Here is a 57,671-nt window from a genome sequence, read left to right as displayed (position 1 = left end):
GGAACCTTTATCAACCGCTTGCTAGCCCTAACTCCCCTAAACTTCCCTTACTATGTTGGATGCCAATTTGGAGGGTTGGTAACTCGAAATATACTAGATTTAACAAAAAAAGAAGTGAATACAAAAAATGTAGATATTTTGGGGAATATTTCCCTAAATTTATTTTTATCTTTGGCTTTAATCAACCTAAATATAAGCGCTATGCTAAATCTAGCCTTACCAATGCTTGTAATTATGATCGCCCAAGCAATATTTATTGGAATCTACACTTCCCTTGTCACATTTAATCTAACTGGCCGCGATTATGATGCTGCAGTTATGGTAGCAGGCCATTGCGGAGTAGGACTTGGCCAAACCCCAAATGCCATTGCAAATATGGAGGCCATCATAGAAAAAGAAGGCCCAGCAGATGTGGCAATGTTTGTACTTCCAATAGTATTAGCAATCGCCGTAAACTTATTTAACCCAATAGTGATTACATTTTTTATAAATTTCTTAAAATAAAAAAAACAAAAAGTACCTCATTTCCGAAAAATGAAATGAGGTACTTTTTATTTGCTAAGGCATTATTTTAATATAGATGAATTAGACTTAGCCTTCATATTTTAAAAATTTTCTAGACATCTTTAAAAATACTATAATTTCAATTATACCTATTAGTAATATATAAAATACTTCATCTATATACATATAACTAAAATTATTCATTTTTAAAGCTAAATTACTAATTGCAATTATATTGTTCAAAAGGGGAAATATATTTTGAGCACATAGCATAAACCCTAAGATTGAAATCCCCACTGATATTAAAACTACTATAGATAGTGATTTTATTTTTATGCTAAGGGCTGACATAATAAAAATTATAGGAACGGACAAAATTATACTAAATCCTACATAGTAGAAAAAGAGTGTAAAATTCGTTGTTGGAAGATTACAGACAATTTTCCCAAAAAATATGAATAGTCCTAAAAAGTATAACTGAGCTATAGCAACAATTACAAAGGTAATAAAAGCCTTAGTGACAACAAAATTTATATTCTTTCTAGGGCTTGTTCTAATTAATTTTAATCCAACCTTATGCTCTATGGACCATAAGCTAGACACAACTATTCCTATTAAAGGTATTAGAAAAAACATAAAGTAAAATAAAGATACTTGAGTCCAAAGACTTTGCCATTCATTAGTCAAAACATCGATATTACCTTTATAATTTATTACCCCAAATATATTTGCCAGTAGTGGAATAATAAGGATTGTTAGTAATAATCTTCTTAGTTTTAATTTTTTCATTTCTATATTTAACATATTTACTTCCTTTATAAATCCTTATTTAGCAAATAGCTATTAATATTTTTCAAAATTATAAATTCAACTATTATACATATTAAACTAATTATAAGAGTTAAGTAATTAATATCATTAACACTTTGAATAAATTCACCGCCTTGTTTTGTGTAAGATAGATTAAGTATACTTACAAACCAAGCAAATGGATTTATTTGTGATAAAACTTTAGAAGTTAGCATACAAATAATGCCAGACATTGCTCCTATTATTGAGAAAAACAAAGAGAAATAAACCTTATTACTCTTCATTTCTATTATCATAAATAAATTTAATAAAAATAAATTTATAGCGTATTCACTAAAAAAATAAATAACTAATCTTGTGATTGTACTGGTATCAAGAATTAAATTTGGATTTCGATTTGCTAAAAGCAAAATGATTCCCCACTCAATAATTTGTAAAATGCCAATTTTTATAGCTAGAATGGCAATTTTGTTCACCAAAATATTTGAAATATCCTCACCAAGACTGGCCTGCAGCTGCCACATATTATTTTTTTCTTCCATCTCAATTACCTTTTTTGCAATTGTGGAGATAATAATAGGATTTATTAATAGGCAAGTCATAAAATAATTATCTAAAAGCATATATAAGGGATAGGAGCTTTTTCCAAAACTTTTTCCTAAAACTGCAACTAAAATAAATAACATGTGGATTGTAAATTCAATCAATAGCATAAAATTTAAGCCTAAACCCTTATTCTTTTTTATTTCTAAATTCTTCATTTCTATTCCTTAATTTGTTTCACTTATAAATAGTTTTTCTAAGCTTTCTTTTTCTTCTTCCACCCTATATACATTTACATCATTTATAATGTGTTTTATAATTCTAGCAACTACTTCTTTATCTTTGTTACCAAGGACTAATCTATCATTTATAATATTAGAATTATCTAGACCTAATAATTTAGCAGCTAATATGTTATCAGAAGTAACAATGGATATAACTGGTGGATGAAGTTTCCTATAATCATCAAGTGATCCATTGTATACTAGTTTGCCATCTCTTAAGATACCTATGTGAGTAGATATTTTTTCAATCTCATCAAGGATATGTGAAGATATTAAAATACTTGTTTCACTATTTTTTACTATATTAGTAAATAAATTTCTTATCTCTTCTATACCATAAGGATCTAGACCATTAATAGGTTCATCAAGGATTAAAAGCTTTGGATTTCCTATAATAGCTATAGCAATGCCTAATCTTTGTTTCATCCCTAGTGAAAACTCTCTCACTTTTTTATTTGTGTGTTTACTCAAATTAACTAATTCTAATATTCTATTTATATCCTTTGTGCTTATGCCTTTTAATTTACAAATAATTTCTAAGTTTTCATAAGCTGTAAGATGGTCATAAAATGAAGGATTTTCAATTAAGGATCCAATGCTTTTGTTTATTTCTTTTTGATTTTGTTCACTTATTTTTTTGCCATATAAGGATATAGATCCAGTATCCTTCTTTACTAAGCCTAAAATTGTCTTCATTAAGGTGGACTTTCCTGCACCATTTTTACCTATAAGACCATATATGGCCCCTTTTTCAATATCTAAATTAACATCATCTAATACAAGAACTTTATTATAAGATTTTTTTAAGTTCTCAATCTCTAATATATTTTTCATTTTAACTCCTTTTATTTTACTAATATAAGTTTAAAATATTTAGATAAATCTAATATTTCACTCTCCTCACTTTTACATCACAAAATGTAGTATTAGACTTTTATTTGATACAATTAATATGAAAAGAGGTAAATAATGAATTCATATGATGATGTATGTCTATTAATTGTAGATGATGAAATAGAACTTTTAGAAAGTATGTATAAATTTTTAATAAAAAATAACTTCCACAATGTACTAACAGCTAAAAATATAAAAGAGGCAAAATTTAAATTAGAAAATAATAAAATCGATTTGCTTGTTTTAGATATAATGCTACCTGATGGAAGCGGTTTTGATTTGCTAAGTGAAGTTAGGAAAACTTCTAAATTACCTGTAATAGTACTTTCAGCCCTGGATGGTAGAGATGATATGAAATCCGGTTTTGACTTAGAAGCCGATGATTATATTGTAAAACCATTCTTACCAGAAGACTTGCTTTGGAGAATAAGGGCTGTACTTAGAAGAAGTTATAAACAATATAATAAAGATAAAATTAATCTAAACGGAGTGATATTAGATAAAGAAAGAGCATTATTAATTAAAGAAACTACAGAAATACCACTTACAGCTAAACAATTTAAAATATTAGATTATATGTCTGAAAATTTAAACAAAATAGTATCCATTGATCAAATTATAGACCATTGTTGGGAAGATTCTTTTGGATATGAAAACACCCTTATAACTCACATTTATAGACTAAGAGAAAAATTAGAAGATGATCCATCTAATCCTAAAATACTAGTAACCATAAAGGGGCTAGGTTACAAACTTAAAGGTCAGCTATGATAAATTATTTATTAAAAGAATATAAGAAATTTATAAAACTGTGTATAGCTTTCATTTTGATTACTATTGTAACCATCAGCGCTATGTTATTTACTAGTTACAAACTATTTAAACAATATAATAATCCAGATCTAATATATGATTATATAATAGAAAATAAAAAAGATAATACCTATTTAACAAATGATAACCGCAAGTATTTAAAAAGCAAAGATATATGGGCTATACGATTAAATGAGAACGGAGAAGTTGTAGAAAGCTTTAATAAGCCATCAGAAGTAAAGAATAAATTTACTCTCTCCGATGTAGGACAATTTACACGATATTATCTAGATGATTATCCTGTCTTTACTTTTGTAGCTGGTGATGGTCTAATAATATTTGCTTATCCTAAGAAATCTTTAGATAAATTGCCCTTTAACTATTACAATTACGATGCATTTGTAAATAACTTCTATATAATCATATTTTCTGTAGTAATATTTTTACTTGTAATATACTTATTTTATATTTTTGAAATAAAGAAATTATATAAAAATTTAAACCCTCTCCTAGCTTCTATAAATAACTTATTTAAAGATGATTATGTAAAGTTAGATGAAAGTGGAGAATTAAAAGAGATTTCAAAGACTATAAATAAAGCTAATAAAAAATATACAAAAATTAAAAATAGTAGAGCAAATTGGTTAAGAGGTATAAGCCACGATATAAGAACACCTCTGACTAAATTAAGTTGGGGTCTAGAGGAAATAAAAAACAGTCAGAATCAAGATCAAATATTAGTAATGAACAATCAAATCCAAAGTATAAGTAAAATCATAGAAGACCTCAACCTTACCGAACGACTAGATATTATGAATAAGGATTACTTTGTTTATTCAAACCCCTTAGTTATTATAAGAAAGTTAATAGTTGATGAGTTAAATGAGCATCAAAATAAAGATTTAAACTTTGATAATTTGATAGATGACTCTATCAATTTAAAAATGGATGAACACTTATTTTATAGAATGCTTTTTAATATTGTGGAAAATAGTTTAAAATATTCTAAAGGTGAAGTGGCAATACTTACTAAAAATAATGAAGAGAAATTTATAGTTGAAGTAATAAATCAAGATGGTTATATCTCCGATGAAATAATACAAAGATTATTTAAGTCCGATATCTCAAATATCGAAACTCATGGTCTTGGCTTATTCATTTCTAAGCAAATTTGCGAGCTTCACAATGGAACAATGGATATTGAAAATCTTTATCCGGGAGTTTTGGTTAGATTTGTATTCCCCATTTGAAATCTACGCGTAGAGTGCAAGTAGGTAAAGAAATAGTAAAGCGTAACTTTAAACTGACTAATTCTATGTTAGATATAGCGATTAAAAGTATTAGTTCTACAGATAATCTAATTATACAATTAGGTGAAGGATTTAATTACTAGCATAGATCAGAGTCTAGTAAACTAAGAAAACAAAAGATAACACAAAGTATATAAAGAAAAGAAAATTGTCTAGACCATTCACCAATGAATAATTTCTTTGGGATACTCAGAAATTTACTATGGAGTGAAGTTTAAGAACTATGAGCAATTAAAAAATGAAATAAAATTATGTATCAATTTCTACAATGAAGATGGGATTAAGACAAAATTAAACGGAATGTCGCCTGTTGATTGCAGATTACATTCCGCTTAAAATATTATTAAGTTATTTAGTATTTACGGGTTCAGTTAAAATTAAGTTTCATCTTTATCTTTTTATTTTATTATTGCAAAGTATAAGAATACTATAGCAGCAAGCATTATTCTATATACACCAAAAGATACAAAGTTATTTTTACTGATGTATTCCATCATCTGAATTTGTATTCTAATCAATTATTCATTCCCATAAATATTCATTAAACTCATTATAAACAATTCACTACTTTTTTATAAATTTAATAATAGCATCAAAAAATTTACTCGAAAAAACTAAATCATTAAGATCGAATTTAGGAGTTAATTAATCATCACTATTTATTGAGTAAAAATATTTTGTTCATTCTTCTAGTATTCATTATTAGCCTTTGAGCAAATTATGAGAGATATAAAATTTGCTAGAATTAATATAAAGACTCTTTTCATTACTTTCATCTTATTAAACTTATATATTTTAATAATCTATATCATTAATTATTCCTCGGATGATTTTATATTCTAAATAATTTTAAAAATTAATATTCAAATATTATTGACGCAACTCTAAACATTGATATAATATAAGCAATTATGGAAGTATACTCAGGGAGGATTATATGGATAAGAAGTTATTGTTTAGAAGGCAGTTTATCATAACACAAAGAGAAAACAAACTTAAGGATTGGAAAGAAATAAATTTATTTGAAAAATTTAATTTATATTCACATCCCGATTTAAATATAATTGATATTACTTTAGATAATAAGAGAGCAATTTTACTAGGTTATCTAATAGATCCTAATAATATTGGTTATACTGATTACGATATTTTAAGAGATACATTAGATAAATCCAAAAACTTTTCTGAATTTCAAATCAATTCAAAGTTTTTGTCAGGAAGATGGGTATTAATTTTTATTTCTAATACAGAAAAGAAAATGTTTAATGACCCCGCAACTGCAAGACATATTTATTACTCTACCTCTGAAGAAATGATTCTTGGATCAAACTCTAATATCATTAACTATTATAAAGAACATACTTTAAATAATGACAAAGAATACTTAGAATATACTAATTCAAGATTTTTTAAAATTAACGAAGGTGAATGGTATCTTGACGTAACAAGATATAGAGATATCTTTAAATTATTACCAAATCATTATTTTGATTTAATAGAAAATAAAACTTGCAAATTTTGGATTGAAACTAAATACATAGACTATGAAGATAGCATAAATAGAGCTTGTGAAATTATGATAAACTCATTAAAATCTCTGGATAAAAGAAATTATTATAAATTACTTGCCTTAACTGCCGGATATGATTCTAGGGTAGTTTATGCGGTTAGTCATGCTACTAATATAAATAATAAATATTTTCTATCTACAATGAATACACTAAAAGAAGACCATCCAGATTTAGTAATTGCTAGCCAAATATTAAAAGATGATGATAGGGACCTCATAATTATAGATAATCTTGCGGAGTTAACAGAAGATTTTACTTACTATTATCAAAAAAATATTGATTCCTCAAGAATATATCCAAAAACATTAACAGCCCAACACATGTTATATAGCCCAGATTTTCCTAATAATACCTTGATTTTAACAGGAAATTACTCTGAAATTTTTAAAGATTATTATAAAAAAACAAAAGCTTCTAGCGGAAAAGAGATTACAAAATTAATCGGGATTCCTAAAAAATACACTATTTTTGATGATAGCTTTGACAATTGGATTAACGAAAATAAAGGGATTATAAATGAATCAAAAATAAATATGATGGATTTATTTTTCTGGGAGCATAGATTACCTAACTTTGGTGTAAATTATGTAGCCAACCAAGACATAGCCGCCGAAGAATTCTCAATATTTAATAACAGAGAACTTTTTATGGTTTTGATAAAGGCAAAATATGCAAATAAAACTAACCATACCAAAATATTTAAAGATATAATTGAAAGAATGCATCCAAGGTTAATGACATATCCTATAAATCCTACTTCAGGGAAAGCAAGTATAGCAAAGTTTGTAAAGAGAAACGTTTCAAAAAGAACACGGGAACAAATAAAACTTATTTTGAAGCGCTAGTAAAATATATTAGTATAAAATTAAAATCATCTATATTTATAAAGATTCCTCAGACTTATAAAGGTCTGAGGAAATATACTCTACATATAATTTATAGTTTTTATTTTATTACTCCAAAATATAGAAATACAATAATACCCAAAATTATCCTATATATTCCAAATGGAATAAAATCGTGTTTGCTGATGTATTCCATAAATTTTTTAATAACTACATAGGCTACTACAAAGCTTAAAACCATACCAGCTAGAATTAATAGCCATTGAGACCCTGTAAAGCCATGGACATTTTTAACTACTTTTAACAAAGTTGCACCAAGCATGGTTGGAATTGCTAAAAAGAATGAAAATTCTGCAGCAGCTTCACGGCTTAGGCCTAAAATCATAGCTCCCATAATGGTTGCAGCTGACCTAGATGTACCAGGAATCATTGCTAAGGCTTGGAAGAATCCAATAGCAATGACAGTTTTATAAGAAACATTTGCAATATTATCATTTACAAAACCATCTCTATTTTTATTTCTTTTTTCTACAAAAATAATAATTAAACCCCAAATAAGAAGCATAGTTGCAACAACCATTGGGTTAAATAAATGTTCATCTATAAAATCATCAAAAAGTAGTCCCAAAACTCCAGCTGGCAGTACTCCAACAATAACCCTTTTCCAAAGTTCGATTGTTCTTTCATCTGGGTGGGTTAATCTATAATAAAATCTGGATTGACCATTTAATTTTTTGTAGTTTTTTGGAAAATATTTGTCTGTTTTTTCATAATCCCAAGGATTTAGCTTTCTAAAATATAAAACTACAACTGCCATTATAGCACCTAATTGGATGATGACATTAAAGGCATTTGAAAATTCTGGCGGGTCTAGTTTTACAAATTCATTTACCAAAATAAGGTGGCCAGTAGATGATACTGGCAAAAATTCTGTAATACCTTCAACAATGGATAAGATTAATACTTTTAAAAACTCAATCATTAAATTCCTCCAAGAACGAATGTTTTTGTCCGTGGAGTTGGTAGCCTACGACCATATCGCAATTTACATTTTCTCCAGACCTTAATATAGACATTTCAACTTCAGGATTTTTTTCCTTCATTTGCGCTATCATTTGTTTTATCATTTTTCTTGTGTAAGCTTCTTGGGATTTTGTTACTGTGCAGGCACAGTTTAGGGCAAAAAGCTCTACATAATCACGCCATTTAATAATATCTTCTTCCTTTACATAATAAAATGGGCGAATTAGTTCCATATTTTCAAAGTTTTGCGCCTTGAGTTTTGGTTTCATTGTGTTAAATTTGCCAGCATAAAGAACATTTAGCATAATTGTTTCAATAACATCGTTCATATGATGGCCTAGGGCAATTTTATTACAACCTAGCTCTTTGGCCTTGGAGTATAAACTTCCCCTACGCATTCTAGCGCACATATAGCAAGGATATTCGCCTTTTGAGACTTCTTCGGCTATTTTGAAAACCTCGGTTTCAAAGATTTGCCCGTCAATTCCCAGATAATTTAGGTTTTTTTCTAGTTGTTCACGGTTTCTTGGGTCATAGCCAGGGTCCATTGATATGTAAACCACATCAAAGTCTACCTTACTGTGTTTATGTAGTTCTTCTATAACTTTTGCAAGTAAAAGCGAATCCTTCCCCCCAGAGATTGCAACAGCAACCTTGTCTCCATCATTTATCAGTTCAAATTCTTTGATTGCTTTGATAAAGGGGGACCAAATTTGCTTTCTATATTTTTTTATAATTGATCTTTCAATATCTATTAGTTCCATAATTTACTTTCTATAATTCTACAATACCAGATGGGATGTACCTATCTGCTACTTCTAAGTGTATATCTTTTCTTGTATCTAAGCCAAGACTTGTCAGATAGTTATCTACTGTAAGCCTTGATAATTCTGGTGTGTTGTTGGTTTCTGATAAGTGGCCTAAAAAAACTTTTTCTTCCTTACCCTCCAGGGCATCGGCCAAAACTTCTGCTGATTGATCATTTGATAAATGACCCATATTGCTCATTACTCTAAGTTTTAGAGGATAAGGATATGGTCCGCGTTTTAAGGCCTCTAGGTCATGGTTGGCCTCCATATAATAAATATCAGAGCCCTTTATCTCATAGGACATGTTTTCATCGACTATGCCTGTATCTGTCAATAGAGATATTTTTTTATTGCCCAAATATAGGATAAAACCCACTGGCTCATTTGCATCGTGGTGGACTTTTATGGGCATAATATCCATAGATCCAAAAGATAAAAATTTACCACTATCAAAAACTCTTATATTTTCTTCTTTTAGCTTTCCAACACAATTTTCTATGCCCTTCCATGTGCCCGAATTTGCAAAAATCGGGACATTATAGCGGCGGGATAAAGTTCCTGCTCCCTTTGTGTGGTCGGAATGCTCATGAGTTAGGAAAATACCGTCCAAGTCATTTGCAGTTTTGCCTATTTCATTAAGCAGTGTTTCTATTCTACGTGCTGAAAATCCTGCATCCACCAAGATTTTACTGCCCTTATATTCGATAAATAAGCAGTTTCCTGACGATCCTGATGAAAGGATTGCAAATTTATCCATTAAAACCTCTAATCAAATAATTTTTCTAAAAATTTTGCTACTCCTGCCTCATCATTTGAGCTTGTAACATAGTCTGCAGCTTCTTTAGTCTCTTCTTTTGCATTTGCCATAGCTATACCAAGTCCTGCTAGCTTTATAGATTCTATATCATTTGCCCCGTCGCCAAAGTAGGCTACATTTTCAAGATCTATATCTAAAAATTCGCAAAGTTTTTTAAGACTGTTGGCTTTTCCTGAAGATTTTTTAAGGATTTCTAGAGAATAAGTTTCATTTCTCATAGTCATATAGTCTTTTTCTAAAGCTTCTTTGTTTTTTTCATAAAACTTATCAAGCTCATCCTCATCTCCCATAAAGTTGATACGAGCTACTTTTTCTTCTATATCATCAAAGTCTTTAAACTTCTGACGAGGAAGACGCATTACTTCTTGATCTGTTTTAAAACCATTATTTACTACTTCTTCATTGTTGTAAAGAACATCTTTAGTAAAAATCCCTACTTGCAAATCATAATCTTTCAAATATGAGGTGATTTTTTCATAATCCGATTTATCTAGCGGATTTTCTACAATAGCTTTCCCCGACGCATTGCATCTTATAAAGGCGCCTGTATTACAAATTGAGTAGTCATCAAATCCTTCTAGTCCTAGGGCTTGGCGCACCCACCAAAAACCGTTAAAGCATCTGCCAGTTGCAATTACAACTTTAATGCCCTTATCATGAATTTTCTTTATAGCATCTATATTTTTTTCTACTATTTCCCTATCAGATCCCAAAAGTGTCCCATCTAGGTCAATAGCAACTAATTTTATATCTTTATTCATAATTCCTCATTTGATTTTACATACAAAAAAGACTGATTGTAGTAATCAGTCTTTTAACTTTCTTTTCTATTTTTACTTTACTATTTTTAAGGCCTTTTTCAATTATCTTAATGTCTTTACAGCATCACTTACAGCATCTGCGATTCCTTCTTCAAAGGCTGATGGGATGATGTATTCTTCGTTTAGCTCATCATCTTCTACAAAGGCTGATAGGGCTTTTGCTGCGGCCATTTTCATTTGATCTGTGATTTGTGGTGCACGAGCTTCTAGGGCTCCCTTAAATATTCCTGGAAAAGCTAGGACATTATTAATTTGATTTGGAAAATCAGATCTACCAGTTGCTACAACTCTTGCCCCAGCCTCTTTTGCTAGATTATAGTCAATTTCTGGTATTGGATTTGCCATAGCAAAAACAATAGCATCATCATTCATATTTTTGATGTCTTCTTCACCTAGTATATCCGGTGCAGAAACTCCAACAAAAACATCTGCCCCTTTTATTACATCACTTACAGAACCCTCTACATCATCTGGATTAAAGATTTCTGCTATTTGAGCCTTTACTGGGTTACCAGAATTTAGCATCATTTTGTTAATAGCCCCTCGGGAATCACATACTATAATGTTTTTTACTCCCAAATCACGGATAAGTTTTGCACAAGAAAATCCAGCTGCACCTGCCCCACTCATTACAAGTTTGATATCTTCTGGCTTTTTATCTACTAGTTTTAAGGCATTTATCAAAGCTGCAACTGTTACGATTGCTGTACCATGTTGGTCATCATGAAATACTGGTATATCAAGGATTTCTTTTAATTTTTCCTCGATATAAACACATCTAGGTGAGGAAATATCCTCTAAATTTATGCCACCAAAGCCTGGAGCAATATTTTTTACTGTTTCTATGATTTCATCAGGATCTTGAGTATCTAGAACTATTGGCACAGCATTTACCCCGCCAAATTCTTTAAATAAAACTGCTTTTCCCTCCATGACAGGCATAGCAGCCTTTGGGCCAATGTTTCCAAGACCTAAAACTGCAGAACCATCGGAAATAACTGCAATTGTATTTGCCTTTGAAGTATATTCGTAGGCTTTGCTGTCATCTTTAGCAATTTCCCTGCATGGCTCAGCAACTCCTGGTGTATAGGCAAAGGTTAATTCTTCAGCATTTGTTACCTTTGCTTTTACATCGGTGCCAACTTTTCCCTGCCATTCTCTGTGTTTTTCTAGAGCTTTTTCATAAACGTCCATAATTTTCTCCTTAAATTTAAAGCATCCTTTTTTACGATTATAACACAAAAAAGCAGGCAATATTAGAAATTGCCCGCTTGATATTTTATTTATTGTCTTCTATCTCCAGCCATTTTTCTAAAACCATTACATATTTTTCATGTTGATCTACAAAAGGCATGTGTCTAGAATTTGCAAATAGTTCCCATTTTGAGTTTTTAATATTATCATGCATGGTTTTTGCAATGATAGGTGATGATAAATCTTCGGCTCCACTTGTAATCAAAGTTGGGATCTCTATTTCATTTAATCTATCAGTTACTTCAAAACCAGCTAGAGTTCCTGTTGGTGAGAATTCATTTTCACCCCAACCTACTACATAGGATTTTGATCCAGCTTTCTTTTCTCTAGTTAAACATTCTGGGTCATTTTCATCATATGGGCCTGCTGAGTATTCTCCATGAAAACATCCAGGGCTTTTTGATATTCTTTTGAATCGTAGTCTCCCGTTTTTTCTGCCTCCAGCAAGGGAATCTTATATTCATCATCCATATAGGATATTCTTCTAATTTGCTCGCTTCTCCAAAGTTTTGCAGAAGAAAGAGTGGATGATAAAATAATTGATTTTACCCCCTCTGGCTTGGTTAAGGCGTAAAGAATTAAAAGCATACCGCCCCAAGATTGGCCTAGGATATGAACTTCATCTAATTTTAGATCTTTTCTAAGAGCAACTAATTCCTCCATCCAAACATCTGCATTAAATAAATCTTCATCACCATCTACAAATGAATTACCACATCCAATTTGATCGTACATTACTATTGGCCTGTCATTTTTATAGGCAAAGTCATCAAAAACTTCAAAGTAATTGTGGGTTGATCCTGGTCCTCCGTGGATTAAAATCAGTGGGGTTTTCCTGCCTTCTGGATTTACAATTCTATAATAAGTTTTGTAATCCTTAAAAGGCATATAGCCTTCATTAATCATCTATATCTACCACTATTAAATCTTTTGTATAGTGATTTATTACTTCATTGCCATCTTCTGTAATGATGACTAAATCTTCTATTCTGACACCTATGCCTTCATCCATTAGATAAATGCCTGGTTCTACTGAGAAAATTTGTCCTGGTTTTATTATTGCATCATTTACGCTAGAAACATCGCCATATTCATGGTCTTCAAGACCTATTGAGTGGCCTGTTCTATGAGTAAAATATTTGCCATAACCTTTTTCTTCTATATAATCACGACATGCTTTATCCACATCACTCATTTTGTTTCCAGGTTTTGCAGCTGCAATTCCACGTAGATTTGCTTCTTTTACAATTTCATAAACTTCACGTGCCTTATCTGAAGCTTCTCCTATAAAAACTGTTCTTGTCATATCTGATGCATAGCCTTTATAAAAGCCACCAATATCTAAAACTACGCTATCACCTAGTTTTCCTTTAGAATTATCTGTTTCATGGTGAGGGTCAGCTCCACTTTTGCCGTAGGCTGTGATTGGCTCAAATGAAACTTCTTCTATGCCATGGCTTTTATAAATTTCTTTTACCTTATCTGATAGTTCTTTTTCTGTAAGTCCCTTTGTAACCCAAGGAATTACTTCATCCATAACTTCATCATTGATTCTAGAAGATTCTCTCATAAGGTCGATTTCTTCTTTATCTTTTATCATTCTGACTTCATCGATTAATAGTGATGAGTTTACATATTTTTTTTCTGGGAATCTTTCTTGAAGTCTTAGCAAAAATCCAGATGGCCAAGTTTTATCAATACCTATCTTGTCATAGTCTTTTATTTCTTTTGACAAATATTCGATAGGATCTTCAATATCGTTATACCAGATTAAATCTACTCCAAGATCGCCCTCTTGTGGGAAAAGCTCGTTTATAACAAGTTTTCTATCTCCATCTGTATTTAAATATAGGGCAAGCATTCTTTCACCTGGATTGATTTTTTTGCCGATTAAATAATAAATTGCAATTGGATCTGTAACGATAATTTGCTTAAGGTCTTCTGATTCCATCTTGTCTAAAACTCTTTTAAATCTATCAGTCATTGTATAACTCCTTAGTTATTTTCATCATCTGATTCAAAGGTGATTGTTTCTTCAGTTTCAATACTTTTCTTATTTATATTTTCTTTTTTTTCTGTATTATGAAGTTTTTCATACTCTGCTCTATCAGCCGCATCTGGTTCTACAAGTCTTTGTAATTTACCACTAAAAAACCATAAGATGGCTGCAGATATAATTGCAATTGCAGCAATAGTAAACATTACTTTATCAAATGGGAATTGTTGAGTAAAGTCATAAATTGCCCCATAAGATTTTCCTGAGAAAAATACTGCTAGAACCCAAACACTCATCATAGTTGTTATAAGTTGAGGTGGAGCATATTTTGCTATAAATGAGTTACCAAGTGGTGAAAATACCATTTCTCCAAGTGTTAGTAAGATACCAAATACAATTATCCATATCAATGATGCTTGACCTGTTCCACGAGCGATTTCTGCTGAACCGAAAACAATGTAGGATAAACCTAGTAAAAATATACCAAGTGCTGTTTTTTGGAACATATTAAAGTCTCCTTTTGGAGAATTTGCTTTTTTTGTCCAATACGCACCTAAAATTGGTCCAAGGATAATACATAAAATAGCATTTAGAGAGTCAAACCATGCAGTTGGTACTTCAAATGATCCTATTGTCCAATCTGCTGCCGCAGTTTCTCCAGCCCAGTGAAATAGTACTGGTAGAGATGCTAAGTACCAGAATATCCAGAAAATAATTGAGAAAAATGAAACTAGAATTATAGCAAAGATTCTATTTTTCTCAAGCTTTGTAAGAGGCACTTTTTCCTCATTTTTAACTTCATTTGGATCCGCATTTTCATTGATTTTAAATGGTTTTTTACCAGCATTTCCAAAGTTTTTGTAGTTTGCAATATACCAAATAGCATCTATAAATACTATAATAGCACAAACTAAAAAGCAAAATCTGTAACCATATTTAGCTGCCAATATCCCAATAATAGTTGTTCCTATAAATGAACCTATATTTACAAATGAATACTGGGTTGAATAGGCTGCATCAAGCTGAGTTTTGTCTTTAAAAAGTCTACCAATAATTGCATTATTTTGAGATTTAAAAAGACCTGTACCAATTGAAACTAAAATCACCATAGCATTTATAGCTCCAGCTGACTCAGCTTTCCAGGCTAATAAATATCCCACTCCCATTAAGACTAAGCCAATTGGTATTAGATACCTAGCTCCAATCAAATAATCTGAAATATACCCACCAAATAAAGGCAGTAAGTATGTAAAAGCAACCAAATTTGCACTCATTCTAGCAGCTTCACCAGTGCTAAGCCCCAGTCCCCCATCCATAATAGTTGCGGCCACAAAAACTGTCATCAGCCATTTTGCTGCATAAAAGGCAAAACGTTCAAATGAAAAGGCAATACAAGCTGCATAAAAACCAGCCGGTCTTTTGTTAGTAACATTTTTTTGCATAAATTCCTCCTATAAAATATTTTATTACTATTATCAACAAAGAAAACGTTTCTCATTGTATAGTAATAGTATAAAGCAATAAATAAATATGTCATAATACTTATCGCTTATATGTACTACTTTATTATAGCATATTACAAATAAATATAAAATATCAATGTTTTATATATGACATAATTTATATTTATAGTGTTTTACTATAGAAAAAAACACCCTTGGTTAGGGTGTTTTTTTACTTAGTCGTTTTTAAAAGATTGGGATTTTGGTCCTCGATGCTTCGCTTCTGCGGTTTTCCGTGCTGTGGCACGGGTGCTCCATTAGCCGCACGGGCTTTTCTCGTCGCTTCGCTCCTGCGACCATTCCATGGAGGGTCCTCTCCTGGCCGGACGGGCCTGCTTTAGTACATAGGCATTTGTGGTGGCATTTCTGGTTCTTCTTTTGGTATATCTGCTACTGCTGCTTCTGTTGTTAGGATCATTCCTGATACGCTTACTGCGTTTTGTAATGCGCTTCTTGTTACTTTTGTTGGTTCTACTATGCCTGCTTCAAACATATTTACATATTGGTCGTTATAAGCATCGTATCCTTGGTCTTTGTCGGATTCTTTTACTGTTTGAACAATTACTGATCCGTCCATTCCAGCGTTTTCTACTATTTGTCTTAGTGGTGCTTCTAGGGCTTTTTCTATGATTGTTGCACCTGTTTTTTCGTCACCTTCAAGTGTTTCTTTTAGGTCTGCAACTTTTTTAATGGCTCCGATTAGTACTACACCACCACCTGCTACAATCCCTTCTTCTACTGCAGCTCTTGTTGCTGATAGGGCGTCTTCGATTCTATATTTTTTCTCTTGCATTTCTGTTTCTGTTGCTGCACCTACGTTGATTACTGCAACTCCACCTGCAAGTTTTGCTACTCTTTCTTGAAGTTTTTCTGTTTCGTATGTGCTTTCTTCTGCTTCGATTTGTTGGCGGATTAGGCTTACTCTTTCTTCTAGTGCATTTTTGTCGCCTTTTCCTTCTACAATTGTTGTATTGTCTTTATCAACTTTTACTTTTTTAGCAGATCCTAGCATAGAAATTTCTGTTTCTTTTAGGTCCATGTTTAAATCTTCAGAAATTACTGTCGCACCTGTTAGAATTGCAATATCTTCAATCATTGCTTTTCTTCTATCACCGTATCCTGGTGCTTTTACTGCTACAACATTAAATGTTCCTCTAAGTTTGTTTAAGATAAGTGTTGTAAGCGCTTCGCCATCTACATCATCTGCAATGATTAGTAGTGGACGTGATTCTTGAACGATTTGCTCTAATAATGGTAGTAGGTCTTGGATATTTGAGATTTTTTTATCTGTTAATAGGATATATGGATCATCAAGCTCTGCAACCATTTTTTCATTGTCTGTTGCCATATATGGTGATAGGTATCCTTTGTCAAATTGCATACCTTCCACAACATCTAGGTAAGTATCAGTTGTTCTTGATTCTTCAACTGTAATTACCCCATCATTGCCTACTTTTTCCATAGCATCTGCAATAAATTTACCAATTTCTGGGTCAGCAGATGAAATTGTACCTACATTTTCGATAGCTTGTTTATCTACAATGTCACGACTATTTTCTTTGATGTAATCAACTGTAACATCTGTTGCTTTTTTAAGACCTTTATTTAAAACAATTGGATTTGCTCCTGCTGCTAGGTTTTTAAGTCCTTCTTTAATAATTGCTTGAGCAAGTACTGTAGCTGTTGTTGTACCATCACCTGCCACGTCATTTGTTTTTGTAGCAACTTCTTTTACAAGTTGAGCTCCCATATTTTCAAATCTATCTTCAAGTTCAATTTCTTGGGCAATAGTTACACCATCATTTGTAATAGTTGGTGCACCATAAGATTTATCTAGAACAACATTACGTCCTTTTGGTCCAAGAGTAACTTTTACAGCATTTGCTAGTTTATCAATACCACGTTCTAAACCGTCACGGGCATCTTTTCCATAATTAATTTCTTTTGCCATAATTAATATTCCTTTCAAAAACTATTTTACAACTGCTAAAATATCAATGTATTTTACAACTATATAATCTGTCTCATCAAGTTTTACTTCTGTTCCTGAGTATTGAGAATAAATTACCTTATCTCCTACAGAAAGAGAATCTTTTTTCTTATCATCATTTAAAATATCATCACTAATAGCTACAACTTCTGCATAAACAGGTTTTTCTTGAGCGCTTTCTGGAAGCACGATACCTGATTGAGTTGTCTTTTCAGCTTCAGCTTTTTTAATAACTACTCTATCTCCGATAGGTTTTAATTGCATATTTTACTCCTTAGGTATAATAATTTAGCACTCGCGTGTGCTAATTGCTAATTACATTTATAATGTACTACCTTTAGATAAAAAATCAAATCAATAAATTCGGGTAAAAATACTAAAAAGATTAAGGAGATTAAAATGTACAAAAAACCAAGTGATGACGAATTAAGAAAAAATCTTACAGAATTAGAATACGAAGTAACCCAAAATGCAGGTACAGAAAGACCTTTCTCATCAGAATATGATGACTTTTATGAAGAAGGAATCTATGTAGATAAAGTATCCGGCGAACCACTTTTTTCAAGCAAGGACAAATTTAATGCAGGATGCGGCTGGCCAAGTTTTTCAAAGCCAGTTGAAGGAACAGAAATAAATGAAAAAGAAGACCTTTCCCATGGCATGGTTAGAACAGAAGTAAGAAGCAAAAACGCCGACAGCCACCTAGGCCACGTTTTCCCAGACGGTCCACAAGAATTAGGCGGACTAAGATATTGCATAAACGGTGCTGCCTTAAGATTTGTTCCTAAAGAAGATTTGGAAAAAGAGGGATATGGGGAGTATTTGAGGATTTTTGAGTAGAAAAGGCAAAAAAAACTAGGAATAGTAAGTCCTAGTTTTTTTAATAATATGGTGATTTTCATTTTTTCTCGAAAATAGCATTATTTGCTTGTTTCAGTTTGATAAACTGGTATTTATAAATTATTATCTAGCCATATTTTTAGTTCATCGAAGCTGTAATCTCCTTTTAACGCTATTCCATCTTTAATAATTGAATTTGTACATTCCTTTTTGTAATCTTCAATCATTCTTCCAAATCCTCCTCCACCGTGTGTGCAAAAGGGAATGATTTTCTTTCCGCTTAAGTCAACTGTTCTTAAAAAAGACAGCACTGGTGGGGCAAAAGTCTTAAGCCAGTTAGGAGAACCAACAAAAACTACCTCTTCATTTTCAATCGCCTCCGCCCCTCGTATAAGAGGAGGGCAATATCCTCTTTCGATTTCTTCTCTCACTTCTTTTACAGCTGTATTAGATGAGAACGAATAAGGCTTTTGTGGTTCCAGTTCTCTTAAATTTCCATCAGTAATCAACGCAATATCTTCTGCTAGTCTTCTTGTTAATCCTGAGTATGAATAATATACAACCAAAGGACTCATTAAAATCACCTCCTTAACTTATAATTTTTTCCTCTAATATATTAGTACATTATAATATTTTAAATGTATTTTCTAAATAAATGTGTAGCTTTTTATTTACTCTTCTTTTATATCCTCTCAGAGATGAAATATCTTTCATATTTTTCACCCACAGAAAATGAAGTGCGATCGGCTTTAGCCCTCGCTTAGTTCTGCGGACTCACTTGAAGCAAAGCTTCTACATTCATCTCGCAGATGGCCGATTATAAATCGGCCACCCATGATCTATCCTCTCAGAAAGCTTAAAAGCTTTCTTCGCTTAGTTCTGCGGACTCACTTGAAGCATAGCTTCTACGTTCATCTCGCAGATGGCCGATTATAAATCGGCCACCCAAGATGATGGGACTATTTATGATAAGGATGTCCATTTATTATCCTAAATCCCCTATAAATTTGCTCAAGTAGGACCACTCTCATCAGCTGGTGGGGGAAGGTCATTTTGGAGAAGGATAGTTTATAGTTTGAGCGATTGCTTACTTCTTTGGATAGTCCATTTGAGCCGCCTATTACAAATACTAAGTTTCTTCCAAAGCCTTCTCTCATTTCATTTTCTATAAAGTTTGCAAATCCTATACTATCCAACTGCTTACCTAGGATTTCAAGACTTACTACGTAGTCGCCATCATCGATTTTTCCTAGTATCCTTTCGCCTTCTTTTTCTTTTACTTGCTCGATTTCCTTATCTGACAAGCTTTCTGGGGCTTGTTCGTCGTTTACTTCTATTATTTCTATTTTGTTATAGGCTTGCATTCTTTTTAGGTACTCATCTATGGCTTCTTTATAAAATTTTTCCTTGATTTTGCCTACTGCTATTATTTTTATATCCATTTTTTCTCCTTAAAAAAACTCAATCTTTTGATTGAGTTTAGTTTTGGTCTTGTACATATGATACGTATGAATCGTAAATTTGACTATAGCCTTCGTTTACTAGGGCATCTTTTACATATTCTTTGATTTCATCTGTTCTAAATACTTTTCTTTTCATATCTTTCATGTTTTTTTCAACATCTTTTAGCAAAATTTCTACATCTGATGTATTAATTTGTTTGCCATTTCTATCTGAAGCATTTTTTATAGATCTTATGACCTTATCTGCATTGTATTCTTCAAGATTTCCCCTTCTTTTTATTACATAAACCTTATCATCATTTGCTTTATTTAGAAAGTCTCTTACTACATCGATTTTTAGATTATCAATTTCTGTTACTATTTCGTTTATTCCGTATCCTTCTTTTTCGAAATACTCTAACACTTTTCTGCTTAGCTCACTCATTTTGACTCCTCCTTGGTTTTTGTAATTACTTTGCTTTCTCTATTTTCTGCTATTTTTTCTGCTCTATCCTTGGCTTCTTTTTTTGTGTCATAAAAGCCTTCTGCTTGGCTGGCTCCCTTGGATTTTACCTGCCATTTTTGCTCATCATAGTTAAAGGAAACTTCTACATCCGCATCTTGGAGCCTTGCTCCTGATTTATTTTTACTTTTTTTGTGGTCTTTTAAGTCTTTTTTACGGATTTTTTTTAATTCTTCATTGCTGGCATCATTTGCCCATTCTTTGGCCTGGGAAATGGCAATTGGGATTGCATTATCCTCATCATATCCTTCTTTTAGCATGGCATTGGTAATGTCAATCGCTTTGTCACGGACTTCTTTGTCCAGTTTTTTCATTGAATTTGGGTAATTTCTTCTATCAAAGGGCATAGCCTCACCTCTTTTTTTGTATTTTTATATTTTTACCCATTTTACATATTATAATGGCGGCTTGGGAGGGTGACTACTTCTGTAATATCACTTGAAAGTCCTATATCACGCTTAAGGGCTGCAAAGGTTACTGAATCTTTGCCGTATTTTTTTCTGCTCGTAGAAGATTTTTTTCTTCCTCTGTGAGCTCTATGGTATCTTTATAGAAACAGTAGCTAGTACAGCCTTCATGGGAATATTTTGCACGCATAGAAAAACATACTTATCATATATAGGCTTTTTATATGCCTTCCTCCAACCTTTTACGGAGCGTAGCTCTGTATTTTCATAATGATGGCATCCCTTGTATATAGTAATCGCTTTCCCCCCTGGAAGGTAGTCACAGTATCTAAATATCTTACATATCTTTCCACTTATTATCCTTACCACTAGCATTTACGCCTTTTAAAATTTCTTTTTTTATGTTATATTACTATACAAATTAAACAGTTATTTCTTTAAGGGACTTAAAAATGAATATTTAAAAACCTTATATCTATATTTTTTCTGAACAATTAAATTATAGCACAAGTTTTTTTCTATCCGATATAAAAGTGTATGATTTTATATAGATAAACCCAGTAAAATCAACAGATACAACAGCACGAAGTAAAATAGGAGTTATTTCTATAGTATCAAGATAAGAAAGAACTCGTTTCACTCGTTCATAAAAAAGACCTTTTAAATTCAAAAATTTGGCATGACTTTATTATTGAAAACATTATAGGGTTGTTGTAGCACCTATACAGAATATATCTACAAAATAGAGGAGGGGAAAATGAAATCGCTTAAATTGTTATTTTTAGGAATATCTATGTTTTTTACTGGCTTTATAGGTTTTGCTATTCTTATTGGTTCTGCAGTGGCAAGTAATTTCACTTTAGATAGTTCAAATTATTTTATGGATACTTGGCGTTTATACGGAGTTACACCAATAGCAATTGGCTTTTTTTTACTAGGTATCTTAGGTTTAATAATTGCAATTATAGGATTGTTCCAAAAATCCAAATAAAAAAAGACGGTATCTTAATTGATGCCGTCTTTTTTATTTAGTTAATTATTTCAATTATGCTTATCGTCTAACAAGCTGCAATCCAAAATATCCATTACGAGGTGCACATTATAGGTTGGATTTAGTAAAGTCTAAAGCCTCTTGTCCAAAGAATTCAACAAGTTTATTAGGATGAACGATTTCAGGTGTATCTACTCCTATAAACCTAAGCTTATAAGTTTGTACATAGATTCCTACCTCGGTAGTATCACCTCTATAACTCTTGTTACAGTAGCTACTTGATAGAAAGTTATTAGAATCAACTTTCGCTTCTTCTAGGGCAATATTAACATCACTAGGAGTCTTCTTATTATGTATCTTTTCAGTAAACTCTAATATCTGATTTACTGATAAGTTAATTTTTTTGAATGTTATCTATAAATTCTAGTGCTTTAACTCTAAAGGCTTCAAATTTTTCTGGATCATCTTCTTTGGCTATAAGTTTATTAGTAAGATCAATCTTATTGTATTTAACTAGGTTTTCTTTAATCTCTTCTTTATTATCAGAAATTTCAATAGGCCCTTTGGCAATCTTTTTATTCATATCATCAATATTATTAAGCTTATCTATCTTTTAAAAAGCTTGATCTTTAGCTATATCAGGCTCTGTTTTAATATCTTTTTTACTGGAGCAAGATGTTATAGTTAAGGAAAAGCTATTATTAGGATAACTTTTTTAATAAGTTTATTCATAAAGATTCTCCTGTAATTAAATATATTAATTCCCTTATATCAAAAAAAATGTGTTAGTTAGCATTTAGGATTGTTTTTAATTATTTTAGATGGTATAATATCAATGACTAAAAGAATAGAGTTCAATCATGTTGGACACACAAAAAGACTGGAGTTGCAGCTCCAGTCTTTTTTATTAGGTTAGTTACTACCTTCATCATCGCTTCCATCTAACCATTTGCAGATGTAGTGACTAAGTACACCTGCCATGATAGAAACTGTAAAAGAATAAAGTAGGTCTATGAGTAGATCCTTCATGCTGGACGCACCCCCTTCCTGTTACCAGTCTAGGGATAGTAACCCCTATATTATACTATAAAATAGATGCTTATATTATCTTTTAGATGGTACATATCCTGCTGCTTGAGCTTCTTCTACAGTATTAAACCAGACTACGTTATAATGGGGTGGGACTAGGGTTAGATTTGGACATTTGCCTTTAGCCTGCCAAATTGACTCTCCGGTTTTAACTTCCATTTTTTTGCGTCTTCACTTTTTGCAAGGATAATTCCGTGACGATTTTCTGGATTACCGGCCACCGCCATTGGAATCCCCTTTAGCTTTGGATTTAGTTTTGCTTCTATAGAGGCATAGCAAGCATTCATATCTGAATGTAAAATTATTCTTTTCATAAAAACTCCTATTGATTTTAGATGACTATTACTGTATAATTAAGACATTAAATGACTTTTGTATTATTATAAGACATTAGAAGTCTTGTGTCAACTTAATTTTTAAAATTAACAGTCACCTAGCGACTATAAGGAGAGATAATGGCATTTGCTAACAAACTACGCGATCTAAGAGAAGCGAAAAACCTAACCCAAGAAGAGCTTGCAAAACTTTGCAACGTGTCCCTAAAAACCATATCCCGTTACGAAGCTGGCCAATCTAAGCCAAGATATAGGAAAACTTACGATGCCTTGGCAGAAGCACTTGATACCAGTCACGATTATTTGGTGACTGATGAAGAAGATTTTATCCTATCTGCTAGAGAAAGATACGGAAATGCTGCAGCCCGCGATGCTGAAGAAATGGTCCAAGGAGTCATAGGGCTTATGGCTGGTGGAGATTTGCCAGAAAAAGACAAAAAAGCAATACTTGATGCAATCAGCGAGGCCTACTATATTGCCAAAAGCGAAAATAAAAAATACGGGCTAAATAAGGAAAAATAATGGTATCCACCTATGACAAAATCTACGAGGATACACAAAAATTAATAAAAAAATACAAAAGCCGAGATCCAAAGGATATTTTAGAAAGCCGCGGGGTTTTTCTAATCCCCTTTGAAACTCCCACCACCCTTTTGGGCATGTATAAGATAATTAAGCGCAACCGTTTTGTATTTTACAATCCTTTCGTAGATGAAAGAATAATAAATATGGTCTTAGCCCATGAGCTAGGCCATGACATATATCACAAAAATGAAGCCAAAAATGGTTTTGCTGAGTACGAGCTTTTTGACATCAACACCGAAATGGAAATTGAGGCAAATATTTTTGCGGCTCATTTGCTTTTAGATGAGAAAAAACTAATGGCTGACATCGAAGAAGGCTACACTTACCAGCAATTAGCTAGCCTTTATGATGTAAATGTAAATCTTATGATCTTTAAGCTAAACGAAATGCACAGGATGGGATTGCCTATAAATAAAAATATTGCCGATTCTAAATTTTTCACCAAAATAGACGGAACTGACGAATTTTACGGGAACTTAGAATGATAGACCATGCAACTGAAATAATAAAAGAATTGCTAATAAAAGAAGAAAATGTAAATATAGCAGTAGATATGACTGCAGGCAATGGCCATGATAGCAAATTTATTTTGGAAAATAATAAGCCTAAAAAACTTTTTGCCTTTGATATCCAAGAATTGGCCAAGGAAAATACCTTAGCCTTGATAGGTAAAAATCCAAACTTTTCCTTTATCTTAGATAGTCATGCAAATATTGATAAATACATCAAGGAAAAGATTGACCTAGTAGTCTTTAACCTGGGATATTTGCCAAAGGGCGATAAAAATATTACTACAAATTGGAGGTCTACAATAATTGCCATAAAAAAATCCCTAGAACTTTTAAGTCCTAGTGGAAAGATTTTTATAACCGTTTATCCTGGCCATCCAGCTGGAGAAATCGAATCTGAAAAAATAACTGAATTTTTTGAAAATTTGGATTATAAAAAATATACAGTTTTAAAACTTGCTTTTGTAAACAAAATCAACAAGCCACCCTATGTGTTGGCTATCGGCCACAAAAATTAATTTGTGGCCTTTTTTAATATTTACTTGCTCCATTTTTAGTCGCCACCACTATGGTGTCATTTTCAAAACGGATGCCAAGGACATCATCAATTTCATTTACCTTTTCGCGGCTTCTTTTTTCGATAAAAATAATTTTCATGGTCCCATCAGGATTTTTGTTGATGCCAATGACTGTGCTTGGTTTAAAATAATTTGCCTGATATTTATCCCAGGATTCATCCTTGGAATATATCCTGTCCTTATCTGATGCATAAAGGCTGATAATTTCTTTTTCGTTTTCTAAGTCTTTTGAAAAATAAAGTTCTGGAGTTTGATATCCTACACTTATTAGCTCCGCTGCTTCTCCTCTTTTGCCTGCTCTATGGACTTTCTATAAAGTTCATAATAATTATTTTCATTATTGAAAGTTGTGTAATAAATAGGGTTTCTATATTTTCTCCATCTATTTTTACCAATTTGTACTTATGATTAGTGCTATCTCCTATAACAAAAACATTATCAGCATTGTCGATATCATAAGCAAATTCGGAAAGATTTGGATTTATAACCTCACTTTAATTGCCGTTTGGATTAAACTTTATTAATTTTTTATCGATTGGATCATAGTAAATTTACATTTTGTTGGTATCCATGGGATTTCCTGTAAGTGTGGATTTGGAGCTTCCGCCCTACATCTAACTAAAAAACAAATAAAAATACCAATAAAATCTTAAATCTTTTCATAAATCCATTATGCTATGCAAAAGAAAAAAAGGACCACAATTGTGATCCTAATTTTTATTTATTAAAGCTCGATGTCAACTGACTCTAATTCATTTTCTGTATTTAGATAATAAAGTTTATTTCCAGATATTTTCATACCCCTAATTTGGGTATCAAGCACTGTTTCACCACTTGACATATTGATAACTTTAAGTGGTTTTGATAATTTATCATCTATTTTTTGAGTTTCATAGTAGAAAATATTATTTCCTATGATTTCTTGAGATCCTTCCTCTGACCATAGGAATGGGAATTTTTGATCATTGGCATAGAAATTGTCATTATCTGCCCTATATATTTTCCAAACTGGCTTCCCATTTTCAAATCTTTTTTGTCCAAATAGGTATTGGAGGTTAAAGTTTTTTTCTAATAATTCTGCTTCTTGATCATCTCCTTTGGATAAATCTAGTTTATATAGGTCAAAATTATAAGCGTTTTGATCCTCATTATCCCCAGGCTTTGTAAATTGTAATTCTCCATCGATTACTACGGCATCACCAGTTATATCTTCTGCTGTTGCCTTGAAGTCATGAACTTCGCCAGTATCAAGATCTACATATCCAATGGCTGATTTTTCTTTATCTAGTGTTGGTGTTCCATTTATCTCAGCCTTGCTTTGTTGATCATGAAAACCATATATCCTATTGCCAATCATACCAAGCGGCCTGAAATCGTCGACTCCTGGGAATTCAAATAATGTTTCAACATTTTTATCATTCATTCTGACAATTGATACTTGATCATAAATATCTTTTTTTGATTTTACAAAAACATTGTTGGTGTATTTTACATATGTATAATATTCAACATCTGTATCAGCTATTGCATTCCCATTTTGATCTACAAGTTCACCGTTTTCATTTACACTTGAAAATGGACCAAATGGATTGTAAAATAAATCATCTTTACTTACTTCTTGGCTAGAATCTTGATCTTCTGATTGGTCTTCTTCTTTTGATTTTTCCTCTTTACTATCATCAGCGCTTTCTTTTTCTTCTGTTTCTGCTTGCTCTTTTTTATCATCATCGCTAGATTCTTCTGGTTGTTCTTTTTTATCACTTGTATCGGCAGATCCATCAGCTTCGCTATTTTCTTTATTATCTTCTGCTTTTCCTACTTCAATTACTTGAGTGTCATCTGTTTTTTCGCTTACTTGACTTTCCTTGTTATTTACATCACTTTTTGGTGCATCTTGGTTCGCACATCCTACTAAAGCCAGTGAAAGAGCCATTATTGGTATAATTTTTTTCATAATTTCCTCCTTTAATTTGCTCTTAGGGCATCAATTGCAGATAATTTTGTAGCGCGTCTTGCTGGTAGGTATCCTGCTAGCACTCCTACTAGGGCCGAAAATCCAACCCCCACTAAGGCCAGCCAAATTGGAATAATGATTAACTGACCACCCTGTGCTATTGCATCATTCATACCCGAAAAAGCATTATTAATAACTTTACTTACTAAAAGTGAAATCAAAAGCCCAAGGACACCTCCAAATAATCCTATAAATCCAGATTCTATTAAAAACATGGTTTGGATATCTGAAACGGAGGCTCCTATAACTTTCATAACCCCAATTTCCTTTTGGCGTTCGTAAATACTCATCAGCATTGTGTTTATAATACCAATTGCAGAAACTATAAAGGCAATGGATCCTATCCCTCCAAGTATTAGCATAATTGTCCTGGTTTGATTTTGAATCTCTTCATTGGCCTCAGCCATAGAGTTTGTTTGATAACCTAATTGCTTAATTTCTTTTTCTGTTTGTTCTACATTTTTGGCATCATCTACTATTACTTGCAGATTTTCATAATTGATTTTCTCATCACTTTCTGGAATAGGATTGCCTTTTTCATCAAAAGATTGGTTTAATGATGGAGCTGATATTTTGCTATCTTCTTCTTTTAGCTTTTTATAAGTGGATTCAGAAATATATGAACCCCATCCACTTAAAAATGAGTTGTTATTTAGCTTACCTGCTATTTCTATGGGCACATCTATGGAGTCTGGTTTATTTTCTTCGACTCCTTCCACTCCATCTTCATCGTTGGGATTCCCAAAATTAACTCCATCATCTTCTTGATCTTCCATCACCCAACCTAATCTTACAAAATATTGGTGGGATGCGTAATCAAAATCTTCTACTGGCTCCATCATGTAGCCCCCATCTCCCGTATCAGTTTTTTTGTTTGCTGCTGCGTTTTGTCCAAGAAGGATTTTGTTATCTTCATTTGGACTTGGTGGATTACCAAATTCTAGCATATCTTTTTTTATCATTGAAAAAACATTGTCAGGGATTATATCTAATGACCCGTCTATCTCATAATCGTCGCTATCAGATATCAGTAGTTGGACATATATATTTTTACTTGGAACAACTGCTTTTACGTGGCTAACTCTTTTTAAATCATTCAAAACTTTATCAGTAACTTGTAAAGATCCATCTCCAGACCCATCCATTACATTTATGGTGGTTAGTCTTTGAAAGGATTCAATCATTTCTTTTTGTGAATTGCTTATCCCCTCTGCAAAGGCTAGCATCAAAATAATTGAGGTTGAGCCGATTATTACAGATAAAATTGTAAGAATTGTCCTAGATTTACGACGCCAAAGATTTCTAAGGGCCATGATAAATCTATCAGATATCTTCATCGTCGATTATTAACTCCTCATTTTTTTTATCTTTTTTGCGTTTTCTAATTAAAAGGCCTACTAGGGCAAGAATTATTATTAGCCCAATCCACAAAAATGGAGATGTAAGTAAGCTGCCACCTGCATCCATATTTTCTTCCATTCCTTGATCAACTGGTATCATTTCTCCAGTTTGAGGATCCTCTATCATACCTTCTTCCATGCCTTCATTTCCCATGCTAGTCACATCTGTATAAAAATCTTTGGTATCAGTGTGGACATTTCCTGCTGAGTCTTCATAGCTTAGCATAATTTTTCCCTCTACTGGCCCTTCACTGTCTGGCGTTACATTAAATGTAAAAGTTTCCGTAGATCCTGAATTAAAATTACCTATAAAACGTCTATCATTGTCAATTGTAAATCCCTTACCGATTACATCGCACATAAAGGTATTTAAATTGTCCTTGCCGGTGTTGTAAATATTTACACTTACTTGAGTTTGGCTACCCACCATCAAGTCCTCGTGTTTTACCTCACCAATAGTTACATTTGCTCTTTGAACAACTGGGATACCAATTGATTCCTTAGTTTGGTATTGGTTTCCCAGATAATCTTCATATTCTAAAGTAAGACCAATCACATAATTTCCTGCTACGGCATTTGGATTTACCCTCATATTTGCATACTTAGTTGTAGAATTCCAAGGATAGAGGGCCGAAACATAAAAACTATTTGAAGTATTTACCGGGGTGAAAACAGATCCGTCGCTTACAAGGGCATTATTTTCTCCACTTGCTTGAGGTTGGGATTGAAGTTGCTGGTCTATGCTCACTTTTAAGTTATAAATAGAGTTTTTGTTGTTTGTGTTATAAAGGGTAAAGGCAAGATTAAATTCACCACCTGCCTCCACAGTTTTTGGGCTAATATTGTAATCAGAAATTATTAGCTTTGGTTGATTTTTCATTTGCACTGGAGCATTTTCACTTTCAGTGGCTTGGTCACTTGCATTTTCGCTGCCATTAATTTGTTGGTAGTATGTCATCTTCTAAAACCTCATCAATAGTTAAATTTTTGTGGATGTTTTGGATTTTTCCATCCCTCATAAATAGTGTTCTGTCGGCAAATTCTGTCATTTCATCATCGTGAGTTACCATGATAAAAGTTTGATTATTTTCCCTAGTAATATTTTTTATAAGCTGCATGACTTCAAAACTTGTTTTGGTATCTAAGTTTCCAGTAGGTTCATCAGCAAAAATTATTTTTGGAGTACCAACAAAGGCACGGGCAATGGATACCCTTTGCTGTTGCCCACCAGATAGTTCATTTGGCTTATTATTCATTCTATTTTCAAGGCCAACTTCCTTTAGTATCTTGTAGGCCTCTTCCTTACGTCTTTCAACATCTACTCCCTTAAAAGTTAAAGGAAGTGATACATTTTCCCAGGCAGTTAGATACGGCAAGAGATTATAAGACTGAAAAACAAATCCAATATTTAAATTACGAAATTTTGTAATATCTGTTTCTCTTAGCTCATTTAAAATGATATTGCCATACTTTATTGTGCCTTTTGTAGGATATTCAAGGCCTGCTAGCATATTTAAAAGGGTGGATTTTCCAGAACCACTGGTTCCTAAAAGGGCGATAAATTCTCCCTTATTGATATTTAGATTTATTCCATCCAAAGCCTTTATAATATTGCCGCCAACCTTATAATATTTTTTTAAATCGCGTACTTCAATAAGCGCCATATTGTCTCCAAAGTTTTATGTATATTTGTGTACTTAAAAATAAATTATAAAGTAGTGTAGTGTTAATCACCACACAGTATTTGCAAAGATTATATCATCATAGTTTTTAAAAAGCAATTAATTTTATATTTCATATATATTTATTAGCTAAATAAAAAAGCAGATATAAATCTGCTCAAAGTTTAAATTATTTAATATAGGATATTTCATCAGTTCTTACATCCCAAAATATTTCTGAATACTCTCCCTCATATATTTTTAAAATCTTATCCATAGATAGGCTCATTCCATCCATTTTTTTAAATTTTTCATAGTCAACCCAAGAAATATTGCCCTCGCGATTTTCTGCTACTAATTTGCCAGAAAAATCTGTGGTTTGGTACAAAAGCCCCACGTCCTTAAATTCTTCTCCAAGCCAAGTGATAAATCCTACAAATTTTAAGTTTTTTATATCAAGGTCTGTTTCTTCTTTTGCTTCGCGAATTGCAGCGGCCATTAAGGATTCATTTTCTTCTACCTTGCCTCCGGGAAAGGTTAGTCCTTCCCAACCTTCTTTTTTGACCTTGTCTAAAACTACTACTTCATTAGTATTAGAATTTATAATTTTTATCATATTCATTAGTCTAGTTTTCATTTGTTATCCTTTAATTAAATTTACCTATTAAAAAAGAGTAAATATTTCTATCTACTCTTTTTTTATACTATATTTTTTTTACTTTTACACTTATAGTTTTATCATTTAATTCGATTGGATCAGCTTTTACACTCTCTTTTGATAATTTATCTGCTAGTGTTTCTGCTTTTATTTCTTCTGCAAATTTCTCGATAGCCTTATTTAAGTCATCATCTGAATCATAGGCAATCTCTATGTGATCTGTTACTTCAAAACCGCTATCTTTTCTTAGATTTTGAATTTTTGAGATAAATTCTCTAGCATATCCTTCTGCTAGTAAGTCTTCTGTGATGTCTGTATCAAGGATTACAAATACATTTCCATCCATTTCAACATCATAGCCTTCTTTTGCAGAAATCCTGATATCTAAGTAGTCTTTTGAAACTTCGTATTTTTCGCCATCTAGGTCGATTTCTACTGGACCATCTTCTACACTTGCTACAAAATCTTTTGCATCTACATTTGCAAGATATTTTCCAAAGTCATTTACCTTTGATTGGAAAATGCGTCCTACAACCTTAAAGTCTGGTTTTAGGAAGTAGTCCATAAATTCTGAAAGGTCAGCTGCAAATTCGATTTCTTTTACATTTAGCTCTTCTTTTATAAGACCTATTAAATCAGAAATCCTATCTTCATAACCACCATCAACGATGATTTTTGCAAGTGGTTGACGCACTTTGATTGATTCTTTTTCACGAGAAGCACGACCTAAGTTAACTATTTTTCTTACTAGTTCCATATCAGCTTCAAGATTTTCATCTATCATTGCTTCGTTTACTTCTGGTAGTAATTCTGTGTGGACAGTTTTTGCACCAGTTAGGTTTCTATAAACTTCTTCTGCAATAAATGGTGTAATTGGAGCGATTAATTTTGTAATTGTTGTTAGTACTTCATAAGTTGTTTTATAAACAGCTTTTTTAGAGTCTGTAAGATCACTATTCCAGAATCTTTTTCTGTTACGACGGATGTACCAGTTTGATAAATCTTCTACTACAAAATCAGAAATTAAGTGAACAACTTTGTTGTATTCAAATACTTCCATTTCTTCATAGTAATTTTTAATTAGGGTATTGAGTCTTGAATATAACCATTTATCGATTTTTTCAAGTTTTACATCACCGATATTTTGTAAATCTTCTACGATTAATCCATCTGTATTTGCATATAAAGTAAAGAAGTTATACACATTTTCATAGGTTCTAAAGAAGTTATTTCTTACTTCTACAAGGCCTGCTTCATCAAATTTTGTTTGCATCCAAGCTGGTGATACGAAAAGAGAATAAAATCTTACTGCATCAGCTCCGTATTTATCAAATAGAGCAAATGGATCTAGGGTATTACCACGAGATTTACTCATTTTTTGACCATTTTTATCTACTACTAGGTCATTTACAAGTACGTTTTTGTATGGGGCTTTTCCCATGGTAATTGTAGAAATAGCCATAAGTGAGTAGAACCATCCACGGGTTTGGTCAATTCCCTCACAGATAAAGTCTGCTGGATAGTAGTTTTCAAATAATTCTTTATTTTCAAATGGATAGTGGAGTTGGGCAAATGGCATAGCTCCTGAGTCAAACCAAACGTCAATTACATCTGGAACCCTGTGCATGGTCCCACCACATTTATCACATTTTATAGATACATTATCTACATATGGTCTGTGAAGCTCAATATTTTCGTCTATATCTTCAATAGCAAGTTCTGCAAGTTCTTTTCTAGAGCCAACTGAAAGTGTGTGGTCACAATCATCACATCTCCAGATATTTAGTGGAGTTCCCCAGTAACGGCTTCTAGAAATTGCCCAGTCTTTTACATTGGCTATCCAGTTTCCGAAGCGTTTTTCCCCTATTGTTTCTGGGAACCAATTTACTTTATCATTATTTTCTACCATTTGGTCAGAAAATTTGCTCATTTCTATATACCAAGATGGTGTAGCATAGTAAACTAATGGTGTTTTACATCTCCAGCAGTGTGGGTAATTATGCTCGATTGTTTGTTTTTTAAATACTTTGCCTTCATTTGCTAGGTGGTGCCAAATATCTTCGTTTGTATCAAAGATAAATTGACCTTCCCAAGGAGTTTCTGTAAAGTTACCCTTTAAATCTACTGGTTGGATGAAAGCTAGATCGTATTTTCTACCGATTTGATAGTCATCCTCACCAAAGGCTGGTGCAGAGTGAACAATACCTGTACCATCTTCTGCAGAAACATAATCAGCCAGTGTTATTATAAAGGCATGGTCAGGGTCAACTTCAACAAAAGGTAGTAATTGCTCATATTTCATATATTCCATATCAGCACCCTTTAGGGTTTCTACTACTTCATAATCATGCTCTTCCATAAGTTTTTCTGATAGAGATTTTGCCATGTAATAGTAGCAATCATCTGTTTTATCATATACTTTTACATAGTCAAGATCTGGATTTACAGATAAAGCAACGTTTGATGGAAGTGTCCAAGGTGTTGTGGTCCATGCTAGGAAATATTCATTGTCTGTGTCTTTTTTCTTAAATTTAACTGTAAGAGTAATGGTTTTATCCATTTGGTAACCTTGAGCTACCTCGTGGCTTGCAAGACCTGTTCCACATCTTGGGCAATATGGCATAACTTTTGCACCCTCATAGATGTATCCTTTTTTAAAAGCATTATCAAGTAGCCACCACTCAGTTTCGATGTAATCATTATTCATTGTTACATATGGGTGGTCCATATCATATAAAAATCCCATGCGGTCTGACATATCGCGCCACAAATCAGAATATGTCCACACTGATTCCTTACATAGTTTATTAAATTTTTCTATACCATAGTTTTCGATATCATTTTTATCGTGGAAGTCTAATTGTTTTTCAACTTCGATTTCTACTGGTAGACCGTGGGTATCCCAACCAGCTTTTTTAAGAACCTTATAGCCCTTCATATTTTTATAACGGCTGGTCATATCCTTTAAAGTTCTTGCAATTACGTGGTGGATACCTGGTTTACCATTTGCTGTTGGTGGTCCATCATAGATTATATATTCCTCGGCATCTTCGCGTGTTTTAAAAGTTTGATCTAAAAGGTCAATCTCTTGCCAATATTTTTCTACCTTAGCCTCACGATTTCTGGTGTCGCTGGTATTTAAAGATTTAAACTCACTCATATTCTTCTCCTTACAAAAAAAGACCGTCCATATAGACGATCCACTTATTTCCAAAATTTACTCTTAACGATTGGTTTTCGTAGCAAACTACTAACTTCACTTGCTAAACTAAAAGATGATATTCACTTCTACTTTCACTAGCACATCCCACCAACCGTGCCTCTCTAAAGCTTCTATAAAAGCTACTGGTCTTTATAACATTTGTATAATATTTCTATTTTTATAATACTTATTAAAAATTTTAAGTCAAGCTATAAATGCTTGTGGACCTTAAATTTCTCTATGGTAAATACATCATGGCTATCAACATTTGCAATTTTTATAGCATCTTCAAACATCTGATAGTCTGATTCGTAATCATCCCTAAAAACTAGAGCAGAATTGTTATTGTATTTTAAAAACAATCCATGATACATACCAAACTCTTCCATATATTGAATTTGCTTAATTTTTGTAACTTCATAAACTGAAATGTATAAATTATCGATGTCTATATCAGACAGATCGATTGCATTGTTAAATACAGCTACATTTACAGCCTCATGGATTACATCAAGACCTATATCAGATCTGGTTGGATAAATAGACCCGCTTTTTTCGTGTCTGCCATCTTTATGAACAATTACAATTACTCCATTGTTATTATTTTTTAAACTTTCATCATATTCTGTTAGGTATTTGCCAGTCTCCAAATAGTATTTTATTGACTCTTTGGCAAGTTTTACTAAATCACTCATTTTACTTTTCCAATAACTTTTCTATTTCTTTTGCTATATTTTCTGGTTTCTTTTGGGAAGAGTAACGCTCTACTACATTTCCATTTCTATCTATTAAAAATTTTGTAAAATTCCACTTAATTTTATCTCCCAAAAGCCCTCCTTGGGATTTTTTAAGATAAGTATAAAGTGGGTCTTCATTTTCTCCATTTACATCTATTTTTGAAAATCTATCAAAGGTCGTGCCAAATCTTGCTGTGCAAAAATTTTGTATTTCTGCATCTGTACCAGGAGCTTGTCCTCCAAATTGATTGCTAGGAAAATCTAGAATTTCAAATCCTTGATCCTTATATTTTTTATAAAGTTCTTCTAGCCCCTGATATTGAGGTGTAAAGCCGCATTCTGTTGCAGTATTTACTATTAAAAGAACTTTTCCCTTGTATTTATTAAGGCTGAGATCATTTCCTTGATTGTCTTTTACTGTAAAATCATAAATTGTAGTCATTTAAAACTCCTTTTATTACGTATCTATTATACGTTATTTTTATAACATTTAAAGAAAAACTTTCTAATATTAATCAATGAAAAAGCAGGAGAATTTGAGCTGAACCCATAAACACGGAATAACTTAATAATATTTTAAGCGGAATGTAATCTGTAATCAACAGGTGACATTCCGTTTAATTTTGTCTTAATCCTGTCTTCGTTGTACCATTTGATATATAATTCTATTTCTTTTCTTAATTGATCATAACTTGTAAATTCTACACCATAGTACATTTCTTGTTTTAGTATACCAAAGAAGTTTTCCATCGGAGAATTGTCTAGACAATTCCCTTTTCTTGACATACTTTGTATTATATTTAGTTTTCTTAGTTTACTAGACCATGAACTATGTTGGTAATGGAATCCTTGGTCTGAGTGTATTGCTAAATTGTCTTTAGAACTAATACCTTTTATTGCTTTGTCTAACATTGAGTTGGTCAGTTTAATTGTTGGGTGATGACTTAGTGTATAGCTAATTATCTCGCTGTTATATGCATCTAGTATTGGTGATAGGTAGAGTCTATCTTCATGACCTTTAATTCTAAATTCAGTTATATCTGTTAACCATAGCCTATTAGGTCTACTGGCTTTAAAGTTACGATTAACTACGTTAGAAGCTATTTTACCTACTTGACCCTTGTATGATGAGTATTTTCTTGACCTAGTTTTAAATTTAGTGCATAAGAGTCCTTCTTGTTTCATGATTCTAAGAACTCTTTTATGATTTACTATTAAGCCTTTGTTTCTTAGAACTGTACTTACTCTTCTGTAGCCATACCTACCCTTTGTTGATTTAACTATTGATTTTATTTCTTCTTTTACTTCTTTGTCCTTGTCTACAGGATTTTCTAATTTAATTTTCCACTCATAGTATGAAGATTTTGGAAGCTTAGCTACTTTTATCCATTCACTTGCTTTTGTTTCAGGGTGTTCTTTAAGAAGATGAAGTATTATCTTTGTTTTTTCCTTGCTTCTGCTTCCTCTTCTAGTAGCAAGGCTTGAAACTTTTTTTCGAATAGTATTTGCATCTTTAGATATTTATTTTCTTCTCTAAGTCTTATTAGTTCTTCTCTTTCAGACTCAACTATTGGTTTTTCGTTCTTTGATTTCTTTTTTGATTTAGACATATCTTTCTTAGGCCTTCCTCTGTTATCTTCTAATCCAGATAAACCACGTTCTCGATATGCTTTCTCCCAGTTACATATTACTGATCCATTAGTGATATCAAAGTGCTCTGCGGTTTGCCTGTATGAGATATTATTGATTTGTCTATATTGTATTACAGATAGTTTAAATTCACTAGTGTATTTCTTGTTATTTTGCTTTTTAGTTAAGTCGTAAAACCCTCCTGAGTTATATTTGTTAATCCAATTTTCTAGAGTGCTATCAGGTATATTGTATTTGTTTGCTATTGCAGGTCGTCCACCTGTTTGACCTGATAAGTACTCCAGAACTAATTTAATTTTAAATTTTTTTGTATATTTTGGCATGAAAAAAACCCCTCAATCCATATTCCGGATTTTGGGGTTCAGCTCAATTTGACTCCTGCTTTTATATATATTTACTATAAAGATGAGTAGTATGAAATTTGATTTTTACCAAACACCAAATTCTGAACCTTTTGAAGATTCTTCAATGACTTTTTTAGTTTGGTCGGTGTGGTAGTAGTTATCTACAAGATCTTTTAAAATTGCACTATCTTTTTTATCTTGTGTTGTTGCGATAACATTTACATAAATTTGTTTATCTGGATCATCTTTATCTTCTAGGAAAATCGCATCTTTTGAAGGTATTAGGTCTGCATCTACTGCCATTCCTGAGTTTATACAAGCAGCATCCACATCATCAAGACTTCTAGCGGTTTGTGATGATCCTAGTAGGATGATTTCTAGATTTTTTGGGTTTTCTGTAATATCATCTGTTGTAATGTTATCCCCATCTTTACCATTTACTTTGATTAGTCCTGCACTTTGAAGTAAGAATAGTGATCTAGCTGAGTTTGATGGGTCATCTGGAATTGCAATTCTCGCCCCATCTTCTAATTCATTTATATCTTTAATTTTTGAAGAGTATATACCAAGTGGAGCGATTACAGTATCTGCTATTGCTTCTATATCTGATCCGCTTTCTTCATTAAATTGATTTAAGAATTTGTAGTGTTGGAAAGCGTTGATATCAATATCACCTGATAAAAGTGCTTCATTTGGCTCTCTGTATTCAGAAAATTTTACTAATTCTAGTTTTCTATCGCTATTATCAGCATTATATCTTTCGACAACATCATCCCAAACTTCGTTGTGTTCTCCAACTACACCAACTTTTATTGTATCTTTGCCTTCTAATGGATCTGTGCTTGATACTTCTGTTTGTGATTTATTTTCTGCTGGTTGTGTTTTTGCTGTTTCGTTGTTGTTTGCTCCACATGAGCTTAGGCCTAAAATTAAAGCTAGTCCTAAAGAAATTTTGCTAAGTGTTTTCATTTATATTCTCCTATTATTTTTATTATTTTACCAAGCTGGTACCCAAGCACCCTTTGTATATTTGTCGTAGTCTGCTTTTGTTTCGTCTGTTTGATAGTATTTTACAAGCTCTTTATAAGCTTCGTTGTCTTTATCTTCTTTTCTAGATGCAATTACATTTACATAAATTTTTGCATCCGGATCTTCTGGATCTTCAAGATAAATTGCATCTTGTTTTGGACTTAGGCCAGAGTCTAAGGCAAAGTTATCATTTATAGCTGCTGCTACAACATCATCTAGGGCTCTTGCAGTTTGTGCTGGGTCCATTTCTATAAATTCAAGATTTTTTGGATTTTCTGTAATATCATCTAGTGTAATTGATTCACCTGGTTTACCATTTACTTTTATGATTCCTGCACTTTGAAGTAAGAATAAAGCTCTTGGTCCATTTGATGGATCATTTGAAATTGCAACTCTATCACCATCTTTTAGCTCATCTAGGTTTGCAATTTGATTTGAATAAAATCCTAGGGGAGCAAGCATAGTATCTCCAATTGAAACAATTTTTTCTTCACCTTGTTGGTCGTTAAATTCATTTAAGAATTTGTAGTGTTGGTAACTGTTTACATCTATATCTCCGCTTAATAAAGCTTCGTTTGGTTGTGTATAGTCAGAAAATTTCACTAGTTCTGCTTTTTTGCCAGTACCTTCTTCATATCTTTTGATAACTTCATCCCAAACTTCGTTTTTCTCACCAACTACACCTATTTTTATTGTATCAGATACTTCAGTTTGCGCTTTTTGATCTGTATTTGTGTCTGCACTTTCATTTGCATTATTTGCTCCACATGAGCTTAGGCCAAGTGCTAGAGCCAATCCTAAAGTTAATTTTCCTAATTTTTTCATTATTTCCTCCTTAATGACTTGTCTTTCTTATAAGAAAATTTGCAATTCCTTGTATGATAAATACGACTATTAATATTAAAACAACACTTACAATTACAACATCGTCCTTGTAACGTTGGTAACCTACGGCAATGGCCAAATCACCAATACCACCACCTCCTACAATTCCTGCCATAGCTGTTAAACTAAGTAGTGAAATAAGAGTAATAGATGAAGCGCGTATCAAGCTTGGCAGACCTTCTCTAAGATATACGCTTGTTATAATTTCAAATGGTGATTTTCCCATTGCTTCTGCAGCTTCAATTTTTCCTGGTTCTACACTTGCTAGCGCTTGTTCAACTTGCCTTGCAAAAAATGGCACACAGGAAAATACAAGTGGTACTATTGCAGCAGTTGGTCCAATTCTTGTATTTACAATTTGTTTTGTAATCGGTGCAACTAAAGCTAGCAAAATGATAAATGGTATTGACCTAAAAATATTTGTAAGCTTATCTAAAATGCTATAAACTACTTTATTTTCTAAAATCCTGCCACGGTCTGTAACAACCATTATTACTCCAAGTATAAGTCCAAATATCCCTGCAAATATTGCTGAGACAACTAACATATATAAGGTTGTTTTAAAATCTTGGAATATCCTATCTCTAATTGACCATGAATAATCAAAAAATCCCATCTTTACCTCCTAAAACTTCTACATCAACATTTTTTTCTGCTAGATAATCTCCAATTTTACCTAAACTTTCCTTATCACCTGATAAGCTTACTATCAGATTTCCAACTGGAATACCACTTATAAACTCGATATTTCCAGCCAAAACATTTGTTTTTACAGCAAATTTTTCAAAAAGATCATTGATTAGTGGCTCTGTTGTAGAAGCTCCAACATAATTAAGTTTAACTAAAAGCTCATTTTCTTTTAAGATACCTATGTTTTGTTTTACTTCTTCAATAGTTTCAGCAACATTTGTAGAAGTTTCAACAAATTCACGGGTAAGTGGATCTTTCGGATGGGCGAAAATTTCTAAGGTTGGTCCATTTTCTACAACTTTTCCTGCTTGCATAACTGCACATTTGTTGCAAAGATCTTTTACGACCTCCATTTGGTGGGTGATTATTACTATTGTAAGTCCCAATTTTGCATTTAATTCTTTAAGTAGTTTTAAAATTTGCTTAGTTGTTTTTGGGTCTAGGGCACTTGTTGCCTCATCACAAAGTAAGATTTCTGGATCTGAGGCAAGCGCTCTTGCAATTGCGCATCTTTGTTGCTGACCTCCAGATAGTTCTCTTGGATAGTTATCAGCCTTATCGCCAATGCCTACAACTTCTAAAAGTTCTCTTGCTTTCCTTTCTTTTTCTTCTTTTGGGATATTTAATTTTCTGATAGGATAGATTACATTATCCAAAACTGTAATGTTATTTAAAAGGTTAAAGTGTTGGAAGATCATCCCTATATTTTTTCTTTTTTCCCTTAATTCTTTGTTGGATAAGTTTAGGAGATTTTCTCCATTTATAAGAACTTCTCCAGCACTTGGTCTTTGTAGGAGATTTATTGTCCTAACTAAGGTTGATTTTCCAGCACCGGAAAATCCTACTATGCCGTAGATGTCGTTTTTCTCAACCTTTAAATTTACATCATCTACTGCCTTAAATCCGTCAAAATCGACGGTTATATTTTTTAAATCAATCATTAGCCCCTCCTAAAAAATCAGTGGCAAATTTTACTTGTAAGCCTACTGCATATTTGATGCCTTCTGGATTTAGATCAAATTCTGGTGTGTGAGCTCCTGCTGTTATCCCATTTTCCTCATCTCTTACACCAAATTTGGTATAAACTGATGGACAAAGTCTGGAATATCCAAAAAATGACTCTGATCCAAATGTTGGTTTTCCATCTCTGTAGGCTCCTGGATAAATATCATTTAAAGATTTTATAACTTCATCGGCTAGTTCTGGATCATTTATTGTTGGGTAAGCAACTATTCTTGTATAATCAGAAAATTCAACTTCGCATTTGTGGGCCTTTGCAGTTGCTTGTGTAACTTCTTTTAAGACTTCTAAAGCATCTTCGCCAGCCTTGTCATCAAAAAATCTTAAAGTACCTTTTACATTACATTTATCAGGAATCACATTTGAAGCAGCTCCACCGTTTATAGATCCAAGACCAAAAGTGACTTTTTCATTTACATCTAATTGGTTAACCCAAACTGTTGTTAGGGCTGTTACAATATTTGCTGTTGCAGTTAGTGGATTGATACATTTGTCTGGACGAGACCCATGACCACCTTTTCCAATTACATCAAACTCAACTCCTGCACATCCAGCGTGTGATGGTCCTTTTATAACTCTTATTTCTCCAACTTCTAAAAATGGAGCTTGGTGGTTACCATAGCAGGCGTTTAATCCTTTATCTCTTAGATGCTCAACCATTGCTTCAATGCCACCGCCAGTTTCTTCGCCTTCCTCAAAGATAAAATAAATTTTGCCGTCTATTTCATCCCTTAAATCAGTTAAGATTTTTGCAGTAGTTAAAAGGGTTGCCATATGTGAGTCGTGACCACAAGCATGGCTTACACCTTCATTTTTTGAAATAACTGATTTCTTAAATTTTTTATTGTATTCACTTTCATGTATTGGAAGTGCATCGATGTCTGTTCTAATTCCTAAAGTTTTACCAGGTCTACCTGTATCAAGTAGGGCTGTAAAACCTGTTGTATTTGCTGCATCTTCGACTATCAGTCCAAGTTTTTCGCATTCATTTTTTAAATATTTTGCTGTTTGGTATTCCTTATCACTTACTTCTGGATTTTCGTGTAAGTAATTTCTCCAAGCAACAGTTTGATCAAAATATTGATCAATTTTTGATTTTATAATTTCATTATTGCTCATTAACTCATCCTTCCTAAAATAGGCCATAAAAAAACGCCCCTAAATTCTAATCTTAGAATTTAAGGACGATATAATTCGCGTTACCACCTTAATTTATGTATACTCACGTATACATACACTCATCAAGTACTATCATACTCTACTTCTGTAACGGGAAGTCCCGTGTGAATCTAACTATCGACTCACCCCAAGAAAAGGCCATCTTCATCTAAACTTTTATCCACCCATCTCACCAAAACTGGGCTCTCTGTAGAATGTCCATCTAGACTACTCTTCTTCTCATATGGTTTTGTAAAACTATTTGATAAGTAAATATTACCACGCCTTAAAATGTTTGTCAAATATTTTTTTAAAAATTATTTAAAAAAATGTATTATATTCATTTTTTAATAGCTAAAAAAATGTTGGAGGCTAGGCTGCCTCCAACGGGTGGTAAAATAAATTCACTTATAATATACACCCAAAGAGTCCATTTGCAAGTTTATAGCCCACTTCCTCTAAAGTACTTATAAGGAAATTTATACCATCTTGGATTTGGCAAATATTTTTCGACAGGATTTGATAATTTTTTGCTAAAATAATCTTCTAATTGGTAAAGTTTTTCTTTGCGTTGGTCAAAATATGGATTTGACCCATGATTTTCTAAAACGCCAGCTACACGTTTTTCAATACCTAAATATTCTGTTTTAATAACCCCATCTAAATATTGGATTAATAGGTCATAGTCATTGTATTCATTAAATTTTAGAAAATCACGTATAAATTCTTTTTTATCATCAGAAATATTCCAATCTCCCACATAGGCATCCACATTTTTTATTTGAAAGCTATGGGTTAGAGCAATACGGGCTGGGAAAAAATATGAATCGGCCCTTAAAATCTTATAGCCCTCATAAAAATGCTCAGCATCCTTTGCTCCAGTAGATTTTCCAATATCATGAAGGGCCCCACAAGCAAAGGCAATGTCTGGATCAAGTCCTAGTTCGGGAGCCATTTTTTGAGCGGTTTTGCCAATGGTCCACAAGTGTAAGACCCATTTTCCTGGATTTTTTTCATATCCTTCTTCTAAATATGCTATTATTTTGTCCTTATTTGGAATATTTCCATATCCATCTTTATACATTTTTTATAATCTTCCCATAAGTGTAAATTTTATTATCATCAGCAGATCTTAGCCTATAATCTATGACATCATCATATGTAATATATTCGCCAATAACTGAATTTTTATTCCTAATCTCATGTTTATAGACTATATTCAAAAACTTAATATCCCTTGTATCTAGCTTGCACAAGTCGTATATATAATCAAAATATACGGCATTGTTTACATGAAAATTGCTATCAATATCTGTATATCTTACCATGATTTCTTTGGTATTTTCAAAATCTTTTTTGTAGGTCAAATCTGGCTTTTCATATATCAATTCTTCTTTTTCGCTGGCTTCATTGTGGTTAGGGCTCATCTTTATAGGACGCATCCTATCTATATCTAGGAGCAAAAATACCCCATAGGCCCTAGCAACTATTTCTCCCTTAAAGCTTACTTCTACATTTCTGTGAGCATAAAATTTATTTATATCTACTATATGAGTTGTTACTTCTATCTCCTGGTTATAAGTTACAGGGCTTATAAGTTCAATATCCCAAGAGTAAACAATCCACCTATATTTTTGCTTATCTAAATCTTTATCTAGAATATAAGAATGAGTCAGAGAAACATCTCCCATAATGCTGACCAAGTTTCTTAAAGATAAATTTTCATATCTATCGCATAACATATATGGTATTTTTATTTTTTTACTATAAGACATATAATCCTTCTTTCTAAAATTATTATAGTTTATGACTAATTTTTTGCAAAATAAAATCACACCCGTTTTGGTGTGATTGTTTTTTTATTATTACTCTTTAAACCCCAGGGATAATCATCTGAGCAATTGTAAAGTATACAATTAATGAAAGTGAATCGACAATTGTCGAAATCAATGGACTTGCCATTATTGCTGGGTCAAATCCTAGTTTTTCTGCACCCATTGGTAAAAGTGAACCAACTGCTTTTGCTAAAACTACTATAAATACAATAGTAAGTCCTACAATAAGCGATACATCCATAGCAACTTTATCAAAGAAATAACATTTTAAAAATGCTACAATCCCAAGGGCTAGTCCACAAATAAATCCTACTGTGATTTCCTTTAAAACAACTTTTGCCCAATCCTTTGGCTCCACATCATCAGTTGCCATAGCACGAATTACTAAGGTTGATGCCTGGCTACCAGCATTACCACCACTATCTGTAAGCATTGGCACAAACATATTTAGGGCAATAACTGCTTGGACAATGTGTTGGTAGCCTTTTAGGATTGTTGATGTAAATGTTGCTGATATCATAAGAAACATTAGCCAAGGAATCCTGTTTTTTGCAAGAGAAAGTGGTGTTCTTTTTGAATAATCTTCCTCATCTGGTGTGGTAGCAGCAATACGTTGGAAGTCCTCGGTTGCCTCTTGCTCGATGATCCACATAATATCATCAACTGTAATCAGTCCTACTAAACGATTTGTGTGATCAACTACTGGTAAGGCTGTAAAACCGTATTTTTGGAAGGCACGAGCCACATCCTCTTGGTCATCAGTAGTTGCTACTGTAATAACATCTTGGTACATCAAATCATCTATAAGAGTACCAGGTTTATTGGTTACAATTGATCTTAAAGATACATATCCCAAAATTTCCTTGGTAGGACTTGTAACATAGCAAGTATAAAGAGTAACCATGTCATGTCCTACTTTTTTGATATGGGCAAGAGCATCCTTTACAGTCATATATGGTTTTAGTTCCACAAATTCTGTTGTCATAAGTCTGCCCGCAGAGTCTTCTGGGAATTTTAGGTATTCATTTACCAAATCACGTGTATGTTTATCTGATGATTTTAAAATTCTTTGAACCATAGCCGCTGGCATTTCTTCCAAAGTATCAATCATATCATCAAAGTTTAGCTCCTCTAAAAGCTCTTTAAACTCACGTTCTTGTAAACCATTTTGAAGTTTTTCCTTCTCTTCACTTTCTAGTTCGGCAAAAACTTCGACTGCATCATCTTTTTTAAGGAGTCTGAAGACAACTAGGGCTTGTTCAGCTGATAATTCTTCGATAAATTCTACTATATCAACTGGATTTGTACGCCTTAAAAGTTCTGCAAGTTCGTTTGGTCTTTTCTTTTCTAATAGATATCTAAGCTCAGTTAGCCTATTTTCTGTAGATTTGTATGTGTACATATTATATGCCTCCCTTCTTAGATATTTAGTCCTGGTAATATGGCTTGGGCAATATTAAAGTAAACAATTAGTCCAAGTGAGTCTACTATTGTTGTAATCAAAGGACTAGCCATTATTGCTGGATCTGCTCCTAGTTTTTCTGCAACAATTGGTAAAAGCGAACCAATAGCCTTTGCTAGAACAACAATTGCAAGGATTGTAAAAGCAACAACTAGGGCTACATTCATAGCAACTTTATCAAAGAAATAACATTTTAAAAAGGCTACAAGACCAAGGGCTAGACCACAGATAAGTCCAACTATGATTTCTTTTACAACAACCTTTGACCAATCACTTGGCTCTATGTCATGAGTTGCCATAGCACGGATTACAAGAGTTGATGCCTGGCTACCAGCATTACCACCAGAACCAGTAAGCATTGGTATAAACATATTTAGGGCAATTACTGTCTGGATGACATCTTCATATCTTTTAAGAATGGTTGATGTAAATGCTCCTGATATCATAAGAAACATTAGCCATGGAATCCTGTTTTTTGCTAGAGCCCAAGCAGAAGTTTTGGAATAATCAGCCTCATCTGGTGTAGTACCGGCTATACGTTGGAAGTCTTCTGTATCCTCTTGTTCGATGATCCACATGATATCGTCAACGGTTATAATTCCTACTAATCTATTGGTATTATCAACAACTGGTAGAGCTGTAAACCCATATTTTTGGAAGGTGTGGGCTACGTCCTCTTGATCATCTGTGGTATAAACATAGATGACATCTTCAAACATAAGCTCAGATATTTTTGTATCAAGATCACGTGTTACAATCATCCTAAGTGACACATAGCCTAAAAGTTTGTGAGTCTCATCAGTTACATAACAAGTGTAGACTGTTACCTTATCCTTGCCCACTTCTTCGAGCATAGCCAAGGTTTCTCCTACTGTCATATCAGCTCTAACTTCAACAAACTCAGTTGTCATCAAGGTTCCGGCTGAGTCTTCTGGAAACTGAAGGTACTCATTTACCAAATCACGAGTTTCATTATCAGAAGTCTTTAGGATTTCTTGGACCATAGTTGCTGGCATTTCTTCCAAGGTATCGATCATATCATCAAAGTTTAATTCATCAAGAAGTTCCTTAAACTCATCATCGTTTAGGCCTTCTTGAAGTTTTTCCTTATCGTCTTGGTCAAGCTCAGCAAAAACTTCTACTGCATCTTCTTTTTTAAGCAGCCTATATAAAACTAGGGCTTCCTCTGAGGATAATTCCTCGATAAAATCTACGATATCAACAGGGTTTGTTCTATTAAGGAGTTCTGAAAGTTCTGTTAAATTTTTGTGCTCTAAAAGATAGCTAAGCTCAGCTTTTCTTTCTTCGCTTGATTTGTATTGATCCATGGACCACCTCCTTATTCTATTTCTTTAAGCAGTTCGTTTAAGGCACTTACAAATTGGTTATCATTTTTAAAGTCCATTTTGTTAATATCTAACTTATCATCAGCTTTTACTTCAATATCGGGAGTCACTCCAACCTTATTTATTTGTGTGCCATTTGGTGTGAAATATTCGCTTATAGTGATTTTTGCACCAGCTCCATTATCTAATGTAAATACTTTTTGAACAACTCCCTTACCAAATGATTGGGTACCCACAACCTTTGCTCGATCGCGGTCTTTCATTGCACCTGCCAAAATTTCACTTGCAGAAGCAGAGTTTTCGTTTTGAAGCATAACCAATGGGATGTCGCTAGCATTTGCATCAGACTTTTCTGTTACAACATTTCCTTTTTTATCTTTTGTACTTACAATAACACCCTCATCTAGGAAATTATCAGCAATATTTATAACTACATCTAAGGCCCCACCTGGATTGTTTCTTACATCTAGGATAAGTCCGTCGATATTTTGAGCCATTAGTTTACTATAAGTATCTGAGAAATCTTGCCAAGTAATATCATCAAAGGCCTTAATATGGATGTAGCCTATTCTTTTGCCACGCACTTCTAGGATATCATCATCGATAGTGTCCACATTTACATCCCTACGAGCAACTTTTACATCAAATTCCTTGCTGTTTGTCTTGCCCTCTTCTGTTCTTAATATTGTAAGGGTCACCTCGCTGCCAGCCTCACCTTTGATTTCAGCAACGGCTTCTTCAAGTTGATTAGCTCCATAGGCTTTTCCATTTACTTTTGTAATATAGTCTCCAGACTCAAGACCAGCTTCCTTTGCAGGAGAATCATCAAAAACAGAAACCGCCTTGATGTATCCTTCCTTGCTGGCTTGAACAGAAACACCTATGCCAGTGTAGCGCCCATTAAGTGTTTCCATAAGCTTTTTAAACTCATCTGGTGTGTAATAAGCTGTATATGGATCGCCAAGGTTTGCAAACATTCCCTTTAATGACCCTTCATAAATTTGGTCTTCCTTATAATCAAAAAGAAAATTCTGATCTAGTAAGCTCTTTAATCCCTCCATTTCGGCAATGTGCTCAACATCACGATTGCTTGATGTAGAAGTAAGACTTGCGTTTTTTCCTAGGGTAAAACCAGTAAATCCAACACCTGCCACCAAAATAAGGGCAAGCAGAAATTTTCCAAATTTTTTCATAAATCCTCCTTGAATTTTTTTCTAAGAATAAATCCTTAAAAAAAGGCAATAATAATAAAATTATACTATTTTTTAAAGCTAACATAAAGCTTTTTCCCATTTACTTTCTACCCTATATTTGCCCCTATACAAAATCTTTTTCCCATATTTTTTCCCTATATTAAGCCATTTATCCAATTAAACTTTTTCGTAAATTTGTTTTATTATATCCTTGTCGACAAAATATAAAAAAATAAGCGCGCGCTTTGAAAGGTTTTAATATGAAGATAAATTTAGACAATTCAAAGCAAGTAATGGATGCTTATATGCCATTAATCGTTGCCAATGCTAGGAGATTTTCAGTATTTGAGTTTGATGAAGCTATCGATGAATCAAAAATGATATTAATAGATGCTATACTAGAATATGATGAAAAAAAGGGAACTTTTGGAAACTTCTTAAAGCAAAAACTTTACTACCATTTCCTAGATAAGACCAAGAAAATAAAGCTAGTATCACTTGATGATTTTGATAATGATGGTAATCCAATAATAGAAAGTGTGGTTGATGATTACGATATCGAAAATGATTTGATAGAAGCAGAAACAAATAATATGCTATATCAAAAAATAAATAATCTACCATTAGATTTAAAATCTATAATTTGGGATAAATATTTCCAACATATGACTAATAGGCAAATAGCTGATAAAATGAACTTATCTTATAAAACTATTGCTAATAAATCAAGCCTTGCTTTAAGGATATTAAAGGATGAATTGAGCAAAGAGTAATTTAATTAAAAATAACCCCAAGATTCACAAGGAATTTTGGAGTTATATATTATTAAGCGATTTCTAATTCTCTTTTTGTAACATTCTCAAGCTCAGCCTTATCTTTTATTGATACAGGACCATATTTTGTGACAAGGACAGTTGAAGCAAGCATCCTATCCATAGCAGCCTTTAGATCACTAGGACTGTAGTCAGCTCTAGGATAGTCAATAGAAACTGATTTTTGATTTTGAGATGCATCTTTAAAGTATAATTTTAATTTTCTATTAGCCATTTATATCCTCCTTATAATCTATCCGCTCTTAATAGATATATTTCAACATCATCAGCCTCAGAAAGTGATATATATGCAAGTGCAAAATCTTTTAATTGTTCATCTGAGGCAGCTTCGTTAATTCTAGAAAAAGTCTTAGTAACTTTTCTCTCAGATCCATCGGCAGATACTGCCTTAAACTTAATTTGTAATTTCATATTTCCTCCATTTATTATAAATATATTGTGTAGTGGCCCTACACTTATATATAGAAAAATATAGAGATTTTTCCCGAGGAAATTTTATAAGGATAAAATAATAATCTTGGCAGTGCATGTAAGCTTAAACAGTGATTTATAAAAGCTTATATGACCTTTATAACAGACTTATCCTCGATATGAATACCAATCAAGGAATTTATAATGCAAGTACATGTAGACCTAGCTGTGCGCCTTAATATACGCATGCCGAATTAAAAACTGCTATTATCTAGATAAATATGTTTGATTGAGCATATTTACCTCGACTACTTAGCTCAGGGCGAAAGAGCTCCACAATAAGCGCGTTTTCTTAAGGCTCATAACTGATCGTAAATACAGAATTTTATGTATATAAAAAAGAAAAACACCATCAAAGATGGTGCTAGTCTGGTGGGACTCCAAGGGCTCAAACTCTGTGACCTAGTCCCGGTAGGGTTTTAAATGCTTGCATTTGAAATCTTTGAGATGAGCGATAGCGAATCCAAAGAACTCTTATGAGTCGATAGGCTTATAACCGGTAATTCAAACAAAGTATATATGTAGATAATAAGAAAGGCACCCATAAAGGGTGCCAAACTTGGTGGGCCTCCAGGGGCTCGAACCCTGGACCTACCGGTTATGAGCCGGGCGCTCTAACCAACTGAGCTAGAGGCCCACAAAAATATTAAAAAAGTCGTAGCTTTCTATCCAATCGCCCTTCGTGCTATTGGGAAAGCCTGACGGCCAACCTACCATCCATTTGCTTAATAAATGGTGATAAGTCATTATGGTGGACCTGAGTAGACTCGAACTACCGACCTCACGCTTATCAGGCGTGCGCTCTAACCACCTGAGCTACAGGTCCATAAGATAAATATAAAATATAATATAATTTTTTTGGCAGGGGAGACAGGACTTGAACCCGCGACATCCGGTTTTGGAGACCGACGTTCTACCAGCTGAACTACTCCCCTATATTTTTTAAAAAAATAAGACCCTATAGAGGGTCCTCGGTCCGTTAGGACCTGCGGTTATTTCGTGCTAAGGCACGAGTCCTCCTTAAGCCGGACAGGCTTGTTTCGCATACGGCGACCATTTCATGGAGAGTGCTCCAATAGCCGCACAGGCTTTTATTGGTGCCCAGAGGCGGAATCGAACCACCGACACGAGGATTTTCAGTCCTCTGCTCTACCGACTGAGCTATCTGGGCATAATATATTTTATTGGCGGAGAAGGAGGGATTTGAACCCTCGCATCCCTTTTGAAAGGATCTACTCCCTTAGCAGGGGAGCCTCTTCAGCCACTTGAGTACTTCTCCATTGGCGGAGAGGAAGGGATTCGAACCCTTGTGAGCCGAAAGACTCTAACGGTTTTCAAGACCGCCCCGTTATGACCGCTTCGGTACCTCTCCATATGTAATTATTAATAAGATTTATATTATATTGTAAGTAATCAAATGGCTAAAAGATTCAAAGCCAATTTAATTGACTTTCGCCTATTATTTTGTATTAGATTAGCCTATCTCAAACGAAATAGGCTTTTCTAATTTGGTGACCCATCGGAGATTCGAACTCCGGACACCCTGATTAAAAGTCAGGTGCTCTACCGGCTGAGCTAATGGATCATATTGGCTGGGATAGCAGGACTCGAACCTACGCATACCAGAGTCAAAGTCTGGTGCCTTACCGACTTGGCTATATCCCAAAGATAATTGTTTAATGCAGTAACAAAATATATTATACCACACTTTTATAAAATAACCAAATTTTTTGTAAGGTTTTTTTTAATATATCAAGAAGATATATTGTGGCGCGCCCTCCAGGATTCGAACCTGGGACACACGGATTAGAAGTCCGTTGCTCTATCCAGCTGAGCTAAGGGCGCATGGAGCGGGTGAAGGGAATCGAACCCTCGCAACCAGCTTGGAAGGCTGGGGCTCTACCACTGAGCTACACCCGCATTATGCGGATTATAATGGTAAAACAAATTTTATCAATCATTAAGTCCTAAAATTTAAATGGTGGGGATGAGCGGATTCGAACCACTGAAAGCAAAGCTAACGGATTTACAGTCCGTCCCATTTGGCCAACTCTGGAACATCCCCAAAATTATTTTTTGTTAAAGAATTTTATATTCTTTATCTCACTCCTTTAATAAAAGAAGTGGATTGGAGCTGATGATAGGACTTGAACCTACAACCTATTGATTACAAATCAATTGCTCTGCCAATTGAGCTACATCAGCACATTGGATCACTATTGCAATCCAAATGGCGACTCGGATGGGATTCGAACCCACGACCTCCGCCGTGACAGGGCGGCATTCTAACCAGCTGAACTACCGAGCCATATAATAACTATAAAAGTAATAATTGGTGGAAGTAACAGGGCTCGAACCTGTGACCCCCTGCTTGTAAGGCAGATGCTCTCCCAACTGAGCTATACTTCCATATTTACTTAATACATTATAAGTTAAAATCAAATATCTGTAAAACGGAGTCTGGGATTCGTAACCCAGTCCCTTGTAGGGTGGAAAGTACGGAGTACTTTTCATTTTCGAGATGAATCAAAGCGCAAGCTATTGATGAATCCGAAAAACTTACCACCGACGGTGGTATCCCCGTCAAACGAAGATTTTATCTTTATATAAAAGTAATATTAATAGTGGTGACCCTACCGGGATTCGAACCCGGGATACCACCGTGAAAGGGTGGTGTCTTAACCGCTTGACCATAGGGCCTTGTGAAACGACTTGATAAGTATATCATATTTTTTTATATTTTGCAAGTTTTTTTATGTAATGGTTGCGGGAGCAGGATTTGAACCTACGACCTTCGGGTTATGAGCCCGACGAGCTACCAAACTGCTCCATCCCGCGTCAAATTCAATAATTAAGGAATTAATGCTCCTAAAAAAACCATATTCTATAAAAGAGCTATGCTCCATTAATTCACCAGATAGTGATTAAATTAGTGTTAAAAACCAATTTTGGTGCCGAGGACCGGAATCGAACCGGTACGGTGTTTAACCACCGCAGGATTTTAAGTCCTGTGCGTCTGCCAGTTCCGCCACCCCGGCATAAATAAATATTATTTATCTGGCATTAGCCCTCGGGCTTTACTTTGCAATATTCGCTTGTATCACGACTATTTTAAAGCCAATGGAGCTAATTTTGGCGCTCAGGGTGGGACTCGAACCCACAACCTACCGGTTAACAGCCGGGTGCTCCACCATTGAGCTACCTAAGCATAGTTATACTTAAATTAATCTAATATATTTTTTACATTTATATCTAACTAGCCAAGATGGCTAGCTGATATTAAATGTTTAGCAACTTCCTACTCTACCGGGAGGTCACCCTCCGAGTACCATCGGCGTTAGTAAGCTTAACTTCTGTGTTCGGTATGGGAACAGGTGTATCCTTACTGCCATCGTCACTATATTCTTTGAACCTTTAAATAGCATCTGATCTTATCGATTAGACCTCACACTTGTGAGAAACAATATTTCCAGTCAAGATTAAAAGTTTAGTATCCATTAGCTTAATACATTACTGCACTTACACCTTGGACCTATCAAACGTATTTTCTTTACGTACTTTTAGAAATCTTATCTTGAGGGTTGCTTCGTACTTAGATGCTTTCAGTACTTATCAATTCCATACTTAGCTACCCAGCTATGCTCCTGGCGGAACAACTGGTACACCAGTGGTATGTCCATCCCGGTCCTCTCGTACTAAGGACAGGTCCTCGCAAATTTCTTACGCCCACGCTGGATAGGGACCGAACTGTCTCACGACGTTCTGAACCCAGCTCGCGTGCCTCTTTAATGGGCGAACAGCCCAACCCTTGGGACCTACTTCAGCCCCAGGATGAGACGAGCCGACATCGAGGTGCCAAACCTCCCAGTCGATGTGGACTCTTGGGGGAGATAAGCCTGTTATCCCCGGGGTAGCTTTTATCCGTTGAGCGATGGCCCTTCCATGCGGTGCCACCGGATCACTAAGTCCGTATTTCTACTCTGCTTGAGCTGTATCTCTCGCAGTTAAGCTCGCTTTTGCCTTTGTACTCTACGAATGGTTTCCGTCCATTCTGAGCGAACCTTTGAACGCCTCCGTTACTTTTTAGGAGGCGACCGCCCCAGTCAAACTGCCCAACTGACAATGTCCTTTGCCCTGATTAAGGGTCAATGTTAGAATTCTGATATTAGAAGGTTGGTATCCCAAGGATGGCTTGGCACATACTGGCGTACATGCTTCTTCGCCTCCCAACTATCCTGTACATCTAATCTCAAAATCCAATATCAGCCTACAGTAAAGCTCCACGGGGTCTTTCCGTCCTAGCGTGGGTAAGTCGCATCTTCACGACTACTACAATTTCACCGGATCCTTTGTTGAGACAGTGCCCAAATCGTTACACCTTTCGTGCGGGTCGGAACTTACCCGACAAGGAATTTCGCTACCTTAGGACCGTTATAGTTACGGCCGCCGTTTACTGGGGCTTAAGTTCTAGCCTTCGCTTGCGCTAAGCCTTCCCCTTAACCTTCCAGCACCGGGCAGGTGTCAGCTCCTATACTTCATCTTACGATTTTGCAGAAACTTGTGTTTTTGGTAAACAGTCGCTTGGGCCTGGTTTCTGTGGCCATATCGCTATGGCTCCCCTTCTCCCGAAGTTACGGGGACATTTTGCCGAGTTCCTTAACAAAGGTTCTTCCGCGCGTCTTGGTATTCTCTACCTCCCTACCTGTGTCGGTTTTGGTACGGGCGCTTTGGTCATCGATAGTGACTTTTCTTGGCAATTTGAAATCGGCTACTTCTCTACTCATGTTTTCGATACCTATCACACATTAGCTTTTTGATTAGCGGATTTGCCTACTAATCAGCCTTTGTGCTTAGACTGCCATCCATCGGGCAGCTTAGCTTATCCTCTTGCGTCATCACTTCTCTAATAGCGACTTTAAGCGGTACAGGAATATAAACCTGTTATCCATCGGCTACGCCTTTTGGCCTCGCCTTAGGTCCCGACTTTCCCTGAGGGGACGAGCCTTGCTCAGGAGTCCTTGGGGTTTCGACGGGGATGATTCTCACATCCCTTCTCGCTACTCATGCCAGCATTCTCTCTTGTATTAAGTCCACGCCTGCTTTCGCTTGGGCTTCTTCCCTAATACAATGCTCCTCTACCACTGATAGAGTATTTAAAATTGCTGGTAAATACTTTGACGTTTTAACCAGGTTCATACTATTTTTAGTATGACTGTTGTTTGGTGATAATTATAGTTATTACAACTTACCTTGTATCTTAGTTTTGATATTTGCGTAAATTATTTTGATAACTCGTTTTATCTTGATTGTATATTGTTAATATTTCCGTCTAAGTTTTACCTTTTTCTTCTCTTATATTCTAGAGTTGATTGAGCAATTTTAAATTCTCTATCAATCCGAAGCTTCGGTAATGAATTTTAGCCCCGTTTATTTTCGGCGCAAACCCACTTGACCAGTGAGCTATTACGCATTCTTTAAATGTATGGCTGCTTCTAAGCCAACGTCCTGGTTGTCTTAGTAGGTTCACATCCTTTTCCACTTAATCCAGATTTTGGGACCTTAGCTGTCGGTCTGGGCTGTTTCCCTTTCGACTTAGGAGCTTATCCCTCTAAGTCTGACTCCATGATCTGATTTTTTGGCATTCGGAGTTTGATAGGCTTTGGTACGGTAAGCCGCCCTAGGCCAGTCAGTGCTCTACCTCCGCAAATCTTTAATCATAGGCTAGCCCTAAAGCTATTTCGAGGAGAACCAGCTATCTCCGGGTTCGTTTGGTTTTTCGCCCCTATCCACAGTTCATCCGATGCGTTTTAAACCGCACCCGGTTCGAGCCTCCAGTGAATTTTACTTCACCTTCACTCTGACCATGGATAGATCACCCGGTTTCGGGTCTATCGCACTTAACTTTCGCCCTATTAAGACTCGCTTTCGCTTTGGTTCCGTCTCTTAAAGACTTAGCCTTGCTAAGTACGATAACTCGCTGGCCCATTCTACAAAAGGTACGACATCACACTGTTGTGCTCTGTCTGATTGTAGGCTCAAGGTTTCAGGTTCTGTTTCACTCCCTTTTCGGGGTTCTTTTCACCTTTCCCTCACGGTACTTGTTCGCTATCGGTCACATGTTAGTATTTAGCCTTAGGGGATGGGCCCCCTATCTTCACAGCAAATTTCTCGTGTTCACTGCTACTTGCCCCCACAATATATTTTCTTTTGCTTACAAGACTGTCACTTTCTTTGGTTCATCTTCCCAAATGATTCTGCTAAAAAATATATTTCTTATTGGGTTGGGCTGTTTTCTTTTCGCTCGCCGCTACTTGGAAAATCGAGTTTTCTTTCTTTTCCTCCTGCTACTTAGATGTTTCAGTTCGCAGGGTCTTACTTCATAAAGCTATGTATTCACTTTATGATGACTGTGTCTTCCACAGCCGGGTTTCCCCATTCGGATACCTAGGGGTCATCGCTTTTTGTGAGCTTGCCCTAGTTTTCGTTCACTTACGTCCTTCATAGTCTTCATGTGCCAAGGCATCCACCTTGAGCCCTTTTTTTCTTGACTGGAAATATTGTTTGCTATTTAATTTTAAGCTTAAGCTGAGTGAGTTCGAAATCTTTGATTTCGAATTATTTTGAATTCTGTCATTTTTAATGACAGAGGCAAAATAACGCTAGTACTTGTTTGTACTATTTTTAATTCAGTTTAAGTGGTTCATTTTATTTTCTAATGTACGGATTAATTACCCATACGATCAGCGTCGTAGATTCCTGCAAACCCGCTTCGCGCGTTTGGAAATCCTGACGGCCGACCTACCATCCATTTGCTTTGCAAATGGGGTTAGGTCTTGCTGGTGGAGATAAAGAGATTCGAACTCTTGACCCCCTGCGTGCAAGGCAGGTGCTCTCCCAACTGAGCTATATCCCCATATTTACTTTTTATATTATATAGTTGGTTATTGAAATTTAATTTATATCAATGATTATGTCTGTGTTTCTAATTGATAGAGAATAACGTATCATTCTCTGCCTGGCTAGTGGATTTTCTTTCCTCTTTGTAGAGGCGTCCTAGTCTCTGTTTTGCAAGCAAAACATTCGCCTAGGATGAAAAGTGCTTTGCACTTTCCACCCACCAGGCCGGGCTTCCTTAGAAAGGAGGTGATCCAGCCGCACCTTCCGATACGGCTACCTTGTTACGACTTCACCCCAGTTACTGACCCTACCTTCGACTGCTGCTCCCTAAAAGGTTAGCTCACAGGCTTCGGGTATTGCCAACTTCCATGGTGTGACGGGCGGTGTGTACAAGACCCGGGAACGCATTCACCGTGGCATTCTGATCCACGATTACTAGCAACTCCAACTTCATGCACTCGAGTTGCAGAGTGCAATCCGAACTGGGACAGGCTTTTTGAGTTTTGCATCAGATCACTCTGTAGCTTCCCTCTGTACCTGCCATTGTAGCACGTGTGTAGCCCAAGTCATAAAGGGCATGATGATTTGACGTCATCCCCACCTTCCTCCGGTTTGTCACCGGCAGTATTGCTAGAGTCCCCAACTTAATGATGGTAACTAGCAAAAGGGGTTGCGCTCGTTATGGGACTTAACCCAACATCTCACGACACGAGCTGACGACAACCATGCACCACCTGTATTACAGTGAGCCGAAGCTCTAAGGATCTATCTCTAGATGCCCTCCGTAATATGTCAAGACTTGGTAAGGTTCTTCGCGTTGCTTCGAATTAAACCACATGCTCCGCTGCTTGTGCGGGTCCCCGTCAATTCCTTTGAGTTTCACACTTGCGTGCGTACTCCCCAGGCGGAGTGTTTAATGCGTTAGCTGCGGCACCCAGATTTACTCCAGACACCTAACACTCATCGTTTACGGCGTGGACTACCAGGGTATCTAATCCTGTTTGCTACCCACGCTTTCGTACCTCAGCGTCAGTTAATGGCCAGAAAGTCGCCTTCGCCACTGGTATTCCTCCTAATATCTGCGCATTCCACCGCTACACTAGGAATTCCACTTTCCCTTCCATTACTCAAGGTTTCCAGTTTTAGAAGCTTACTATAGTTGAGCTATAGCCTTTGACTTCTAACTTAAAAACCCGCCTACGTACCCTTTACGCCCAATGATTCCGGACAACGCTCGGTCCTTACGTATTACCGCGGCTGCTGGCACGTAATTAGCCGGACCTTATTCGTATAGTACTGTCATTTTCTTCCTATACAAAAGATTTTTACAACCCGAAGGCCTTCTAAATCACGCGGCGTCGCTGCATCAGGGTTTCCCCCATTGTGCAAAATTCCCCACTGCTGCCTCCCGTAGGAGTCTGGGCCGTGTCTCAGTCCCAATGTGACCGTACACTCTCTCAAGCCGGCTACTGATCGTTGCCTTGGTGAGCTTTTATCTCACCAACTAGCTAATCAGACGCAAGTCCATCTTACACCGCTAAACACTTTGACTTACTCTTCATGCGAAGTTAAAGTTTCATAGGGTATTATTCTCCGTTTCCAGAGGCTATCCCCTTGTGTAAGGCAGGTTACTCACGCGTTACTCACCCGTTCGCCACTAATCCATTCATTTTCATTCCGAAGAAATCTAATGAGTTTCATCGTTCGACTTGCATGTGTTATGCACGCCGCCAGCGTTAATCCTGAGCCAGGATCAAACTCTCATGAAAAATTATTTAACTACTATTTTAAAATAATAGTTTTAAGTTTTGTTCATAAAAGCTTTTTGATTCAAGCTCTTTTCATTTACACTGATCTTTTAATCAATGCGTGATTTATTTCTCGGCCGTTCCGTCCTGTGACCACTCCGTGGAGGGTCCTCTTTTGGCCGGACTGGCCTGTTAATCATCCTTTTATCAAAAAAATCAACTTGGTTAAAGTTGTCAATAACTTTTTAGTTATTTATTGATAGGTTGATTATGTTTTGTTTTACATAATCATTGATATTAAATTTCATTTTAGATGTTTGTTTTAACATCCGGTTCATATTGTCGTTGTTTGT

Annotated in this window: 55 protein-coding genes, 19 tRNA genes, 3 rRNA genes and 1 other annotated feature (1 of these 78 running past the window's edge); of the genes, 11 read left to right on the top strand and 66 right to left on the bottom strand. The window is 34.5% G+C overall.

Features of this window, described 5'->3' with window-relative positions; all coding sequences use genetic code 11:
- Positions 1-504, top strand: the final stretch of a protein-coding gene (gene gltS, locus ACKRLN_RS00385; RefSeq protein WP_416334921.1) for a sodium/glutamate symporter. Its footprint begins 675 nt before the window's first position; 504 of the gene's 1,179 nt are visible here — the last part of the coding sequence; its start codon lies beyond the left edge, outside the window; its stop codon occupies positions 502-504.
- 87 nt (positions 505-591) lie between these two features.
- Here gltS and ACKRLN_RS00380 read toward each other — a convergent pair whose 3' ends face one another.
- Genes ACKRLN_RS00380 through ACKRLN_RS00370 form a run of 3 tightly spaced genes read right to left on the bottom strand, consistent with a single transcriptional unit; the run spans position 592 to position 2,975 of the window.
- On the bottom strand, positions 592-1,308 hold the full coding sequence (locus tag ACKRLN_RS00380; protein ID WP_416334920.1) for an ABC transporter permease: 717 nt from the start codon (positions 1,306-1,308) through the stop codon (positions 592-594).
- A gap of 11 nt (positions 1,309-1,319) precedes the next feature.
- A complete protein-coding gene (locus tag ACKRLN_RS00375; RefSeq protein WP_416334919.1) occupies positions 1,320-2,075 on the bottom strand; it encodes a hypothetical protein in 756 nt (251 codons plus the stop codon).
- Positions 2,076-2,084: 9 nt separating this feature from the next.
- Positions 2,085-2,975, bottom strand: coding sequence for an ABC transporter ATP-binding protein (locus tag ACKRLN_RS00370; RefSeq protein ID WP_416334918.1), 891 nt, complete (start codon positions 2,973-2,975; stop codon positions 2,085-2,087).
- Positions 2,976-3,110: 135 nt separating this feature from the next.
- Between ACKRLN_RS00370 and ACKRLN_RS00365 the strand changes: the two genes are divergently transcribed.
- From ACKRLN_RS00365 to ACKRLN_RS00350, 4 genes are all read left to right on the top strand, one after another.
- Complete coding sequence (locus tag ACKRLN_RS00365; RefSeq protein ID WP_416334917.1) at positions 3,111-3,806, top strand: response regulator transcription factor; 696 nt, start codon at positions 3,111-3,113, stop codon at positions 3,804-3,806.
- An 83-nt stretch (positions 3,807-3,889) separates the two neighbouring features.
- A complete protein-coding gene (locus tag ACKRLN_RS00360; protein WP_416334916.1) occupies positions 3,890-5,098 on the top strand; it encodes a sensor histidine kinase in 1,209 nt (402 codons plus the stop codon).
- A gap of 240 nt (positions 5,099-5,338) precedes the next feature.
- Positions 5,339-5,494 (top strand): IS3 family transposase, encoded by a 156-nt coding sequence (locus ACKRLN_RS00355; RefSeq protein ID WP_416334915.1) that lies wholly within the window; start codon positions 5,339-5,341, stop codon positions 5,492-5,494.
- 601 nt (positions 5,495-6,095) lie between these two features.
- Positions 6,096-7,574: a hypothetical protein gene (locus ACKRLN_RS00350; protein WP_416334914.1), complete on the top strand. Its 1,479-nt coding sequence runs from the start codon at positions 6,096-6,098 to the stop codon at positions 7,572-7,574.
- Positions 7,575-7,674: 100 nt separating this feature from the next.
- On the opposite strand, the gene ACKRLN_RS00345 is transcribed toward ACKRLN_RS00350, so the two are convergent.
- From ACKRLN_RS00345 to ACKRLN_RS00295, 11 genes are all read right to left on the bottom strand, one after another.
- Positions 7,675-8,556, bottom strand: a complete 882-nt coding sequence (locus tag ACKRLN_RS00345) for an undecaprenyl-diphosphate phosphatase (RefSeq protein WP_416334913.1) — start codon at positions 8,554-8,556, stop codon at positions 7,675-7,677.
- Positions 8,549-9,361, bottom strand: coding sequence for a tRNA 2-thiocytidine biosynthesis TtcA family protein (locus ACKRLN_RS00340; RefSeq protein WP_203127467.1), 813 nt, complete (start codon positions 9,359-9,361; stop codon positions 8,549-8,551). Before ACKRLN_RS00340 ends, ACKRLN_RS00345 begins: the two co-directional genes overlap by 8 nt.
- Positions 9,362-9,371: 10 nt before the next feature.
- On the bottom strand, positions 9,372-10,163 hold the full coding sequence (locus ACKRLN_RS00335) for an MBL fold metallo-hydrolase (RefSeq protein WP_416334912.1): 792 nt from the start codon (positions 10,161-10,163) through the stop codon (positions 9,372-9,374).
- 8 nt (positions 10,164-10,171) lie between these two features.
- Positions 10,172-10,984, bottom strand: coding sequence for a Cof-type HAD-IIB family hydrolase (locus tag ACKRLN_RS00330; protein WP_416334911.1), 813 nt, complete (start codon positions 10,982-10,984; stop codon positions 10,172-10,174).
- 102 nt (positions 10,985-11,086) lie between these two features.
- Positions 11,087-12,241: an NAD(P)-dependent malic enzyme gene (locus tag ACKRLN_RS00325; RefSeq protein ID WP_416335367.1), complete on the bottom strand. Its 1,155-nt coding sequence runs from the start codon at positions 12,239-12,241 to the stop codon at positions 11,087-11,089.
- An 82-nt stretch (positions 12,242-12,323) separates the two neighbouring features.
- Positions 12,324-12,503 carry an alpha/beta fold hydrolase gene (locus ACKRLN_RS00320; protein ID WP_416334910.1) on the bottom strand — a complete coding sequence of 60 codons (180 nt, stop codon included), beginning with the start codon at positions 12,501-12,503 and terminating at the stop codon, positions 12,324-12,326.
- 125 nt (positions 12,504-12,628) lie between these two features.
- Complete coding sequence (locus ACKRLN_RS00315) at positions 12,629-13,204, bottom strand: proline iminopeptidase-family hydrolase (RefSeq protein WP_416334909.1); 576 nt, start codon at positions 13,202-13,204, stop codon at positions 12,629-12,631.
- Positions 13,197-14,282 (bottom strand): M24 family metallopeptidase, encoded by a 1,086-nt coding sequence (locus tag ACKRLN_RS00310; RefSeq protein WP_296141805.1) that lies wholly within the window; start codon positions 14,280-14,282, stop codon positions 13,197-13,199. The genes ACKRLN_RS00315 and ACKRLN_RS00310 overlap by 8 nt, the downstream gene beginning before the upstream one ends.
- A gap of 11 nt (positions 14,283-14,293) precedes the next feature.
- On the bottom strand, positions 14,294-15,736 hold the full coding sequence (locus ACKRLN_RS00305) for a peptide MFS transporter (protein WP_296141807.1): 1,443 nt from the start codon (positions 15,734-15,736) through the stop codon (positions 14,294-14,296).
- A 397-nt stretch (positions 15,737-16,133) separates the two neighbouring features.
- Positions 16,134-17,747: a chaperonin GroEL gene (gene groL, locus ACKRLN_RS00300; RefSeq protein ID WP_203127460.1), complete on the bottom strand. Its 1,614-nt coding sequence runs from the start codon at positions 17,745-17,747 to the stop codon at positions 16,134-16,136.
- A 21-nt stretch (positions 17,748-17,768) separates the two neighbouring features.
- Positions 17,769-18,050, bottom strand: coding sequence for a co-chaperone GroES (locus tag ACKRLN_RS00295; RefSeq protein WP_296141809.1), 282 nt, complete (start codon positions 18,048-18,050; stop codon positions 17,769-17,771).
- Positions 18,051-18,185: 135 nt separating this feature from the next.
- Between ACKRLN_RS00295 and msrB the strand changes: the two genes are divergently transcribed.
- Positions 18,186-18,626 (top strand): peptide-methionine (R)-S-oxide reductase MsrB, encoded by a 441-nt coding sequence (msrB, locus tag ACKRLN_RS00290; RefSeq protein ID WP_296141811.1) that lies wholly within the window; start codon positions 18,186-18,188, stop codon positions 18,624-18,626.
- A 113-nt stretch (positions 18,627-18,739) separates the two neighbouring features.
- Here the strand turns inward: msrB and ACKRLN_RS00285 are convergent, their stop codons facing one another.
- From ACKRLN_RS00285 to ACKRLN_RS00270, 4 genes are all read right to left on the bottom strand, one after another.
- Positions 18,740-19,201 (bottom strand): flavodoxin, encoded by a 462-nt coding sequence (locus tag ACKRLN_RS00285; protein ID WP_203127457.1) that lies wholly within the window; start codon positions 19,199-19,201, stop codon positions 18,740-18,742.
- 384 nt (positions 19,202-19,585) lie between these two features.
- Positions 19,586-20,068, bottom strand: a complete 483-nt coding sequence (gene rlmH, locus ACKRLN_RS00280) for a 23S rRNA (pseudouridine(1915)-N(3))-methyltransferase RlmH (protein ID WP_416334908.1) — start codon at positions 20,066-20,068, stop codon at positions 19,586-19,588.
- Positions 20,069-20,105: 37 nt separating this feature from the next.
- On the bottom strand, positions 20,106-20,513 hold the full coding sequence (locus tag ACKRLN_RS00275) for an ATP cone domain-containing protein (RefSeq protein WP_296141821.1): 408 nt from the start codon (positions 20,511-20,513) through the stop codon (positions 20,106-20,108).
- Positions 20,510-20,938 (bottom strand): DUF2188 domain-containing protein, encoded by a 429-nt coding sequence (locus ACKRLN_RS00270; protein WP_416334907.1) that lies wholly within the window; start codon positions 20,936-20,938, stop codon positions 20,510-20,512. Before ACKRLN_RS00270 ends, ACKRLN_RS00275 begins: the two co-directional genes overlap by 4 nt.
- Positions 20,939-21,755: 817 nt before the next feature.
- Here ACKRLN_RS00270 and ACKRLN_RS00265 point away from each other — a divergent pair.
- Positions 21,756-21,989, top strand: coding sequence for a hypothetical protein (locus tag ACKRLN_RS00265; protein WP_416334906.1), 234 nt, complete (start codon positions 21,756-21,758; stop codon positions 21,987-21,989).
- Positions 21,990-22,097: 108 nt separating this feature from the next.
- Here the strand turns inward: ACKRLN_RS00265 and ACKRLN_RS00260 are convergent, their stop codons facing one another.
- The 3 genes from ACKRLN_RS00260 to ACKRLN_RS00250 form a co-directional block, all read right to left on the bottom strand.
- Positions 22,098-22,190 carry a thermonuclease family protein gene (locus ACKRLN_RS00260; RefSeq protein WP_416335366.1) on the bottom strand — a complete coding sequence of 31 codons (93 nt, stop codon included), beginning with the start codon at positions 22,188-22,190 and terminating at the stop codon, positions 22,098-22,100.
- 193 nt (positions 22,191-22,383) lie between these two features.
- A complete protein-coding gene (locus tag ACKRLN_RS00255; RefSeq protein WP_416334905.1) occupies positions 22,384-22,572 on the bottom strand; it encodes a hypothetical protein in 189 nt (62 codons plus the stop codon).
- A gap of 607 nt (positions 22,573-23,179) precedes the next feature.
- On the bottom strand, positions 23,180-23,392 hold the full coding sequence (locus ACKRLN_RS00250) for a hypothetical protein (RefSeq protein ID WP_416334904.1): 213 nt from the start codon (positions 23,390-23,392) through the stop codon (positions 23,180-23,182).
- Positions 23,393-23,533: 141 nt separating this feature from the next.
- On the opposite strand from ACKRLN_RS00250, the gene ACKRLN_RS00245 reads away from it, so the two are divergent.
- Genes ACKRLN_RS00245 through ACKRLN_RS00235 form a run of 3 tightly spaced genes read left to right on the top strand, consistent with a single transcriptional unit; the run spans position 23,534 to position 25,025 of the window.
- On the top strand, positions 23,534-23,935 hold the full coding sequence (locus ACKRLN_RS00245) for a helix-turn-helix domain-containing protein (RefSeq protein WP_203127452.1): 402 nt from the start codon (positions 23,534-23,536) through the stop codon (positions 23,933-23,935).
- The gene (locus ACKRLN_RS00240) at positions 23,935-24,483 is read left to right on the top strand and encodes an ImmA/IrrE family metallo-endopeptidase (protein WP_416334903.1); all 549 of its coding nucleotides are present in this window, start codon (positions 23,935-23,937) and stop codon (positions 24,481-24,483) included. The genes ACKRLN_RS00245 and ACKRLN_RS00240 overlap by 1 nt, the downstream gene beginning before the upstream one ends.
- Positions 24,480-25,025 (top strand): tRNA (mnm(5)s(2)U34)-methyltransferase, encoded by a 546-nt coding sequence (locus ACKRLN_RS00235; RefSeq protein WP_416334902.1) that lies wholly within the window; start codon positions 24,480-24,482, stop codon positions 25,023-25,025. Before ACKRLN_RS00240 ends, ACKRLN_RS00235 begins: the two co-directional genes overlap by 4 nt.
- 13 nt (positions 25,026-25,038) lie before the next feature.
- On the opposite strand, the gene ACKRLN_RS00230 is transcribed toward ACKRLN_RS00235, so the two are convergent.
- The 21 genes from ACKRLN_RS00230 to ACKRLN_RS00130 all read right to left on the bottom strand — a co-directional run bounded on the left by ACKRLN_RS00230 (position 25,039) and on the right by ACKRLN_RS00130 (position 47,369).
- Entirely contained in the window at positions 25,039-25,164 is a 126-nt protein-coding gene (locus ACKRLN_RS00230) for a hypothetical protein (protein WP_416334901.1), read from the bottom strand.
- A 645-nt stretch (positions 25,165-25,809) separates the two neighbouring features.
- Positions 25,810-27,039, bottom strand: coding sequence for a hypothetical protein (locus ACKRLN_RS00225; protein ID WP_416334900.1), 1,230 nt, complete (start codon positions 27,037-27,039; stop codon positions 25,810-25,812).
- A gap of 11 nt (positions 27,040-27,050) precedes the next feature.
- Entirely contained in the window at positions 27,051-28,436 is a 1,386-nt protein-coding gene (locus ACKRLN_RS00220) for an ABC transporter permease (RefSeq protein ID WP_416334899.1), read from the bottom strand.
- Positions 28,423-29,457: a COG1361 S-layer family protein gene (locus tag ACKRLN_RS00215; RefSeq protein WP_203127447.1), complete on the bottom strand. Its 1,035-nt coding sequence runs from the start codon at positions 29,455-29,457 to the stop codon at positions 28,423-28,425. The genes ACKRLN_RS00220 and ACKRLN_RS00215 overlap by 14 nt, the downstream gene beginning before the upstream one ends.
- The gene (locus ACKRLN_RS00210; RefSeq protein ID WP_296141840.1) at positions 29,435-30,163 is read right to left on the bottom strand and encodes an ABC transporter ATP-binding protein; all 729 of its coding nucleotides are present in this window, start codon (positions 30,161-30,163) and stop codon (positions 29,435-29,437) included. Before ACKRLN_RS00210 ends, ACKRLN_RS00215 begins: the two co-directional genes overlap by 23 nt.
- 187 nt (positions 30,164-30,350) lie before the next feature.
- Complete coding sequence (locus ACKRLN_RS00205) at positions 30,351-30,797, bottom strand: 8-oxo-dGTP diphosphatase (protein WP_416334898.1); 447 nt, start codon at positions 30,795-30,797, stop codon at positions 30,351-30,353.
- A 67-nt stretch (positions 30,798-30,864) separates the two neighbouring features.
- Positions 30,865-33,978, bottom strand: coding sequence for an isoleucine--tRNA ligase (ileS, locus tag ACKRLN_RS00200; protein ID WP_296141844.1), 3,114 nt, complete (start codon positions 33,976-33,978; stop codon positions 30,865-30,867).
- A gap of 251 nt (positions 33,979-34,229) precedes the next feature.
- Entirely contained in the window at positions 34,230-34,715 is a 486-nt protein-coding gene (locus ACKRLN_RS00195) for a hypothetical protein (protein ID WP_203127443.1), read from the bottom strand.
- Between the two features lies 1 nt (position 34,716).
- Positions 34,717-35,199 (bottom strand): glutathione peroxidase, encoded by a 483-nt coding sequence (locus ACKRLN_RS00190; protein ID WP_416334897.1) that lies wholly within the window; start codon positions 35,197-35,199, stop codon positions 34,717-34,719.
- A gap of 134 nt (positions 35,200-35,333) precedes the next feature.
- Entirely contained in the window at positions 35,334-36,257 is a 924-nt protein-coding gene (locus ACKRLN_RS00185) for an IS3 family transposase (protein ID WP_416335365.1), read from the bottom strand.
- Complete coding sequence (locus tag ACKRLN_RS00180; RefSeq protein ID WP_416334863.1) at positions 36,191-36,730, bottom strand: transposase; 540 nt, start codon at positions 36,728-36,730, stop codon at positions 36,191-36,193. Before ACKRLN_RS00180 ends, ACKRLN_RS00185 begins: the two co-directional genes overlap by 67 nt.
- A gap of 105 nt (positions 36,731-36,835) precedes the next feature.
- Positions 36,836-37,720: a MetQ/NlpA family ABC transporter substrate-binding protein gene (locus tag ACKRLN_RS00175; protein WP_295884495.1), complete on the bottom strand. Its 885-nt coding sequence runs from the start codon at positions 37,718-37,720 to the stop codon at positions 36,836-36,838.
- Between the two features lie 27 nt (positions 37,721-37,747).
- Complete coding sequence (locus ACKRLN_RS00170; protein ID WP_296141849.1) at positions 37,748-38,605, bottom strand: MetQ/NlpA family ABC transporter substrate-binding protein; 858 nt, start codon at positions 38,603-38,605, stop codon at positions 37,748-37,750.
- A gap of 10 nt (positions 38,606-38,615) precedes the next feature.
- Positions 38,616-39,281 (bottom strand): methionine ABC transporter permease, encoded by a 666-nt coding sequence (locus tag ACKRLN_RS00165; protein ID WP_296141851.1) that lies wholly within the window; start codon positions 39,279-39,281, stop codon positions 38,616-38,618.
- Positions 39,268-40,296, bottom strand: coding sequence for a methionine ABC transporter ATP-binding protein (locus tag ACKRLN_RS00160; protein WP_296141852.1), 1,029 nt, complete (start codon positions 40,294-40,296; stop codon positions 39,268-39,270). The genes ACKRLN_RS00165 and ACKRLN_RS00160 overlap by 14 nt, the downstream gene beginning before the upstream one ends.
- Positions 40,289-41,494, bottom strand: a complete 1,206-nt coding sequence (locus tag ACKRLN_RS00155; RefSeq protein ID WP_296141853.1) for a M20 metallopeptidase family protein — start codon at positions 41,492-41,494, stop codon at positions 40,289-40,291. Before ACKRLN_RS00155 ends, ACKRLN_RS00160 begins: the two co-directional genes overlap by 8 nt.
- A 58-nt stretch (positions 41,495-41,552) precedes the next feature.
- Positions 41,553-41,786 (bottom strand) — a binding site (T-box leader).
- A 189-nt stretch (positions 41,787-41,975) separates the two neighbouring features.
- Complete coding sequence (locus ACKRLN_RS00150; RefSeq protein WP_203127436.1) at positions 41,976-42,617, bottom strand: HD domain-containing protein; 642 nt, start codon at positions 42,615-42,617, stop codon at positions 41,976-41,978.
- Entirely contained in the window at positions 42,610-43,308 is a 699-nt protein-coding gene (locus ACKRLN_RS00145; protein WP_296141854.1) for an acyl-[acyl-carrier-protein] thioesterase, read from the bottom strand. The genes ACKRLN_RS00150 and ACKRLN_RS00145 overlap by 8 nt, the downstream gene beginning before the upstream one ends.
- Before the next feature lie 97 nt (positions 43,309-43,405).
- Positions 43,406-44,770, bottom strand: a complete 1,365-nt coding sequence (gene mgtE, locus ACKRLN_RS00140; protein WP_416334896.1) for a magnesium transporter — start codon at positions 44,768-44,770, stop codon at positions 43,406-43,408.
- 17 nt (positions 44,771-44,787) lie between these two features.
- Positions 44,788-46,158 (bottom strand): magnesium transporter, encoded by a 1,371-nt coding sequence (gene mgtE, locus ACKRLN_RS00135; protein ID WP_416334895.1) that lies wholly within the window; start codon positions 46,156-46,158, stop codon positions 44,788-44,790.
- A gap of 11 nt (positions 46,159-46,169) precedes the next feature.
- Entirely contained in the window at positions 46,170-47,369 is a 1,200-nt protein-coding gene (locus ACKRLN_RS00130) for a S41 family peptidase (protein WP_416334894.1), read from the bottom strand.
- Positions 47,370-47,629: 260 nt separating this feature from the next.
- On the opposite strand from ACKRLN_RS00130, the gene ACKRLN_RS00125 reads away from it, so the two are divergent.
- Complete coding sequence (locus ACKRLN_RS00125) at positions 47,630-48,142, top strand: sigma-70 family RNA polymerase sigma factor (RefSeq protein WP_416334893.1); 513 nt, start codon at positions 47,630-47,632, stop codon at positions 48,140-48,142.
- 52 nt (positions 48,143-48,194) lie between these two features.
- On the opposite strand, the gene ACKRLN_RS00120 is transcribed toward ACKRLN_RS00125, so the two are convergent.
- The 24 genes from ACKRLN_RS00120 to ACKRLN_RS00005 form a co-directional block, all read right to left on the bottom strand.
- Complete coding sequence (locus tag ACKRLN_RS00120) at positions 48,195-48,416, bottom strand: DUF2922 domain-containing protein (protein ID WP_416334892.1); 222 nt, start codon at positions 48,414-48,416, stop codon at positions 48,195-48,197.
- 11 nt (positions 48,417-48,427) lie between these two features.
- Positions 48,428-48,613, bottom strand: a complete 186-nt coding sequence (locus tag ACKRLN_RS00115) for a DUF1659 domain-containing protein (protein ID WP_203127429.1) — start codon at positions 48,611-48,613, stop codon at positions 48,428-48,430.
- Between the two features lie 620 nt (positions 48,614-49,233).
- Positions 49,234-49,310 (bottom strand) — tRNA-Ile (locus ACKRLN_RS00110).
- Positions 49,311-49,422: 112 nt separating this feature from the next.
- Positions 49,423-49,499 (bottom strand) — tRNA-Ile (locus tag ACKRLN_RS00105).
- A gap of 33 nt (positions 49,500-49,532) precedes the next feature.
- Positions 49,533-49,608, bottom strand: a tRNA-Trp gene (locus ACKRLN_RS00100).
- A 160-nt stretch (positions 49,609-49,768) separates the two neighbouring features.
- Positions 49,769-49,844 (bottom strand) — tRNA-Phe (locus ACKRLN_RS00095).
- Between the two features lie 14 nt (positions 49,845-49,858).
- Positions 49,859-49,952, bottom strand: a tRNA-Ser gene (locus ACKRLN_RS00090).
- Between the two features lie 2 nt (positions 49,953-49,954).
- Positions 49,955-50,045 (bottom strand) — tRNA-Ser (locus ACKRLN_RS00085).
- Between the two features lie 137 nt (positions 50,046-50,182).
- Positions 50,183-50,258: transfer RNA gene (locus tag ACKRLN_RS00080), tRNA-Lys, on the bottom strand.
- 4 nt (positions 50,259-50,262) lie between these two features.
- Positions 50,263-50,338 (bottom strand) — tRNA-Gln (locus ACKRLN_RS00075).
- 103 nt (positions 50,339-50,441) lie between these two features.
- Positions 50,442-50,518 (bottom strand) — tRNA-Arg (locus ACKRLN_RS00070).
- Position 50,519: 1 nt separating this feature from the next.
- Positions 50,520-50,593: transfer RNA gene (locus ACKRLN_RS00065), tRNA-Gly, on the bottom strand.
- Positions 50,594-50,652: 59 nt separating this feature from the next.
- A tRNA-Tyr gene (locus ACKRLN_RS00060) sits at positions 50,653-50,738 on the bottom strand.
- A 64-nt stretch (positions 50,739-50,802) separates the two neighbouring features.
- Positions 50,803-50,878 (bottom strand) — tRNA-Thr (locus tag ACKRLN_RS00055).
- Between the two features lie 26 nt (positions 50,879-50,904).
- Positions 50,905-50,981: transfer RNA gene (locus tag ACKRLN_RS00050), tRNA-Asp, on the bottom strand.
- A 25-nt stretch (positions 50,982-51,006) separates the two neighbouring features.
- Positions 51,007-51,082: transfer RNA gene (locus ACKRLN_RS00045), tRNA-Val, on the bottom strand.
- 216 nt (positions 51,083-51,298) lie between these two features.
- Positions 51,299-51,373: transfer RNA gene (locus ACKRLN_RS00040), tRNA-Glu, on the bottom strand.
- Between the two features lie 61 nt (positions 51,374-51,434).
- A tRNA-Met gene (locus ACKRLN_RS00035) sits at positions 51,435-51,511 on the bottom strand.
- A 111-nt stretch (positions 51,512-51,622) separates the two neighbouring features.
- A tRNA-Leu gene (locus ACKRLN_RS00030) sits at positions 51,623-51,711 on the bottom strand.
- Positions 51,712-51,806: 95 nt separating this feature from the next.
- A tRNA-Asn gene (locus ACKRLN_RS00025) sits at positions 51,807-51,881 on the bottom strand.
- 77 nt (positions 51,882-51,958) lie between these two features.
- A 5S ribosomal RNA gene (gene rrf, locus ACKRLN_RS00020) occupies positions 51,959-52,075 on the bottom strand.
- A gap of 67 nt (positions 52,076-52,142) precedes the next feature.
- Positions 52,143-55,223 (bottom strand): 23S ribosomal RNA (locus tag ACKRLN_RS00015).
- 287 nt (positions 55,224-55,510) lie between these two features.
- Positions 55,511-55,586 (bottom strand) — tRNA-Ala (locus ACKRLN_RS00010).
- A gap of 223 nt (positions 55,587-55,809) precedes the next feature.
- Positions 55,810-57,339: ribosomal RNA gene (locus tag ACKRLN_RS00005) — 16S ribosomal RNA — on the bottom strand.
- Together the 16S, 23S and 5S rRNA genes with 19 tRNA genes alongside form the textbook arrangement of a ribosomal RNA operon.
- Between the last annotated feature and the right edge of the window lie 332 nt (positions 57,340-57,671).

Source organism: Anaerococcus sp. AH8042_DFU013_CI05, from assembly GCF_047936775.1.
Taxonomy (GTDB): domain Bacteria; phylum Bacillota; class Clostridia; order Tissierellales; family Peptoniphilaceae; genus Anaerococcus.
The sequence above is the reverse complement of the archived record's forward strand: the minus strand, read 5'-3'. Positions and strand labels throughout refer to the sequence as shown.

Excerpts from the sequence above, each read along its gene's own strand:
- ACKRLN_RS00380 (WP_416334920.1), bottom strand. The coding sequence starts at position 1,308 with ATGTTAAATATAGAAATGAAAAAATTAAAACTAAGAAGATTATTACTA.
- ACKRLN_RS00375 (WP_416334919.1), bottom strand. The coding sequence starts at position 2,075 with ATGAAGAATTTAGAAATAAAAAAGAATAAGGGTTTAGGCTTAAATTTT.
- ACKRLN_RS00370 (WP_416334918.1), bottom strand. The coding sequence starts at position 2,975 with ATGAAAAATATATTAGAGATTGAGAACTTAAAAAAATCTTATAATAAA.
- ACKRLN_RS00365 (WP_416334917.1), top strand. The coding sequence starts at position 3,111 with ATGAATTCATATGATGATGTATGTCTATTAATTGTAGATGATGAAATA.
- ACKRLN_RS00360 (WP_416334916.1), top strand. The coding sequence starts at position 3,890 with ATGTTATTTACTAGTTACAAACTATTTAAACAATATAATAATCCAGAT.
- ACKRLN_RS00350 (WP_416334914.1), top strand. The coding sequence starts at position 6,096 with ATGGATAAGAAGTTATTGTTTAGAAGGCAGTTTATCATAACACAAAGA.
- ACKRLN_RS00345 (WP_416334913.1), bottom strand. The coding sequence starts at position 8,556 with ATGATTGAGTTTTTAAAAGTATTAATCTTATCCATTGTTGAAGGTATT.
- ACKRLN_RS00340 (WP_203127467.1), bottom strand. The coding sequence starts at position 9,361 with ATGGAACTAATAGATATTGAAAGATCAATTATAAAAAAATATAGAAAG.
- ACKRLN_RS00335 (WP_416334912.1), bottom strand. The coding sequence starts at position 10,163 with ATGGATAAATTTGCAATCCTTTCATCAGGATCGTCAGGAAACTGCTTA.
- ACKRLN_RS00330 (WP_416334911.1), bottom strand. The coding sequence starts at position 10,984 with ATGAATAAAGATATAAAATTAGTTGCTATTGACCTAGATGGGACACTT.
- ACKRLN_RS00315 (WP_416334909.1), bottom strand. The coding sequence starts at position 13,204 with ATGATTAATGAAGGCTATATGCCTTTTAAGGATTACAAAACTTATTAT.
- ACKRLN_RS00310 (WP_296141805.1), bottom strand. The coding sequence starts at position 14,282 with ATGACTGATAGATTTAAAAGAGTTTTAGACAAGATGGAATCAGAAGAC.
- ACKRLN_RS00305 (WP_296141807.1), bottom strand. The coding sequence starts at position 15,736 with ATGCAAAAAAATGTTACTAACAAAAGACCGGCTGGTTTTTATGCAGCT.
- groL (WP_203127460.1), bottom strand. The coding sequence starts at position 17,747 with ATGGCAAAAGAAATTAATTATGGAAAAGATGCCCGTGACGGTTTAGAA.
- ACKRLN_RS00295 (WP_296141809.1), bottom strand. The coding sequence starts at position 18,050 with ATGCAATTAAAACCTATCGGAGATAGAGTAGTTATTAAAAAAGCTGAA.
- msrB (WP_296141811.1), top strand. The coding sequence starts at position 18,186 with ATGTACAAAAAACCAAGTGATGACGAATTAAGAAAAAATCTTACAGAA.
- ACKRLN_RS00285 (WP_203127457.1), bottom strand. The coding sequence starts at position 19,201 with ATGAGTCCTTTGGTTGTATATTATTCATACTCAGGATTAACAAGAAGA.
- rlmH (WP_416334908.1), bottom strand. The coding sequence starts at position 20,068 with ATGGATATAAAAATAATAGCAGTAGGCAAAATCAAGGAAAAATTTTAT.
- ACKRLN_RS00275 (WP_296141821.1), bottom strand. The coding sequence starts at position 20,513 with ATGAGTGAGCTAAGCAGAAAAGTGTTAGAGTATTTCGAAAAAGAAGGA.
- ACKRLN_RS00270 (WP_416334907.1), bottom strand. The coding sequence starts at position 20,938 with ATGCCCTTTGATAGAAGAAATTACCCAAATTCAATGAAAAAACTGGAC.
- ACKRLN_RS00265 (WP_416334906.1), top strand. The coding sequence starts at position 21,756 with ATGAAATCGCTTAAATTGTTATTTTTAGGAATATCTATGTTTTTTACT.
- ACKRLN_RS00255 (WP_416334905.1), bottom strand. The coding sequence starts at position 22,572 with ATGAATAAAAAGATTGCCAAAGGGCCTATTGAAATTTCTGATAATAAA.
- ACKRLN_RS00250 (WP_416334904.1), bottom strand. The coding sequence starts at position 23,392 with ATGAAAAGAATAATTTTACATTCAGATATGAATGCTTGCTATGCCTCT.
- ACKRLN_RS00245 (WP_203127452.1), top strand. The coding sequence starts at position 23,534 with ATGGCATTTGCTAACAAACTACGCGATCTAAGAGAAGCGAAAAACCTA.
- ACKRLN_RS00240 (WP_416334903.1), top strand. The coding sequence starts at position 23,935 with ATGGTATCCACCTATGACAAAATCTACGAGGATACACAAAAATTAATA.
- ACKRLN_RS00235 (WP_416334902.1), top strand. The coding sequence starts at position 24,480 with ATGATAGACCATGCAACTGAAATAATAAAAGAATTGCTAATAAAAGAA.
- ACKRLN_RS00230 (WP_416334901.1), bottom strand. The coding sequence starts at position 25,164 with ATGAAAATTATTTTTATCGAAAAAAGAAGCCGCGAAAAGGTAAATGAA.
- ACKRLN_RS00225 (WP_416334900.1), bottom strand. The coding sequence starts at position 27,039 with ATGAAAAAAATTATACCAATAATGGCTCTTTCACTGGCTTTAGTAGGA.
- ACKRLN_RS00220 (WP_416334899.1), bottom strand. The coding sequence starts at position 28,436 with ATGAAGATATCTGATAGATTTATCATGGCCCTTAGAAATCTTTGGCGT.
- ACKRLN_RS00215 (WP_203127447.1), bottom strand. The coding sequence starts at position 29,457 with ATGACATACTACCAACAAATTAATGGCAGCGAAAATGCAAGTGACCAA.
- ACKRLN_RS00210 (WP_296141840.1), bottom strand. The coding sequence starts at position 30,163 with ATGGCGCTTATTGAAGTACGCGATTTAAAAAAATATTATAAGGTTGGC.
- ACKRLN_RS00205 (WP_416334898.1), bottom strand. The coding sequence starts at position 30,797 with ATGAAAACTAGACTAATGAATATGATAAAAATTATAAATTCTAATACT.
- ileS (WP_296141844.1), bottom strand. The coding sequence starts at position 33,978 with ATGAGTGAGTTTAAATCTTTAAATACCAGCGACACCAGAAATCGTGAG.
- ACKRLN_RS00195 (WP_203127443.1), bottom strand. The coding sequence starts at position 34,715 with ATGAGTGATTTAGTAAAACTTGCCAAAGAGTCAATAAAATACTATTTG.
- ACKRLN_RS00190 (WP_416334897.1), bottom strand. The coding sequence starts at position 35,199 with ATGACTACAATTTATGATTTTACAGTAAAAGACAATCAAGGAAATGAT.
- ACKRLN_RS00180 (WP_416334863.1), bottom strand. The coding sequence starts at position 36,730 with ATGCCAAAATATACAAAAAAATTTAAAATTAAATTAGTTCTGGAGTAC.
- ACKRLN_RS00175 (WP_295884495.1), bottom strand. The coding sequence starts at position 37,720 with ATGAAAACACTTAGCAAAATTTCTTTAGGACTAGCTTTAATTTTAGGC.
- ACKRLN_RS00170 (WP_296141849.1), bottom strand. The coding sequence starts at position 38,605 with ATGAAAAAATTAGGAAAATTAACTTTAGGATTGGCTCTAGCACTTGGC.
- ACKRLN_RS00165 (WP_296141851.1), bottom strand. The coding sequence starts at position 39,281 with ATGGGATTTTTTGATTATTCATGGTCAATTAGAGATAGGATATTCCAA.
- ACKRLN_RS00160 (WP_296141852.1), bottom strand. The coding sequence starts at position 40,296 with ATGATTGATTTAAAAAATATAACCGTCGATTTTGACGGATTTAAGGCA.
- ACKRLN_RS00155 (WP_296141853.1), bottom strand. The coding sequence starts at position 41,494 with ATGAGCAATAATGAAATTATAAAATCAAAAATTGATCAATATTTTGAT.
- ACKRLN_RS00150 (WP_203127436.1), bottom strand. The coding sequence starts at position 42,617 with ATGTATAAAGATGGATATGGAAATATTCCAAATAAGGACAAAATAATA.
- ACKRLN_RS00145 (WP_296141854.1), bottom strand. The coding sequence starts at position 43,308 with ATGTCTTATAGTAAAAAAATAAAAATACCATATATGTTATGCGATAGA.
- mgtE (WP_416334896.1), bottom strand. The coding sequence starts at position 44,770 with ATGTACACATACAAATCTACAGAAAATAGGCTAACTGAGCTTAGATAT.
- mgtE (WP_416334895.1), bottom strand. The coding sequence starts at position 46,158 with ATGGATCAATACAAATCAAGCGAAGAAAGAAAAGCTGAGCTTAGCTAT.
- ACKRLN_RS00130 (WP_416334894.1), bottom strand. The coding sequence starts at position 47,369 with ATGAAAAAATTTGGAAAATTTCTGCTTGCCCTTATTTTGGTGGCAGGT.
- ACKRLN_RS00125 (WP_416334893.1), top strand. The coding sequence starts at position 47,630 with ATGAAGATAAATTTAGACAATTCAAAGCAAGTAATGGATGCTTATATG.
- ACKRLN_RS00120 (WP_416334892.1), bottom strand. The coding sequence starts at position 48,416 with ATGGCTAATAGAAAATTAAAATTATACTTTAAAGATGCATCTCAAAAT.
- ACKRLN_RS00115 (WP_203127429.1), bottom strand. The coding sequence starts at position 48,613 with ATGAAATTACAAATTAAGTTTAAGGCAGTATCTGCCGATGGATCTGAG.